This window comes from Methylobacterium sp. J-067 (assembly GCF_022829465.1).
GTDB lineage: Bacteria > Pseudomonadota > Alphaproteobacteria > Rhizobiales > Beijerinckiaceae > Methylobacterium > Methylobacterium litchii.
In genome coordinates this window covers 279,520-334,001 of record NZ_JAKSXZ010000092.1, presented here as the reverse complement: position 1 = coordinate 334,001, position 54,482 = coordinate 279,520, and the positions used below count along the sequence as shown (strand labels likewise).

54 protein-coding genes (1 of these 54 running past the window's edge) are annotated in these 54,482 nt (G+C 70.6%); 21 read left to right on the top strand and 33 right to left on the bottom strand.

The window, feature by feature from the left end; translation table 11 throughout:
- Positions 1-6: 6 nt before the first annotated feature.
- A complete protein-coding gene (locus tag MKK52_RS10670) occupies positions 7-912 on the top strand; it encodes an MBL fold metallo-hydrolase (RefSeq protein WP_409564653.1) in 906 nt (301 codons plus the stop codon).
- Here MKK52_RS10670 and MKK52_RS10665 read toward each other — a convergent pair.
- Entirely contained in the window at positions 870-1,649 is a 780-nt protein-coding gene (locus MKK52_RS10665; protein ID WP_243953753.1) for a DUF1499 domain-containing protein, read from the bottom strand. The two genes, MKK52_RS10670 and MKK52_RS10665, sit on opposite strands and share 43 nt — an antisense overlap.
- Positions 1,650-1,689: 40 nt before the next feature.
- Positions 1,690-3,510, bottom strand: a complete 1,821-nt coding sequence (locus MKK52_RS10660; protein ID WP_243953752.1) for an AsmA-like C-terminal region-containing protein — start codon at positions 3,508-3,510, stop codon at positions 1,690-1,692.
- 264 nt (positions 3,511-3,774) lie between these two features.
- Between MKK52_RS10660 and MKK52_RS10655 the strand changes: the two genes are divergently transcribed.
- Both MKK52_RS10655 and MKK52_RS10650 read left to right on the top strand, forming a co-directional pair.
- Complete coding sequence (locus tag MKK52_RS10655; protein WP_243953751.1) at positions 3,775-4,515, top strand: CoA transferase subunit A; 741 nt, start codon at positions 3,775-3,777, stop codon at positions 4,513-4,515.
- 21 nt (positions 4,516-4,536) lie between these two features.
- Positions 4,537-5,196 carry a 3-oxoacid CoA-transferase subunit B gene (locus MKK52_RS10650; protein WP_243953750.1) on the top strand — a complete coding sequence of 220 codons (660 nt, stop codon included), beginning with the start codon at positions 4,537-4,539 and terminating at the stop codon, positions 5,194-5,196.
- Between the two features lie 49 nt (positions 5,197-5,245).
- On the opposite strand, the gene MKK52_RS10645 is transcribed toward MKK52_RS10650, so the two are convergent.
- From MKK52_RS10645 to MKK52_RS10630, 4 genes are all read right to left on the bottom strand, one after another.
- Complete coding sequence (locus MKK52_RS10645; protein ID WP_243953749.1) at positions 5,246-5,929, bottom strand: metal ABC transporter permease; 684 nt, start codon at positions 5,927-5,929, stop codon at positions 5,246-5,248.
- A 50-nt stretch (positions 5,930-5,979) separates the two neighbouring features.
- Positions 5,980-6,681, bottom strand: coding sequence for a metal ABC transporter permease (locus tag MKK52_RS10640; RefSeq protein ID WP_243953748.1), 702 nt, complete (start codon positions 6,679-6,681; stop codon positions 5,980-5,982).
- Between the two features lie 145 nt (positions 6,682-6,826).
- Positions 6,827-9,526 (bottom strand): aconitate hydratase AcnA, encoded by a 2,700-nt coding sequence (gene acnA, locus MKK52_RS10635; protein WP_243953747.1) that lies wholly within the window; start codon positions 9,524-9,526, stop codon positions 6,827-6,829.
- A gap of 252 nt (positions 9,527-9,778) precedes the next feature.
- Positions 9,779-10,561 carry a tetratricopeptide repeat protein gene (locus MKK52_RS10630; RefSeq protein ID WP_243953746.1) on the bottom strand — a complete coding sequence of 261 codons (783 nt, stop codon included), beginning with the start codon at positions 10,559-10,561 and terminating at the stop codon, positions 9,779-9,781.
- A gap of 146 nt (positions 10,562-10,707) precedes the next feature.
- On the opposite strand from MKK52_RS10630, the gene MKK52_RS10625 reads away from it, so the two are divergent.
- The 3 genes from MKK52_RS10625 (at position 10,708) to MKK52_RS10615 (ending at position 12,824) form a co-directional block, all read left to right on the top strand.
- Positions 10,708-12,105, top strand: coding sequence for a leucyl aminopeptidase family protein (locus tag MKK52_RS10625; protein WP_243953745.1), 1,398 nt, complete (start codon positions 10,708-10,710; stop codon positions 12,103-12,105).
- Positions 12,106-12,175: 70 nt separating this feature from the next.
- A complete protein-coding gene (locus tag MKK52_RS10620; RefSeq protein ID WP_243953744.1) occupies positions 12,176-12,424 on the top strand; it encodes a DUF4160 domain-containing protein in 249 nt (82 codons plus the stop codon).
- Complete coding sequence (locus MKK52_RS10615; RefSeq protein ID WP_243953743.1) at positions 12,411-12,824, top strand: DUF2442 domain-containing protein; 414 nt, start codon at positions 12,411-12,413, stop codon at positions 12,822-12,824. The genes MKK52_RS10620 and MKK52_RS10615 overlap by 14 nt, the downstream gene beginning before the upstream one ends.
- Here MKK52_RS10615 and MKK52_RS10610 read toward each other — a convergent pair.
- The 3 genes from MKK52_RS10610 to MKK52_RS10600 all read right to left on the bottom strand — a co-directional run bounded on the left by MKK52_RS10610 (position 12,821) and on the right by MKK52_RS10600 (position 16,966).
- On the bottom strand, positions 12,821-13,993 hold the full coding sequence (locus tag MKK52_RS10610; protein WP_243953742.1) for a M20 aminoacylase family protein: 1,173 nt from the start codon (positions 13,991-13,993) through the stop codon (positions 12,821-12,823). The genes MKK52_RS10615 and MKK52_RS10610 overlap by 4 nt on opposite strands.
- Positions 13,994-14,057: 64 nt before the next feature.
- The gene (gene cueR / locus MKK52_RS10605; protein ID WP_243953741.1) at positions 14,058-14,513 is read right to left on the bottom strand and encodes a Cu(I)-responsive transcriptional regulator; all 456 of its coding nucleotides are present in this window, start codon (positions 14,511-14,513) and stop codon (positions 14,058-14,060) included.
- Entirely contained in the window at positions 14,510-16,966 is a 2,457-nt protein-coding gene (locus tag MKK52_RS10600; protein WP_243953740.1) for a heavy metal translocating P-type ATPase, read from the bottom strand. Before MKK52_RS10600 ends, cueR begins: the two co-directional genes overlap by 4 nt.
- Positions 16,967-17,084: 118 nt before the next feature.
- Here MKK52_RS10600 and MKK52_RS10595 point away from each other — a divergent pair, with 118 nt between their 5' ends.
- Positions 17,085-17,687 (top strand): glutathione S-transferase family protein, encoded by a 603-nt coding sequence (locus tag MKK52_RS10595; RefSeq protein ID WP_243953739.1) that lies wholly within the window; start codon positions 17,085-17,087, stop codon positions 17,685-17,687.
- Here MKK52_RS10595 and MKK52_RS10590 read toward each other — a convergent pair.
- Positions 17,678-18,925 carry an ATP-binding protein gene (locus MKK52_RS10590; protein WP_243953738.1) on the bottom strand — a complete coding sequence of 416 codons (1,248 nt, stop codon included), beginning with the start codon at positions 18,923-18,925 and terminating at the stop codon, positions 17,678-17,680. The genes MKK52_RS10595 and MKK52_RS10590 overlap by 10 nt on opposite strands.
- A 15-nt stretch (positions 18,926-18,940) precedes the next feature.
- A complete protein-coding gene (locus MKK52_RS10585) occupies positions 18,941-20,044 on the bottom strand; it encodes a lysylphosphatidylglycerol synthase domain-containing protein (RefSeq protein WP_243953737.1) in 1,104 nt (367 codons plus the stop codon).
- 214 nt (positions 20,045-20,258) lie between these two features.
- On the opposite strand from MKK52_RS10585, the gene MKK52_RS10580 reads away from it, so the two are divergent.
- Complete coding sequence (locus MKK52_RS10580; protein ID WP_243953736.1) at positions 20,259-20,552, top strand: type II toxin-antitoxin system RelE/ParE family toxin; 294 nt, start codon at positions 20,259-20,261, stop codon at positions 20,550-20,552.
- A gap of 2 nt (positions 20,553-20,554) precedes the next feature.
- Positions 20,555-20,845, top strand: a complete 291-nt coding sequence (locus MKK52_RS10575) for an addiction module antidote protein (RefSeq protein ID WP_243953735.1) — start codon at positions 20,555-20,557, stop codon at positions 20,843-20,845.
- On the opposite strand, the gene MKK52_RS10570 is transcribed toward MKK52_RS10575, so the two are convergent.
- The 9 genes from MKK52_RS10570 to MKK52_RS10530 are packed head-to-tail and all read right to left on the bottom strand — an operon-like array spanning position 20,826 to position 30,322.
- Positions 20,826-21,467, bottom strand: a complete 642-nt coding sequence (locus MKK52_RS10570; protein WP_243953734.1) for a uracil-DNA glycosylase — start codon at positions 21,465-21,467, stop codon at positions 20,826-20,828. The two genes, MKK52_RS10575 and MKK52_RS10570, sit on opposite strands and share 20 nt — an antisense overlap.
- Positions 21,457-22,215, bottom strand: a complete 759-nt coding sequence (locus MKK52_RS10565; RefSeq protein ID WP_243953733.1) for a PIG-L deacetylase family protein — start codon at positions 22,213-22,215, stop codon at positions 21,457-21,459. The genes MKK52_RS10570 and MKK52_RS10565 overlap by 11 nt, the downstream gene beginning before the upstream one ends.
- A gap of 3 nt (positions 22,216-22,218) precedes the next feature.
- Positions 22,219-23,457 carry a glycosyltransferase family 4 protein gene (locus MKK52_RS10560; RefSeq protein WP_243953732.1) on the bottom strand — a complete coding sequence of 413 codons (1,239 nt, stop codon included), beginning with the start codon at positions 23,455-23,457 and terminating at the stop codon, positions 22,219-22,221.
- A gap of 10 nt (positions 23,458-23,467) precedes the next feature.
- On the bottom strand, positions 23,468-24,337 hold the full coding sequence (locus MKK52_RS10555; protein WP_243953731.1) for a sugar phosphate isomerase/epimerase family protein: 870 nt from the start codon (positions 24,335-24,337) through the stop codon (positions 23,468-23,470).
- Positions 24,334-25,920 (bottom strand): YcaO-like family protein, encoded by a 1,587-nt coding sequence (locus tag MKK52_RS10550; RefSeq protein WP_243953730.1) that lies wholly within the window; start codon positions 25,918-25,920, stop codon positions 24,334-24,336. The genes MKK52_RS10555 and MKK52_RS10550 overlap by 4 nt, the downstream gene beginning before the upstream one ends.
- 50 nt (positions 25,921-25,970) lie before the next feature.
- Positions 25,971-26,966, bottom strand: coding sequence for a Gfo/Idh/MocA family protein (locus MKK52_RS10545; RefSeq protein ID WP_243953729.1), 996 nt, complete (start codon positions 26,964-26,966; stop codon positions 25,971-25,973).
- Positions 26,966-28,147, bottom strand: coding sequence for a class I SAM-dependent methyltransferase (locus MKK52_RS10540; protein WP_243953796.1), 1,182 nt, complete (start codon positions 28,145-28,147; stop codon positions 26,966-26,968). The genes MKK52_RS10545 and MKK52_RS10540 overlap by 1 nt, the downstream gene beginning before the upstream one ends.
- A gap of 58 nt (positions 28,148-28,205) precedes the next feature.
- Complete coding sequence (locus tag MKK52_RS10535) at positions 28,206-29,132, bottom strand: hypothetical protein (RefSeq protein ID WP_243953728.1); 927 nt, start codon at positions 29,130-29,132, stop codon at positions 28,206-28,208.
- Positions 29,132-30,322 carry an inositol-3-phosphate synthase gene (locus MKK52_RS10530; RefSeq protein ID WP_243953727.1) on the bottom strand — a complete coding sequence of 397 codons (1,191 nt, stop codon included), beginning with the start codon at positions 30,320-30,322 and terminating at the stop codon, positions 29,132-29,134. The genes MKK52_RS10535 and MKK52_RS10530 overlap by 1 nt, the downstream gene beginning before the upstream one ends.
- Before the next feature lie 334 nt (positions 30,323-30,656).
- Here MKK52_RS10530 and MKK52_RS10525 point away from each other — a divergent pair, with 334 nt between their 5' ends.
- The 3 genes from MKK52_RS10525 to MKK52_RS10515 all read left to right on the top strand — a co-directional run bounded on the left by MKK52_RS10525 (position 30,657) and on the right by MKK52_RS10515 (position 34,939).
- The gene (locus tag MKK52_RS10525) at positions 30,657-31,766 is read left to right on the top strand and encodes a transglycosylase SLT domain-containing protein (protein ID WP_409564651.1); all 1,110 of its coding nucleotides are present in this window, start codon (positions 30,657-30,659) and stop codon (positions 31,764-31,766) included.
- A 111-nt stretch (positions 31,767-31,877) separates the two neighbouring features.
- Positions 31,878-32,519, top strand: a complete 642-nt coding sequence (locus MKK52_RS10520; RefSeq protein ID WP_243953725.1) for an HdeD family acid-resistance protein — start codon at positions 31,878-31,880, stop codon at positions 32,517-32,519.
- Complete coding sequence (locus MKK52_RS10515; protein WP_243953724.1) at positions 32,516-34,939, top strand: PBP1A family penicillin-binding protein; 2,424 nt, start codon at positions 32,516-32,518, stop codon at positions 34,937-34,939. Before MKK52_RS10520 ends, MKK52_RS10515 begins: the two co-directional genes overlap by 4 nt.
- Before the next feature lie 69 nt (positions 34,940-35,008).
- Here MKK52_RS10515 and MKK52_RS10510 read toward each other — a convergent pair whose 3' ends face one another.
- From MKK52_RS10510 to MKK52_RS10480, 7 genes are all read right to left on the bottom strand, one after another.
- Positions 35,009-35,422, bottom strand: coding sequence for an EF-hand domain-containing protein (locus MKK52_RS10510; protein ID WP_243930616.1), 414 nt, complete (start codon positions 35,420-35,422; stop codon positions 35,009-35,011).
- Between the two features lie 149 nt (positions 35,423-35,571).
- Positions 35,572-35,829 carry a hypothetical protein gene (locus tag MKK52_RS10505; RefSeq protein ID WP_243953723.1) on the bottom strand — a complete coding sequence of 86 codons (258 nt, stop codon included), beginning with the start codon at positions 35,827-35,829 and terminating at the stop codon, positions 35,572-35,574.
- A 67-nt stretch (positions 35,830-35,896) separates the two neighbouring features.
- On the bottom strand, positions 35,897-37,513 hold the full coding sequence (locus MKK52_RS10500) for an ABC transporter substrate-binding protein (RefSeq protein WP_243953722.1): 1,617 nt from the start codon (positions 37,511-37,513) through the stop codon (positions 35,897-35,899).
- Between the two features lie 80 nt (positions 37,514-37,593).
- Positions 37,594-38,655 (bottom strand): MBL fold metallo-hydrolase, encoded by a 1,062-nt coding sequence (locus MKK52_RS10495; protein ID WP_243953721.1) that lies wholly within the window; start codon positions 38,653-38,655, stop codon positions 37,594-37,596.
- Between the two features lie 53 nt (positions 38,656-38,708).
- The gene (locus MKK52_RS10490; protein ID WP_243953720.1) at positions 38,709-38,948 is read right to left on the bottom strand and encodes a DUF6894 family protein; all 240 of its coding nucleotides are present in this window, start codon (positions 38,946-38,948) and stop codon (positions 38,709-38,711) included.
- A gap of 88 nt (positions 38,949-39,036) precedes the next feature.
- On the bottom strand, positions 39,037-40,062 hold the full coding sequence (locus tag MKK52_RS10485) for an aromatic ring-hydroxylating oxygenase subunit alpha (RefSeq protein ID WP_243953795.1): 1,026 nt from the start codon (positions 40,060-40,062) through the stop codon (positions 39,037-39,039).
- A 410-nt stretch (positions 40,063-40,472) separates the two neighbouring features.
- A complete protein-coding gene (locus tag MKK52_RS10480; RefSeq protein ID WP_243953719.1) occupies positions 40,473-40,982 on the bottom strand; it encodes an ATPase in 510 nt (169 codons plus the stop codon).
- A gap of 303 nt (positions 40,983-41,285) precedes the next feature.
- On the opposite strand from MKK52_RS10480, the gene MKK52_RS10475 reads away from it, so the two are divergent.
- The 5 genes from MKK52_RS10475 to rimM are packed head-to-tail and all read left to right on the top strand — an operon-like array spanning position 41,286 to position 44,470.
- The gene (locus MKK52_RS10475) at positions 41,286-41,504 is read left to right on the top strand and encodes a glutathione S-transferase (protein ID WP_243953718.1); all 219 of its coding nucleotides are present in this window, start codon (positions 41,286-41,288) and stop codon (positions 41,502-41,504) included.
- A 10-nt stretch (positions 41,505-41,514) separates the two neighbouring features.
- Complete coding sequence (gene ffh, locus MKK52_RS10470) at positions 41,515-43,083, top strand: signal recognition particle protein (protein ID WP_243953717.1); 1,569 nt, start codon at positions 41,515-41,517, stop codon at positions 43,081-43,083.
- Positions 43,080-43,409 carry a chorismate mutase gene (locus MKK52_RS10465; RefSeq protein WP_243953716.1) on the top strand — a complete coding sequence of 110 codons (330 nt, stop codon included), beginning with the start codon at positions 43,080-43,082 and terminating at the stop codon, positions 43,407-43,409. The genes ffh and MKK52_RS10465 overlap by 4 nt, the downstream gene beginning before the upstream one ends.
- 9 nt (positions 43,410-43,418) lie before the next feature.
- Positions 43,419-43,781 (top strand): 30S ribosomal protein S16, encoded by a 363-nt coding sequence (gene rpsP / locus MKK52_RS10460; protein ID WP_243930607.1) that lies wholly within the window; start codon positions 43,419-43,421, stop codon positions 43,779-43,781.
- Between the two features lie 11 nt (positions 43,782-43,792).
- Positions 43,793-44,470 (top strand): ribosome maturation factor RimM, encoded by a 678-nt coding sequence (rimM, locus tag MKK52_RS10455; protein ID WP_243953715.1) that lies wholly within the window; start codon positions 43,793-43,795, stop codon positions 44,468-44,470.
- Between the two features lie 364 nt (positions 44,471-44,834).
- On the opposite strand, the gene MKK52_RS10450 is transcribed toward rimM, so the two are convergent.
- A complete protein-coding gene (locus MKK52_RS10450) occupies positions 44,835-45,554 on the bottom strand; it encodes a class I SAM-dependent methyltransferase (protein ID WP_243953714.1) in 720 nt (239 codons plus the stop codon).
- A gap of 75 nt (positions 45,555-45,629) precedes the next feature.
- Here MKK52_RS10450 and trmD point away from each other — a divergent pair, with 75 nt between their 5' ends.
- A complete protein-coding gene (trmD, locus tag MKK52_RS10445) occupies positions 45,630-46,337 on the top strand; it encodes a tRNA (guanosine(37)-N1)-methyltransferase TrmD (protein WP_243953713.1) in 708 nt (235 codons plus the stop codon).
- Positions 46,338-46,343: 6 nt separating this feature from the next.
- Here the strand turns inward: trmD and MKK52_RS10440 are convergent, their stop codons facing one another.
- A complete protein-coding gene (locus MKK52_RS10440) occupies positions 46,344-46,523 on the bottom strand; it encodes a hypothetical protein (RefSeq protein WP_243953712.1) in 180 nt (59 codons plus the stop codon).
- Positions 46,524-46,711: 188 nt separating this feature from the next.
- Between MKK52_RS10440 and MKK52_RS10435 the strand changes: the two genes are divergently transcribed.
- Positions 46,712-47,881, top strand: coding sequence for a phosphoserine transaminase (locus MKK52_RS10435; RefSeq protein ID WP_243953711.1), 1,170 nt, complete (start codon positions 46,712-46,714; stop codon positions 47,879-47,881).
- 99 nt (positions 47,882-47,980) lie between these two features.
- Positions 47,981-49,588 carry a phosphoglycerate dehydrogenase gene (gene serA, locus MKK52_RS10430; protein WP_243953710.1) on the top strand — a complete coding sequence of 536 codons (1,608 nt, stop codon included), beginning with the start codon at positions 47,981-47,983 and terminating at the stop codon, positions 49,586-49,588.
- 74 nt (positions 49,589-49,662) lie between these two features.
- On the opposite strand, the gene MKK52_RS10425 is transcribed toward serA, so the two are convergent.
- The 3 genes from MKK52_RS10425 to tesB all read right to left on the bottom strand — a co-directional run bounded on the left by MKK52_RS10425 (position 49,663) and on the right by tesB (position 52,784).
- Positions 49,663-51,162, bottom strand: coding sequence for an ammonium transporter (locus MKK52_RS10425; protein WP_243953709.1), 1,500 nt, complete (start codon positions 51,160-51,162; stop codon positions 49,663-49,665).
- A 97-nt stretch (positions 51,163-51,259) separates the two neighbouring features.
- A complete protein-coding gene (locus tag MKK52_RS10420; RefSeq protein ID WP_238248428.1) occupies positions 51,260-51,598 on the bottom strand; it encodes a P-II family nitrogen regulator in 339 nt (112 codons plus the stop codon).
- A gap of 298 nt (positions 51,599-51,896) precedes the next feature.
- Positions 51,897-52,784 carry an acyl-CoA thioesterase II gene (gene tesB, locus MKK52_RS10415; protein WP_243953708.1) on the bottom strand — a complete coding sequence of 296 codons (888 nt, stop codon included), beginning with the start codon at positions 52,782-52,784 and terminating at the stop codon, positions 51,897-51,899.
- A gap of 110 nt (positions 52,785-52,894) precedes the next feature.
- On the opposite strand from tesB, the gene MKK52_RS10410 reads away from it, so the two are divergent.
- Entirely contained in the window at positions 52,895-54,157 is a 1,263-nt protein-coding gene (locus tag MKK52_RS10410; RefSeq protein WP_243953794.1) for an FAD-dependent monooxygenase, read from the top strand.
- 9 nt (positions 54,158-54,166) lie between these two features.
- Here MKK52_RS10410 and ppa read toward each other — a convergent pair whose 3' ends face one another.
- On the bottom strand, positions 54,167-54,482 hold the 3' portion of the coding sequence (ppa, locus tag MKK52_RS10405; protein ID WP_243953707.1) for an inorganic diphosphatase. Its footprint extends 218 nt past the window's final position; the window shows 316 of its 534 coding nt (coding positions 219-534); its start codon lies beyond the right edge, outside the window; its stop codon occupies positions 54,167-54,169.

Genomic DNA, 54,482 nt, shown 5'->3' with positions numbered 1-54,482 from the left:
CCGGCCATGCCGGAGCCGGGCCGCCTCGACACGGTCGCGCCGCTGATCCGGCGGCGGGTCGCGGGCAATCGCGGGCCGTTCACGGCCACGGGCACCTGCACCTACGTCGTCGGGCATGGCCGGGTGGCGGTGATCGACCCCGGCCCCGACGAGGCCGCCCATCTCGAAGGGCTGCTGGCCGACCTGTCGGGCGAGACCGTCGAGGCGATCCTCGTCACGCATACGCATAAGGATCATTCACCCGGCGCGCGGCGGCTCAAGGCCGCGACGGGGGCGCCGATCCTCGGCTGCGGCCCACACCGCGCGGCGAGGCCGTTGGGCGAGGGCGAGATCCCGGCCCTCGACGCCAGCGCCGACCGCGAGCACCACCCCGACCGGGAACTGCGCGAGGGCGAGTCCGTCACCGGGCCGGGCTGGACGCTGACGGCGATCGAGACCCCGGGTCACACGATGAACCACCTCGCCTTCGCCTTCCCGGAGGCGGATGCGCTGTTCTCGGGCGATCACGTCATGGCGTGGTCCACCACGGTGGTCGCGCCGCCGGACGGGCAGATGCGCGCCTACATGGAATCCCTCGACAAGCTGCGCGGACGGGGCGAGGCCGTCTACTGGCCCGGCCATGGCGGGCCGGTGCGCGAGCCCGCCCGCTTCGTGCGCGGCCTCGCCGGGCATCGTCGCCAGCGCGAGGCCGGCATCCGCGCCCGCCTCGCCGCCGGGGATGAACACGTCGCCGCCATCGTGGCGGCGGTCTACCAGGGGCTCGATCCGCGCCTGCGCGGGGCGGCGGCGCTCTCGGTCTTCGCTCACCTGGAGGATCTGGTGTCGCGCGGGCTCGTGGACTGCGAGGGCCCGCCCCTCCTGCACAGCCGCTATTTCGTGGCGAGCGCGAGGTTGGACACGTCGTCGAGATAGGCGCGGATGCGGTCGGCGTTGCCGCCGAAGTCGCGGCTTCCGAGCCGGGAGGCTGAGCGCACGTCGATCCGCGCCCCGTCGGCGCGGGGGCGCACCCGCACCGTCACGTCGTCGGGCAGGTTGAGCACGAGCCCGCGGGCGATGGCGTCGATGCGCCCCTGCCCCATCCGTCCGCCGGGGCGGATCGCCTCCACGATCTGCCACTTCCGCTTCAGGGCCGCCTGACGGGCGAGTTCGAACGCTTGGTCGGCGTCGATGTCGAGGGTGAGCGGCGCGATCTGCGGATAGGCCTTGCGCTGGATCTCCCGCACGGCACGCGGCGGCTCGGGCGGGATGCGCCCGTCCCGCGCGGCGAAGGCGACGCGGGAGCGCGAGAAGGCCGGCGGCGAATCCGGGTCGGTGGAGATGTCGGACAGGGCGGGCAGCCGCACCCCGCGCAGGCCCGCATAGGCCGGGTAGGCCAGCACGAGCATGGCGAGGAACAGCCCGCCCAGGGCCGCGCCGAGCCCCCGCGCGCCCTCCCGCCAGACGCGGACGAAGGCGAAGGCCGCAGCCAGGATCGCCAGGACCGCCACGGACAGCCCCGCCGCCAGGGCGACGAGGGCGGCGGACACGTCGGCGCGCGGATCGCGCACGACGAGAAGCGCGATTCCCGTCGCGAGGAGCGAGAAGACCGCGAGGTGCCGGGCCAGGGGGCCGGCACGGGTAACGGGGTCCTCGACGAGCAGGCGGCGCATGGCTCTCCCATACCCGTCGGCGGCCCCGTCTGCCAGACGGCTAAGGCGCGTAGGCGCGGATATCGACCGGCAGCCCCAAGGCCGCCGGCACCTGCAGGATGCCCCGCATCCGCGCGAAGGTGGAGGTCTGCCCCGCCGGGTCCTCCGCATCGCCACGCTGCGCCTCGGTGGTCAGCGCGTCCCAGGGCCCGGCGATGGCGATGCGCACCGTGCGGGCGCCGTCGAGCGACGGGCGGGGGGCCAGCAGCGCCATCATGTCGAGGCGCTGGCCCGGCAGCGAGACCTGTCCCCGCAGGGTCGCGGCGACGCCCGCGCCGCGCAGATCCGCCTCGGTGATCTCGCCGATCCCGTCCGCGAAGCGCATGGCGATCATGGCCTTGTCGAAGCCGGTGCGTCCGTTCCGCCGGGCGAGCGCCCCCGGCGCGAGTCCGCCGTTGCGATGGATGACGTCAGAGAGGTCGAGCCCGGACAACGCGCCACCCTCGATGGAGACGCTCGCCTTGCCGCCGATCCCGGCGACGAGGGACGCCACGTCCTTGCCGTGGCTCTCCAGGCTGAACTGCCCCTGGAGCGGCCCCGTCACCCAGCGGGTGCCGCCGAATTCGCTCATCAGCCCGCCGAGATCGACCTGATCGAGCCCGCCCTGGGCCTTCATCTCGGTCTCGGCCGGATCGGCGCCCCGGGACAGGGTGAGCCGGCCCTTCAGGATCCCGTCCTTCAGCCGTGCGCGGTTGACCGCGACCTCCACGGCGGCGTCACGGACGAGGACGCTCGCGGCGAGGTCACCCAGGACGAGCGGGCCGACCTGCCCCTCGGAGGCCGACATGCGCAGGTCGAGGTCGCCCCGGCTGAGGGGGGCGAGGGCCACGGGGGCGCGGCCATCCGCGAACAGCTTCACCAGGGCGCCGGCCAGCGGCGCGAGGTCGAGCCGGTCCGCGGCGAGCGTCGCCTGGACCGAGAGGCGCGGCGCGTCTCCGCTGCCGAGGGAGAAGGCGCCCGCCCCCTCCATCGCCGTGCTGCCGGTCCCGATCCGCAGGATCGGCCAGGAGACCACCCGGCCCTGCGCCTCGAACGCCCCCTCTAGACTGAAGGCGCTGGTGAGCGGCGCGAGCGGCGCGTCCCAGCCGAGCCAGGCCAGGGTCTCGGGCAGGGAGGTCGTCTCGAATCGGGCGCGGCCGGAGAGGGACGGCGAGCCCGCCGCCTCGGCGGGCAGGAGCGCCGTGCCGTCGAGGCTGAGCCCCCCGCCCGGCCACGTCGCCTCAGCGACGAACGGGCTGCCATGGCCGTCGATCAGGTCGGACGGACGCAGGCGCGACAGCGACAGCCGGGCCGGCACGCCGCGCCATGTCAGGCCGGCCGTGGCCGCGACGGTGCCGCTCCAGAACGGCCACGTGATGTCGATGTCGAGGCCGCGCACCTCGTCGCCCGCGCCGACATCGGCCCCGGAGACGGTGATGCGGGGCGGGCGCTGCCCGATGCCGACGCCTTCACGGATGCGCGTGAGCGGGCTCGTCCAGGCGGTCCGCTCGGCGGAGAGCCGCCCGCCCTCGAAGCGCAGCCCGCCGATGGGCGAGCGGCCGGTGGCGAGGCCGACCGGGTCGATGTCGGCGGTGAGGTGGGCGTTGTCGATCAGGGTCGGCCCGCTCGCATCCGCGATGCGCACCTCCCCGAGCGACACGGAGGGGAACGGCAGCAGCCGGAAGGAGGCGGGGCCGGAGGCCGTCAGGGTCAGGCCGTAGGCCGCGAGCGGCCGGTCCGCGAAGGCGACCGCCCGGTCCGTCCGCATCGGCCAATCACGCAGGCCGAGCCCGGAGACCGCGAGGGCGCCGATAGCGAGAAGGATGGTCGGGCGGCGCGACATCGGGCTCCGGAGGAGCCGCGCCGCGACGCGGCGAGAGAGCCGGCGCGGCCCGGCAGGGCTCGTCGAGTGTCCAAGCCCTTAACGGTTTCCAAGGCTTTTGTCTGCCCGCGCCCCGCCCTCCCCTGAGGAACCTGTGATTCCCGTGCGTAACGGATCGGTCGCGCTGCCGCTCCGGGCACTGGACCCGGGGCCCGGAATGGGGAAGAGCAGGCCCGGATCATGCTTAACGGCTCGGCAGAAGCCGACGGGAGGAAGGACGGTTCGATGCGGAAGGTCTTTAAGGGTCCGACGGAGGCGCTCGCCGGTCTCCTGCGCGACGACATGATGATCATGTGCGGCGGCTTCGGCCTGTGCGGCATCCCCGACGAGCTGATCGACGCCGTCCAGGCGTCAGGCGTGAAGGGCCTCACCATCGTCTCCAACAACGCAGGGATCGACGGCGTCGGCCTCGGCAAGCTCCTGGAAACCCGTCAGGTCGCGAAGATGATCTCGTCCTACGTCGGCGAGAACAAGGAATTCGCCCGCCAGTATCTCGGCGGCGAACTCGAGATCGAGTTCAACCCGCAGGGCACGCTGGCCGAGCGCATCCGCGCGGGGGGCGCCGGCATCCCGGCCTTCTTCACCAAGACCGGCTTCGGCACCAAGGTGGCCGAGGGCAAGGAGACCCGCCAGTTCGACGGCGAGGATTATGTGATGGAGCGCGGCCTGTTCGCCGACATCGCCCTGGTCCACGCCCATACCGGCGACACCGAGGGCAACCTCCGCTACCGGATGACCGCGCGCAACTTCAACCCGATGATGGCGACCGCCGCCAAGGTCACGATCGCGCAGGTCGAGAACCTCGTGCAGCCCGGCGAGATCGACCCGGACACGATCCACACGCCCGGCATCTTCGTGAAGCGGATCATCGCCGTGAACACCGGCGAGAAGCGCATCGAGCAGCGCACCACCCGCAAGCGCAACGACGCGACCCCGGCCGCCGCGGCCGGCGGCGGCACGCACTGATCGAGGGAGAGGAGACCGCACATGGCCTGGACCCGCGAGCAGATGGCGGCGCGCGCCGCCAAGGAGCTGGAAGACGGCTTCTACGTGAACCTCGGCATCGGCATCCCGACGCTGGTATCGAACTACATCCCCGAGGGCATGTCGGTGCAGCTGCAATCCGAGAACGGGATGCTCGGCATGGGCCCCTTCCCCTACGAGGGTGAGGAGGACCCGGACCTCATCAACGCCGGCAAGCAGACGATCACCGCCCTGCCGACGACGAGCTACTTCTCGTCCTCCGATTCCTTCGGGATGATCCGGGGCGGGCACATCAACCTGTCCATCCTCGGCGCCATGCAGGTGGCCCAGAACGGCGACCTCGCCAACTGGATGATCCCCGGCAAGATGGTGAAGGGCATGGGCGGCGCCATGGACCTCGTGGCCGGCGTCAAGCGGGTCGTCGTGGTGATGGAGCACGTCGCCAAGAACAAGGACGGCACCGAGAGCGCGAAGCTCCTCAAGGAATGCGACCTGCCGCTCACCGGCACGCATGTGGTCGATCTGGTGATCACCGACCTCGGCGTCTTCACCATCGACAAGAAGGGCGATGGCGGCATGACCCTGATCGAACTCGCCGACGGCGTCAGCGAGGAGGACATCCGCGCCAAGACCGAAGGCGATTACACGGTCGCGCTGAAATAGCCGTCGAAAGGCCCTCTCCCCGCGTGCGGGGAGAGGGTGAACAGCCGGATTACATGGGTGGGGTCAGGCCGTCCTTGCCGACCGCCACGAGCTTGCCGTTGGCCTTGCCGCCGTCCTTGTCGACCACCGCGAACACCTTCGCACCCGGCTTGAGGACGCTGTTGTCCGCCGGCTCGAAGGCCACGATCGGGGCCGAGGACGGGACGACGATCTGCTTCGAGCCATCCTTGTCGTAGGTGACCGTGAGCGTCCGCTCGCCGCCGGCCATCGGCTTGTCCGCCTTCACGGTGCCGTTGGTCATCGCGCTCTTCACCTTCGGGCCGCCGGAGGTCTCGGCCTTCACCGTGCCGTTGGTCATCGCGCTCTTCACCTTGGAGCCGCCCGTGGCGGTGTGGTCGGTGATCGCGTCCCAGCCGTAATGGCCCTCGGCCGTGCCGCGCATCGACTCGGGGAACAGCACCACTTCGAGGGCGGTCATCGGGTTCTCGCCCTTCGTGGCGGTGCCGATGAACGTGCCGTCCTTGATTTGGTCGAGGCTCGACGGGACCACGGACACGACCTTGGCGCCGGTCAGCGCGATGGTCTCGGTGCCGCCGGACTCGGTCTTGAGCGTGACCGAGCTGGCATCGGCCTTGTCGATGGTGCCGCGCACGCGCTCGAGGGCCGAAGCGCCGGAGATGCCGGCCAGGGTGACGAGGCCGGCGGCGGCGAGGCGAAGGGAAACGAGTGTCATGGGTAATGGTCTCCGGTGAAAGGGATCGGGGGTTCGGGGGACCGAACGGGTCACATCGGCGGGGTCAGGCCGTCCTTGCCGACGGCGACGCGGGTGGCGGTGAGTTTGCCGTCGGCGCGGGTGGCGACCACGAACACCTTCGCGCCCTTGCTGAAGGCGTTTCGCCCGGTGGGCTCGAAGGTGACGACCGGCGCGGACGGGGGCACAAGGATCGTGCTCGACTGGCCGCCGTAATTGACGGTGAGCGTCTTGGTGCCGTCCTTGCCGGCCTCGGCCTTCACCGTGCCGTTGGTCATGGCGCTCTTGACCTTCGGGTGAGCGGTGCTCCCCGTGGTCTCGGCCTTCACGGTGCCGTTGGTCATGGCGCTCTTCACCTTGGCGCCGCCGGCGGCCGTGGTGTCGGCGATCTCGTCCCAGGGGTATTGCCCCTCGCCGGTGCCGCGCATGGCCTCGGGGAACAGCACCACTTCGAGGGCGGTCATCGGGTTCTCGCCCTTGGTGGCGGTGCCGATGAAGGTGCCTTCCTTGATCTGGTCCAGGCTCGCCGGAATCACCCACGACACCTTGGCGTCGTCCGCCAGCGCCACGCGCTCGGTCTTGCCGTCGCGGGTCGTCAGGGTGAGGGCGTTCGGCTCGACCGACTCGATCGTGCCCCGCAACCGCTCGGGCGGGGCGGCCTGGGCGATGGCCGTCAGGCCAAAGAACCCGGCGACGGCGATACCGGCAAGCGTTGTCCTCGCGAAAGACGTCATGAATCATGTCCTGGCTGCGGGACCAGAACATGGGGCGCGTCCGAACGGCGACAAGCTTGCGCGCGATTGATCTGTCCGTACCGTCACGGCACGAAAAAGGGGCGGCGCCAGCGGCACCGCCCCCTTCGTCACATCGGATCGTGCCTTACGCCGCGAGCGAGCGCAGCACGTAAGGCAGGATGCCGCCGTTGCGGAAGTATTCGAGCTCGTCGAGCGTATCGATGCGGCAGGTCAGCGGGACCTCCTTCACCGAGCCGTCCGACGACTTGATCTCGGCGGTCAGGGTCTGGCGCGGCTTCAGTTCGCCCGACAGGCCCTTGATGGTGACGGTCTCGTCGCCCTTGAGGCCCAGCGAATCCCAGCTCGTGTCGCCCTGGAAGACCAGGGGGACGACGCCCATCCCAACGAGGTTCGAGCGGTGGATGCGCTCGAAGCTCTCGGCGATGACGGCGCGGATGCCGAGCAGCTTGGTGCCCTTCGCCGCCCAGTCACGCGAGGAGCCGGTGCCGTATTCCTTGCCGGCGAAGACGACGAGCGGCGTGCCCTCGGCGGCGTACTTCTGCGCCGCGTCGTAGATGAACATCTTCTCGCCGGTGGGCTGGTAGAGGGTGTAGCCGCCCTCGACCACGTTGCCCGACGGGTCGCGGACCATCTGGTTCTTGATGCGGATGTTGGCGAAGGTGCCCCGCATCATGACTTCGTGGTTGCCGCGGCGCGTGCCGTACTGGTTGAAGTCCTGCACACGCACCTGATGCGACTGCAGGTACTCACCGGCCGGCGAGGCCGCGCGGATGTTGCCGGCGGGCGAGATGTGGTCCGTCGTGATCGAGTCGAGGAACAGGCCGAGGATGCGCGCACCCTCGATGTCCGTGACCGGCGCCGGGGTCTTCTGCATGCCGACGAAGTAGGGCGGGTTCTGCACGTAGGTCGAGCCGCCGTTCCAGGCGAAGGTCTCGGCCTCCGTCACCTCGACGCCCTTCCAGTTGTCGTCGCCGCCGAACACGTCGGCGTAGCGGCTCTTGAACAGCGCGGACGAGATGGTCTTCTCGATGAAGCTCTGGATCTCGGCGGCCGAGGGCCAGATGTCCTTGAGGTAGACCGGCTGGCCGTCCGACCCCGTGCCCAGCGGCTCCGTGGTCAGGTCGATCTGCATCGAGCCGGCGAGCGCGTAGGCGACGACCAGCGGCGGCGAGGCGAGGTAGTTCGCCCGCACGTCGGGGTTCACACGGCCCTCGAAGTTGCGGTTGCCCGAGAGCACCGCAGCGGCCACGACGTCGTTGTCGTTGATCGCCTTCGAGACCGCCGCCGGCAGCGGGCCGGAATTGCCGATGCAGGTGGTGCAGCCGAAGCCGACGAGGTTGAAGCCGAGCGCATCCAGGCTGTCCTGAAGGCCCGCCTTCTCGAGGTACTCGGCCACGACCTGCGAGCCGGGCGCCAGCGAGGTCTTCACCCACGGCTTGGAGCGCAGGCCCTTGGCGACCGCGTTGCGGGCGAGCAGGCCGGCGCCGATCATCACGCTCGGGTTCGAGGTGTTGGTGCAGGAGGTGATCGCCGCGATCACCACGTCACCGTGGCCGATGTCGAAGTTGGTGCCCTCGACGGGGAAGCGGCCGGAGATGTCGCCGCCCTTCTTGAACTCGCTCTGCATCGAGCCGGCGAAGCCGGTCTTGGCTTCGGTGAGCAGCACTCGGTCCTGCGGGCGCTTCGGGCCGGCAAGCGAGGGCTGCACCGTGCCCATGTCGAGTTCGAGGGTGTCGGTGAAGACCGGGTCCGGGGTCTGGGCGTCGCGCCACATGCCCTGCGCCTTGGCATAGGCCTCCACGAGGGCGATCCGGCCGTCGGCGCGGCCGGTGACCTTCAGGAAGTCGATGGTCTTCTGGTCGATGGGGAAGAAGCCGCAGGTGGCGCCGTATTCCGGAGCCATGTTGGAGATGGTCGCCCGGTCGGCGACCGCCATGTCGTCGAGGCCGGGGCCGTAGAACTCCACGAACTTGCCGACCACGCCCTTCTTGCGCAGCATCTGCGTGACGGTGAGCACGAGGTCGGTGGCCGTGGTGCCCTCGGGCAGCTTGCCCGACAGCTTGAAGCCGACGACCTCGGGGATCAGCATCGAGAGCGGCTGGCCGAGCATGGCCGCCTCGGCCTCGATGCCGCCGACGCCCCAGCCGAGCACGGCGAGGCCGTTCACCATCGTGGTGTGCGAATCGGTGCCGACGAGGGAATCCGGATAAGCGATCTCTTCCGCGCCTTCCTTCTTCGTCCACACGGTCTGCGACAGGTATTCGAGGTTCACCTGGTGGCAGATGCCGGTGCCCGGGGGCACGACGGAGAAGTTGTCGAAGGCCGACTGGCCCCACTTCAGGAAGGTGTAGCGCTCGCCGTTGCGGGCGTATTCGAGGGCGACGTTCTCGCCCAGCGCCTTCGGGGTGCCGAACTCATCGACGATGACCGAGTGGTCGATCACGAGGTCCACGGGCACCAGCGGGTTGATCTTCTGCGGGTCGCCGCCGAGCGCCACCATCGCGTCGCGCATCGCGGCGAGGTCGACCACCGCCGGCACGCCGGTGAAGTCCTGCATCAGCACGCGGCTCGGGCGGAAGGCGATCTCGACCTCGGCCTTGCCCTTCTGCTCCAGCCAGCCCACGGCGGCGGCCACGTCGGCCTTCTTGACCGAGCGGTCGTCCTCGAACCGCAGGAGGTTCTCCAGGATCACCTTCATGGAGAAGGGCAAGGCGGTGGCGGAGGCGAGGCCGTTCTTCTCGGCTTCGGGGATCGAGTAATAGGTGTAGGTCTTGCCCCCGGCGCTCAGCGTCTGGCGGGCCTTGAAGCTGTCGAGAGATGCCACGGCTGGTCGTATCCTCGCTGCGAATTGATCGAACACGCGCAGGCATAACCCGCGCCACGACGGTGTTCGGCCTGTGAAGCGCCCGACGGGCGCGCGCCGCCCCGGGAGTGCCCGGATCGAACGGTGCGCGGGGGGCGATTTGGACGCCCTGAATGCCGCGCGGCGCAGCCGTGGCCCGTATAGAACGTTTCGAATGTGCCCGCTACAGGGGCATGATGACACCAGCGGGAGGGTGTCGTGCGTGGCGGGACGTCAGCCCCGCTGCGCCTTCGCCAAGCCTTCCTTGAACTTGTTCGGCGAGGCGGCGAGGCGGCGAAGGGCCGCGACGTTGGCGGTGGCTTCCTCGGGGCCCATGTCCTGGCGGAGCACCGTCTCGGCCTCCGCGTAGCGCCCCTTCAGGCCCAGCACGAGCGCGAGGTTCGCCCGCATCTTCGCATCGGCGCCGGGCAGGGAGACGGCCAGCCGCATCGTCTCCTCGGCCTTGTCGAGGTCGCGCGACAGCGCATAGGACAGGCCGAGATTCGATAGGAGCGAGGGCTCGTTCGGGCGGATCTTCAGCGCGGCCTCGTAGAAGCCCTGCGCGCGGGCCTGATCGCCCATCTGCGCCGAGGCCGAGCCTTCTGCCGAGAGGATCCGCCAATCGGGATTGGCCGGGGTGTGGGCGTTGGAGAGGACGTCCAGCGCCTCGCGGTAGCGCCCGGCCTCCACCAGCGACTTGCCGTAGGCGCCGAGGATCACCGTATCCTTCGGGTTGCGCAGGGCAGCCTGCTGCAGGACGGCGCTCGCCTGGGTGATCTGGTCCGTGGCGCGCAGGGCGCGGGCGTAGCGGAAGGCGGTGCGGGCATCGCCCGGATTGGCCTTGTAGGCCTCCGCGAGACCGTCGAGGTCGCGGCGGGCCGAGGCGGCGGCGGCTGCGGTGGGGCTGACGGCGCCCAGGGAGCCCGTGGTCTCGGGGCCTTCGGTGTTGCAGGCGCCGAGCGCGAGGGCGACAGCGAGGACGGCGAACCCGCGACGGGCATTCGAGGCCGAGATCATCTTACGCTCCGCACGCACTCGGACGACGGCGGCCCGGATCGAGCGGACCGCGCTTCTCCGTCCCGTCGTGGCGGTGATAGACCGTTAAGCCTAATCCGGGGTTAAGGGCGCGGCGGGCGCCCACCCGACACAGGGTGCGAGGGTCCATGAGTCATTCCACAGCGGCGCAGACCAGCTCCATTGCCGAGCCTCTGCCGGCCGACACGCCCGCCATCGGCGTGACCTGCCTGCGCGCGAGCGGCTGGGAGGACGCCTTGACCGCGACCGAGCGGGCCTTCGCCTGGGCGACGGGCTTCAGCGCCAAGGCCGGCAGCCTCGCCTACCTGCCGGCGGCGGACGGAAGCCTGTCGCGGGTGCTCTTCGGCCTCGGCGACCCGGACGCACCGGGCGCCGACCCGCTAATCGCCGGGCGCCTGCCCACGCTGCTGCCGGTGGGCGCCTATCGCCTCGACGGCGCGCCGGACATCACCACCGCGACCCTGGCGTGGCTCCTCGGCAGCTATCGTTTCGACCGGTACCGCAAGGGCGACGGGGCGAAGGCCTGCCTCGTGACGCCGGACGGCGTCGACGGGGCGGAGGTGACGCGCATCGCCAGGGCGGTGGCCCTGGGCCGTGACCTCGTGAACACCCCCGCCAACGACCTCGGCCCGGCCGAGATCGAGGCCGCCGCCCGCGCCCTCGCGGAGCGCCACGGCGCGGCGATCCGCGTGGTGCAGGGTGACGAACTGGCACGGGAATTCCCCCTGATCCAGGCCGTGGGCGAGGCGGCGACGCGCCCTCCCCGCCTCATCGACCTGACCTGGGGGCCCGAGGACGCGCCGCGCGTCACGCTGGTCGGCAAGGGCGTGGCCTTCGACACGGGCGGGCTCGACATCAAGCCCTCCGCGGCCATGCTCCTGATGAAGAAGGACATGGGCGGCTCCGCCGTCGCCCTGGCGACAGCCGACATGGTGATGGGCGCGGGGCTGACGCTGCGCCTGCGCGTCCTGATTCCGGCGGTGGAGAATGCGGTGGCCGGCAACGCCTTTCGCCCCGGCGACGTGCTGCGCAGCCGCGCCGGCCTCACGGTGGAGATCGGCAACACCGACGCCGAGGGCCGCCTGATCCTCGCCGACGCCCTGGCGCTGGCGGATGCGGAGACGCCCGACCTGATCCTCGACTTCTCGACCCTGACCGGCGCGGCCCGCGTCGCCCTGGGGCCGGACCTGCCGGCCTTCTTCACCGAGGACGAGACCCTGGCGCAGGAGGTGGCGCAGGCCGGCGCGCGGGCAATCGACCCGATCTGGCGGATGCCCCTGCATCAGCCCTACGCGTCGATGCTCGATTCGAAGATCGCCGACCTGAACAACGTCTCGAACGGCCCCTTCGCCGGGGCGATCACGGCAGCCCTTTTCCTGCGCCGCTTCGCCCCCAAGACGAAGCGCCACGGCCATTTCGACCTCTACGGCTGGAACCCCTCCTCGAAGCCCGCGCGCCCCGAAGGCGGCGAGGTACAGACCGCGCGGCTGGCCTACGCGCTGCTGAAGGGACTCTATGGGGGGTGAGGAACGCTAAACCTGGGGGCAGATCCCGGGCATAATTTCCCAGAGGAGCGCGTTTTGATAGCGATCGGCCATGCCCGTCGTCTATCGATTCGATGGGTTGCGCGTGGTCATCTATCCGAACGACCACCGCCCCGCCCATGTCCACGTGAAGGGTTCGGAGGGTGAAGCGGTCTTCATCCTGCACTGCCCAAATGGACCGCCGAGCCTGCGTGAAAGTTTCGGCTTCAACCGTCGTGATCTCGGTCAGATCATTGACGAGGTGGCTCGGGTGCTCGCAATCTTATGTGCGGAATGGAGTGCCATTCATGGCCGTCACTGAGCAGGACGTCCGAGAGGCCGAGGAGCGGATGGCCGCGCTGCGGCGGAACGGCTTCGCCCTGTCGGCGCGCTACGACAGGGAGGCCGACCGCATCGTCATCGAACTGAGCACGGGCGTTCAGATCGCCTTCCCGCCGCGCCTCGCGGAGGGGCTGGCGGAGGCGGGACCCGACGACCTCGCCTTCATCGAGATCAGCCCGTCCGGTCTTGGTCTGCACTGGCCCACGCTCGATGCCGACCTCTACGTGCCCGCCGTCCTTCAGGGCATCCTGGGCTCGGACGGCTGGATGGCGGCACAACGCGGAACCGCAGGAGGCCGCCCCCGCTCTGCCGTGAAGGCTGCGCCCGCGCGGGAGAACGGCCGCAAGGGCGGTGGACCGCCCAAGGCCGTTGCCAACTAACTCCCCAACGGCAACCCGGTCTCGATCAGCCGTGCCCAGAGGGCGGCACCGTAGGGGGCGGCTTCGTCGTTAAAGTCGTAGAGGGGGTGGTGCAGCGAGGCGCTGTCGCCGTTGCCGATGAACATGTAGGCGCCGGGCCGGCGGCCGAGCATGTAGGAGAAGTCCTCGGCGGTCATCATCGGCGCCACCGCGCGGTCGACTCGCTCCGGCCCGACCAGCGATTCCGCGACGCCGGCCATGAAATCGGTCTCGGCGGGGTGGTTCTCGGTGACCGGATAGCTCGCCCCGTATTCCACCCGGCCCGTCGCGCCGAAGCCCGCCGCGATGTCCCGCACCAAATTCTCCAGCCGGGCCTTCATTGAGGTACGAACCGCCTGCGAGAGGGTGCGCATCGTGCCGCGCATGGTCACGCTCTGCGGCAGGACGTTGAACGCCTCGCCGGCATCCAGCGCGCAGACCGAGACCACCGCCGATTGCAGCGGGTCGAGGTTGCGCGAGACGATCGTCTGCAGGGCGATGATGACGTGGCTCGCCACCAGCACGCTGTCGATGGCGTTGTGCGGCAGGGCGGCGTGGCCCCCACGCCCCTCGATGGTGACGATGAACCGGTCGGTGGAGGCCATGATCGGGCCGGGCCGCACGGCGAAGGTGCCGAGGGCCATGCCGGGGATGTTGTGCATCCCGTAGACCGATTCGATGCCGAACCGCTCCATCAGCCCGTCCTCGACCATCGCCTCGCCGCCGCCCCCGCCCTCCTCGGCGGGCTGGAAGATCAGCACGGCGCTGCCGTCGAACTCGCGCGTGGCGGCGAGGTAATATGCGGCCCCTAGCAGCATCGCCATGTGCCCGTCATGGCCGCAGGCGTGCATCTTGCCCGGCACGGTGGAGCGGTAGGGCAGATCGCGGACCTCCTGGATCGGCAGGGCGTCCATGTCGGCGCGCAGGCCGATGGCGCGGTTCGAGCCGCGGCCCCGTCCCCGCACCACCCCCACCATCCCGGTGCGGCCGATGCCCGTGGCGACCTCGTCGCAGCCGAACTCGCGCAGGCGCGCCGCGACGAACTCCGCCGTGCGCTCCACGTCGTAAAGCAGTTCGGGGTGGGCGTGTAGCGTGCGCCGCCACGCCGTCATCAGGGCGGACAAGGCTTGGATCGGTGCGGGGACGGGCATGCCGGCCTGGAGGGGTTGAAGGGGCGTCCGTGAAGCCCGAGCAAGCCGGAGGCCAGATGCGGCGTCAACCCGCGAGCGGGCGCCGCACCGGCTTCGTCCCCCGCGCAGGCGGAGGCGTGCCGGCGGCCAAGTCGTCGAGGATCGGGCAATCCGGCCGCTCGTCGCCGCAGCAATCGGCCGCGAGGCGTTCCAGGCTGCGCGCCATCCCCTCCAGGGCGGCGATCCGGCGGCGCAACTCCGCGATTCGCGTCTGCGCGATGGCCTTCACCGCCGCGCTCGGCCGGGCGCGGTCGCTCCACAGGGCCAACAGTTCCGCGATGGCCTCCACGTCGAAGCCGAGATCGCGGGCGCGGCGCACGAAGTGCAAAGTGCGGATCTCGGCCTCGCCGTAATGGCGGTAGCCGGCCGCCGTGCGTGCGGCCGGCGGCAGCAGGCCCCGCGCCTCGTACCAGCGGATCATCTTGGCCGAGACGCCGGTGAGCCGGGCCGCCTCGCCCACGGTGACGGTGTCCTCGCTCATGCCGGCCTCGGCGCGGCACGGCGCAGCCGCAGGGCGTTGCCGAGGACGAACAGGCTCGACAAGGCCATCGCCCCCGCCGCCAGGATCGGCGACAGGGACGGCCCGCCGAGCGGCACCAGCAGCCCCGCCGCGAGGGGGATCAACGCCGCATTGTAGGCGAAGGCCCAGAACAGGTTCTGCCGGATGTTGGCCATCACCGCCCGCGACAGGTCGAAGGCAGCACCCAGGGCCTCCGGCGCACCGGACATCAGCACCACGTCGGCGCTCTCGACCGCGATGTCCGTGCCCGTGCCGATGGCAAGGCCGACATCCGCCTCCGCGAGCGCCGGGGCATCGTTCACGCCGTCGCCGACGAAGGCGACCGGCCCATGCGCCTGCCGGAAGCGACGCACGGCCTCAGCCTTGCCGCCGGGCAGCACGCCCGCCGCCACCTCCGCGATGCCGAGGCGCTGGGCGACCCCGGCGGCGGCGCCGGGATCGTCGCCCGTCACCATCGCCACGATGATGCCGCGCCCGCGCAGGGCGGCGACCATCTCCCGCGCGCCCTCCTTCACCGGATCGGTGACGGCGAGGACCGCCGCGTGCCGCCCGTCGAGGACGAGGTGGACCGGGCTCATGCCGGAAGCAGCCCATTCCCCGGCCCGCGCCATCAGGCCGTCATTGCGGGCGACGCCGAGCCGGTCGAGATAGCGCGGAGCGCCGACAGCCACCGCGCGGCCCTCCACCCGGCCCGCGACGCCCAACCCCTCGACAGCCTCGAAGCCCTCCGCCTCGGGTAGATTCAGCCCGCGTCCCCGCGCCGCCGCGATGATCGCCCCGGCGAGGGGGTGTTCGGAGCGGCCCTCGAGCCCCGCCGCGAGGCGCAGGGCCTCGTCCGGGGCGAGGCCGGAGACCGTCTCGCAAGCACCGAGCGTCGGGCGCCCTTCGGTGAGGGTGCCGGTCTTGTCGAGGGCCACGACCTTCACGCCCTCCAGGGCCTGAAGGGCGGCGCCGTCGCGGAACAGCACGCCCCGTTCGGCCGCCCGGCCGGTGCCGACCATGATCGCGGTGGGGGTCGCGAGCCCCATGGCGCAGGGGCAGGCGATGATCAGCACCGCTACGGCGTGGACGAGGGCCGGGCCGAGGGCCGGCGCCGGGGCGAACACGATCCAGGCGAGGAAGGTGAGGATCGCGAGGCCGATCACCGCCGGCACGAACCGGCCGGTCACGCGGTCGACCAGGGCCTGGATCGGCAGCTTGCCGCCCTGTGCCCGCTCGACCATGGCGGCGATCTGCGCGAGCACGGTCGCGGCGCCCACCGCGCCGACGCGCAGGTCGAGGCTGCCGCCGCCGTTCAGCGTGCCGCCGACCACCTCGGCGCCCGCTGCCTTGCGGACGGGAGCGGGCTCGCCCGTCACCATGCTCTCGTCGACGCGGCTCTCGCCCGCCACCACCGTGCCGTCGGCGGCGATGCGCTCGCCGGGGCGCACCCGCACCACGTCGCCGACCTTCAGGGACGCGAGGGGCACCTCGCGCTCGCCGCCATCGCGGACCACGCGCGCCGTCTTGGGCGAGAGATCCATCAGCCGGGCGATGGCCTGCCCGGTGCGTCCGCGCGCCCGGGCTTCGAGGGTCCGCCCGAGCAGGATCAGGGTGACGATGACGGCGCTCGCCTCGAAATAGAGATGCGCCGCCCCTTCCGGCATCGCCTGCGGGGCGAGCGCCGAGACAAGGGAATACAGGTAGGCCGCCCCCGCCCCGAGGGCGACGAGGGCGTTCATGTCCGGGTGGCCGCGCAGGAGGCCCGGAATGCCGGTGGTGAGGAAGCGCCGCCCCGGCCAGGCCAGGACGAGGGTCGCCAGCAGGGCCTGGAGCAGGGGCAAGGCCGGCATCCCGTGACCGACGACGTGCCCGCCCATGTCGAGGACGACGATGGGCGCCGCAAGCAGGGCGGCGACGATGGTATCCCGCCGCAGCGCCCGCGCCTCGGCCTCGCGCCGCTCGGCCTGATCGACCTTGGCGGCCTCGTCCGGCAGCAGGGCTGTGTAGCCCGCCGCCTTCACCGCCGCCGCGAGATCGGCGGGGGCGACGACGCCCTCTCCGTGCCGCACCAGCGCCTGCCCGGTGGCGAGGTTGACGCTCGCCTCGGTGACGCCGGGCACGGCGGCGAGCGCCCGCTCGACCTTGCCGACGCAGGAGGCGCAATGCATCCCCTCGATCGGCAGCGATGTCTCGGCGACGGAAACGGGGTAGCCCGCCTTTTGAAGGGCGGCGGCGACCTCGGCGGGGATGTGCCCGCCAGACAGCGCGAGGCTCGCCCGCTTGGTAGCGAGGTTCACCGAGACGTCGCTGGCGCCGGGAAGCCCGGTCAGCACCCGTTCGACGCGCGACACGCAACCGGCGCAGGACATGCCCTCGACGGGCAAGTTCAGGCGGGTCTGTCCGGGCACGGGGGAGGAGGAGACGGTATCCATGCCCCCTCAGATGGACCTTCCCATCGTGGGAAGGTCAAGGGGCGGTCTGACGCCCGCTTGACCGCAGCCCGCCGACCTCCCGAACTGAAGCCGGCCGATTCGGCGTAAGGGAACCGCGATGCAGCCGCTGACGATCTACGGGAACGCAGGTTCGGGGAACTGCCTGAAGGTGAAATGGGTCGCGGCCCATCTCGGCCACCCCTTCACCTGGGAGGAGGTGGACGTGCCGGCCGGCGGCACGCGCACGCCCGCCATGCTCGCCCTCAACCCGGCCGGGCGGGTGCCCTTCGTGGTGCTGCCGGGCGGCGAGGTGCTCTCCGAATCCAACGCGATCATCGCCTATCTCGCGGAAGGCTCGGCGCTGATCCCGCAGGCGGCGCTCGCACGGGCGCGGATGCTACAATGGATGTTCTGGGAGCAGTACAGCCACGAGCCGTACATCGCCGTGCGGCGCTACCAGCTCCATTACCTCCACCGCGACCCGGCGGACCTCGATCCGAAGCTGAAGGAGCGTGGCGAGGATGCCCTGCGCCTGATCGAGTCGAGCCTCGACGGCGGGCCGTATCTCGCCGGAGAGGCGCTGAGCCTCGCGGACGTGGCCGTCGTCGCCTACACCCGCATGGCGCATGAAGGCGGGTTCGACCTCGCCCCCTTCCCCCGCATCCGCGCCTGGATCGGCCGCGTCGAGGATGGGCTCGGGATCGGGCCGTATCAGGGCTGATCCGCGCCCGGCCGGTACTCGGGCAGGCTCACGCGGGCGACGGTCCCCTTCCCGATCTCGCTCTCGATGCTCAGCCGTCCCCGGTGGCGCCGCAGGGTGTGCTTCACGATGGCGAGGCCGAGGCCCGTGCCACCGCGCGCCCGGCTCGACGCGACGTCTACCCGGTAGAACCGCTCGGTCAGCCGGGGGATGTGCTCGGGGGGGATGCCGGGGCCGTCGTCGGAGACGGTGAGCACGATTCGCGGCCCGTGCCGGGGATTCTGTTCGTGCGCGAGGCCGACCACGATGGCGCCGCCGCCATATTTCACGGCGTTCTCGATGAGGTTCTCGATGACCCGGGTGAGTTCGTCGGCATCGCCCTGCACCGGATAGGGGCCGTCCCCGTCGGTGAGCGTGACGCTGGCCCCGCGCGCGGCGGCGAGCGGCGCCTGCGCATCGACCATCTGCCGCGCGAGCCCCCCGAGATCGACCGTGCCGGTCGGGGCGACGTGCTCGCGCAATTCGATCCGCGAAAGCGACAGCAGGTCGTCGATCAGCCGCCGCATCCGCTGCGCCTGGACGCGCATGATCTCCAGGAAGCGCTCCCGCGCCGCCACGTCCTCGCGGGCGGGGCCCTGCAGGGTCTCGATGAAGCCGAGCAGCGAGGAGAGCGGCGTGCGCAACTCGTGGCTGGCGTTGGCCACGAAATCCACCCGCATCGATTCGAGGCGGTGGGCCGAGGTGAGGTCGCGCAGGAACAGCATGGCGCCGGGGCCGGAGCCGTCCGGCATCTGCAGGGCGCCGATCTGGATCTCGAAGGTCTGCTCCAGGGGCACGCGGGTCCGGTAGGTGACCCGCTGCGGCGGGGCGCCGCTCAGCACGGCTTCGACCGCGTCGGTGATCTCGGGGTTGCGGAGGGCGAAGGCGAGCGGGTGCGACAGGTGCAGGGCCGGCAGCATCGCCCGCGCGGCGGGGTTGGCCTCCAGCACGCGGGTGCGCCGGTCCACGAGGATCACCGGGTCGGGAATGTGGGCGAGCAGCGCCTCGGCCACCGCGTGGCGCGGGGTGCCAACGATGGGGCGGGTCGGGGGTTGCGCCCGCCGCCGGCCCGCGATCAACCCGCCGAGGAGGATGGCGGCGAGGGTGCCGAGCACGGTGACGATGCCGAGATTCCGCTCCCAGGCGAGGAGCAGGAGAATCGATCCGCCCGCGATCGTCGCGCCGCTCCAGGCCGCCGGCCTCCGGGGATCGTCGATCACGGGTCGGCCTCCCGGTCAGCCTTCGCGCTGATCCGGCCAGGGCTTGCCGGAGGGGCCGGCAGTGCCCTCGGGGGGGACGGACGCGCGTTCCTCCCGATCGCGGGCGCCACCCGCGCGCTTCACGATCTCGTACAGGCCGAGCATCGCCAGGGCGATCACGAAGGGCACGACGTAGTAGCAGCCCCGGAACAGCAGCAGCGAGGTCAGCACCTCGTTGCGCGGCAGGCTCGACAGGGCGAGGAGGATCGTGGCCTCGAACACGCCGATCCCGCCCGGCGCGTTGGAGGCGATGCCGAGCATCGCGGCCAGCACGTAGATGGCGAGGAAGGTGGTGAAGGCGATGCCGGTCTGCTGCGGCAGGAGCACGTAGAGCACCGCCGCCGCCGCGCAGACATCGCCGATGCCGACGATCATCTGGCCGATGGAGACCGAGGCGCCGGGCAGTTCGAGCCGCCACTGCTTGACCGTGACGCTGCGACGCTTGGCCGAGACCCAGGCGAGGTAGCCGAGCACAGCGAGCAGCGCCGCGAAGCCGACGCCCTGGTTCAGCCGGATGGAGGTGAAGGCGAGCCCGGCGAGCTGCCCCGCCTCGATGATGAGGGACAGGCCCAGCACCACGCCCATGCCGAGCCAGAAGGTGAAGCCGGCGATCACCGTGAGCGCGGCGATCTTCGAGGCCGAGAGCCCCTGGCGGGCATAGATCCAGTAGCGGATCGTCCCCGCCGTCAGCAGGGGGAAGCCGAGGGTGAAGCTCACCGCGTAGCTCGTGAACGAGGCGAGTGCGGTGATGCGGTAGGGCACCTTGATCCGCAATTGCCGCAACGCCAGGGCGTCGTAGCCGGTGAGGAAGATGTAGCTGATGCCGACGAACAGGAAGGCGAGGCCGAGTTGCCGCGCGGACGCATTGTGCAGGGCGTCGGTCACCTCCGCCCAGGACACGCTCTGCACGAGCTTCCACAGCACGCCGAGGGAGACGGCCACCAGGACGATGCTGGCGGCGGTGCCGATCCATGCGAAGCGGTTGCGGCTGAAGCTCATCTTGCCCGCGTCGCCGCGCTTGACGTCCTCGACCGGTTCGGCCGAGGCGACATCATCCCGATGTTGCCCCTGAAAATTCATGCCGATCGGCGTCCGTCCCCTCGCTCGCGCGGGCCGGACGGGTTCGAAGCCCCATGCCGGATCATCCCGGACCGCGGCCCGTCGCCCGCCATGTAAGCCGAACAGGCGGTGATGGCCAGCGAGGCCGTGTGCAATCCGCAGAAACAAGAGGTGATGGCGGGACCGGCTTGCCATGCCCCCTTGCGAGCTTGTAGCTCAAAAGCTACATCGCGGCATGACGACGACGATCCGGCAGACGCGCGTGTTCTCCGCTTGGCTGGCGGACCTGCGCGATGTCCAGGCCAAGGCGCGCATCAACGCGCGGATTCGGCGGCTCTCCCTGGGCAATCCCGGCCAGCACCGCGTTCTGCAGGGCGGCGTCGCCGAACTGAAGATCGATTACGGCCCGGGATATCGCGTTTATTACACGCAGCGCGGCGAGGAACTGGTGATCCTGCTTTGCGGTGGAGACAAGCGGACGCAAACTCACGACATAGAGCGGGCGATAAGCATGGCCGGGGAGGTCTGACGATGGCACTCGACACCACTGTCTGGGACGTGGCGGAACACCTTCAGGATGAAGCCGCCATCGCCGCCTATATCGAAGCCGTGCTTGAAGACGGCGATCCGGGCCTCGTCGCCGCCGCCATCGGCGACGTCGCGCGGGCGCGCGGCATGGCGCAGATCGCCCAGGAAACAGGGCGCTCACGGGAAAGCCTGTATCGAGCCCTGTCCGAGAAGGGCAATCCCCAGCTCGATACGCTGATCGGCGTCCTGAAGGCGCTCGGATTGCGGCTGAGCGTCAAGCCGGCGAGCGCCTGATCTCCCTCCGCAGCATAGCCGCCGCCTCCGCGAGGCCACGCCGGATTCGGGCCGGCACCTCGGGCGAGGTGCAGACATAGGTCGGGCTCGGGTGCGGGATAGCGATGACGGGAAGGTCTGGCCGCAGGGTCGCGAGCGCCGGGGCGCACTGGCCCGCGACGCGCCCGGCGAGGATGACCACGGCGAGGCGCGGCAGCAGATCGAGGAGCGGCGCGAGATAGGGCTCGGCCTCCCGCGCCTCGCTCCGGCGCGGGGCGCGGTTGAGGGCGCCCGGCGCGTGGATCACCCAGGGGATGGCGTTCCAGATCAGCGTCTCGGAACGGGGGATGCCCGCCTCGCGCAGGAAGCGGAACAGGTTGGCGGCTGTGCCGTTCGCGCTGTCGCGGGTGACGAAGCCGGCGCGCAGCACCATCGGGCCGGGCGTTTCGAGGAGCAGCAGGAGCCGCGCGTTCACGCCCCCGTCCATGGGGTCGGGATCGGGGACCGGCGCGCCGCGCTCGGTGGCGATCCGCCGGGCGAAGTCCCGGATCGGGGCGACATGGGGCAGGGAGGCCATCTCGCGACGGGCGGCGAGGGCGGCCGGGTCGGCGAGGCTCTTGGGGGCCTCGGGCTCAGGCCTCATCGGCGATGGGGAAGGGCTCCGGCAGCGTCCCTGAGAGGCGGTAGCGCTCGGTGCCCGCTTCCCGCGCGAGGCGTTCGGCCAAGCCGTCCCGTCCGCCGAACTGGAAGCCGATCTGGCTGGCGTAGGCGGCACAGGACGCGAGCTTTCTCGCCTGCGCGTCCGCATCGAACGCGAAGGCCCGCGCCAGCAGGTCCGCGAAGAGCGGCGCCAGGGGCTCTTTCGGAGTCGCCTCGCGCACCGTGTAGGGGAAGTCGCGCCACCACAGGATCGGCGCGGCGGGGGCGAGGCTCCGCAGGGCGCGCACCACTTGGACATGATCGACATGCCCGCCCACCGCCTGTGGCGCGAGGAGGAGGTCGGGCGCCTCGGCGGCGATGAGGTCGGCGAGCGCCGGGGCGATGTCCCGGTCGATCGCGTCGTCCGCGCGCACGTCGGCGAAGAGTTCGGGCGCGCAGGCGTAGCCCCGGTGCGGCGCCTCGCGGAACGGCAGGTGGCGGGGTGCCGGGAGGCCCAGCGCCGCCGCCGCCGCGTCGTCCTCGGCCCGGCGCAGGGCCATGTAGTCGAGGTCGGGGGCCAAGCCCTTGTCGAGCTGGCAGGCGAGGGCGAAGCCCTGCGGCGCCGATACGCTCTGCGTGAAGACCGTCGCCATCACCACCCGCCAGCCCCCGGCGGCGAGGGTGGTCAGCAGCCCACCCGCCGAGAAGGCGGCGTCATCGAGATGGGGCGAGAGCGCGAGGGCTGTCGGCATCGGTCAGAGCAGGTGCGGTTCGGCGCGGAAGCGGCAGGACGGGTCGAACGGCAAGGTGTCGGGTACGTCTTGCGAGGGGTGCTCGCGCAGCACGTCCGCGTAGACGCCCATGATCTGCGCGCCCACCGCTCGCCAGGAATAGACCCGGCGGCACTCCTCCAGCCCGGCGGCGGCGATGCGGTGGCGAAGCTTCGCGTCCGTCGCGATCCGCGTCAGCGAGGCGGCGAGCGCCGGGATGTCGCCGGGATCGGTGAGGAGGCCGTTCTCCCCGTCGCGCAGGCAATCCGACACGCCGACCGCGTGGCAGGACACCACCGCGAGCCCCGCCGCCATGGCTTCGAGGATCGTGTTGGAGAACCCCTCCGCATAGGTCGGCGAGGCGAAGATTTCGGCCTCGCGGTAGAGGGCGGGCACGGTGTCGTACTCGGCGTAGCCGGTGAAGCGGATCGCCTCCGGCCCGAAGCCGCGTTCCTCGGCCAACGCCTTGGCCGGATCGACGTCGGGGCCGATGCCGGAGATCGTCGCAGTGAAGGGCGTGCCCTGCTCGCGCAGGAGCGTCAGGGCCTCGATGAAGTCGAGCACGCCTTTCCGGCGGTCGACGCGGCCGTGGTAGAGCATCCGCACCGGACCGGAATGCGCCTCCGGCAGCCCGTCCGCCGTCCCTTGCGCGAACCGGGCGGTGTCCACCGCCCCCGGCACGATGGTGAAGCGGGCGGGGTCCGAGCCCAGCCGGTCGCAGACCTCCTTCACGAAGGAGGTGCCGCCGATCAGCAGGGCGTTGGCGTGGTCGAGGACGGCGCGCATCCCGAGGCGGTGCGTCTCGCAGCACGAGCCGACCCAATGGCCGTCGCCCCCCTGGATCGAGACGACGTTCGGCACCCCGAGGCGCTTCGAAGCCAGCAGTACGGCGTAGCCGGTTGGGTAGCCGTACTGGGCGTGGAGCACGTCGAAGGGTTGCTTCGCGTGCTCGGCACAGATGGTCTCGACCATCGTGGCGATGTCGCGCTCGAAATCGCCGCTCGTCTGCTCGCCGACCTGTTCCAGGCCGATGACCTTCACCCCCGGCATGGGCGGGGGCGGGCCGCCGCCATAGACGCGGGTGCCGAAGGCGTCGCCCCGGTACTGCGAGACCATGGTCACGTCGTGCCCGGCGGCGGCGAGCTCGCGCAGCAGGTTCTGGGCGTAGACGCTCATCCCGGAAATGGCCGGGAAGTAGCGGCGGCTGAGGAAGAGGATTCTCATCGGGTCGTGCTCAAAGCTGCCGCCGCGTCTCCTGCCCTGCGGCGACGACCGGACCCGGCCGGCGACAGGTGCGCAGGTAATCGAGGGCTTGCGGGATCATCACGTCGGCGCGGTGGCTCTCGCGGGACAGCTCGACGCAGATCAGCTTGCCGTAGCCGACCTCCTCCAAGGCTTCGAGGACGCCCGGCACGTCCATGTCCCCCTCGCCGAAGGGCAGGTGGATATGGCTGCCGCGCTTCATGTCCTCGATGGCGACCGTGCCGATCCGGTCGGCGAATTCCCGCACCGCCGCCGCCGGCTCGCGCTCGCCGGTGACGAGGCAATGGCCGGTGTCGAGGGCGAGCTTCAGCCCCGGGATGGCGAGGGTGGCGTAATCGTCCAGCGTCTCGATCAGCATGCCGGGCTCGGGTTCGAGGCAGGGCACCACACCGGCCTGGTTCGCGAAGGCGGCGACCTCCGTGAGCCCGTCGCGCAGCCAGCCCTTCGCCTCCTCGCGGTCGACGCCGGGCTTGGGCACGCCGGCCCAGAACGAGACCGCCTCGGCCGAGAGCATCGCGCCGATCTCGCAGGCCCGCTTCAGGAAGCCGACCCGCCGTGCCCGGCCTGCCGCATCGGCGGTGACGAGGGTCGGCTCGTGCTTGGCGGTGGGATCGAGGAGGAAGCGCGCGCCGGTCTCGATCACGCAGGCGAGTTCAAGCCGTTCCAGCAGGCTCGCCACCCGGCCCGCTTCCGCGGACCAGTTCTCGGCGAAGGGGTCGAGATGGTGGATATCGAGCGTCAGGGCGACGCCGTCGTAGCCGGCGGCCTTGATGAGTTGGAGGGCGTCGTCCAGCCGGTGGTTGGCGGCGCCGTTGGTGTTATAGGCGAAGCGAAGCGTCATGCCGCCCTCCCCTTCCGTTGCTGCAACCGGAACGGCGCATGGTGCGATTCCGGCTCGCGGTACAGGGGATAGTGGCGCCCGACGATGCGCTCGGCCAGCGCCACGTCAAAGAGAGGCTGGCCGCCGAGCCGCTGCAGAGCCTCCGGCGTCAGGCGGACGGGGCGCAGGGTCTCGCTCTCCTGCCCGAACTTGATGAGCGGGTGGTCGCGCTCGATGAGCTTGCGCGTGTTGCGCTCGCCGATGCGATAGTAGCTCATGGTCTCGACTTCGAGGCCCGGCACGATGGCCTTCACCACCCCGACGCCGCCGCCCTGAGGCGAGCAATCGACGTAGAGGACGTCGAAGCCAGCTTCGAGAAGCCGGTCGCAGGCGATCTTGCCCCGCGCGTGCCCATCCTCGGCCGGCGTCGAGGGCAACTCCGAAAACCGCTTGGTGGAGCGCTCGGAATAGACCGTCTCGGACAGCACCGCCCGCAGGTCGGCCTTCGGCATCTCGATCCATTCGAGCATGGCTTGCAGCGCCCTTCCCTCTTCGAGGTCGAGGCTGGGGAGCGCCTTCTGAATGAAGGCATCGACGTAGCCCGGCGGGGTGACGGTCGAGGCGAGGTCCAGCGGGCCGTGGCCGAAGGTCTTGCGCACCCGCGCGGCCTGGAATTCGAGCAGCGCCTTGCGCAGGGCGCGGTCGCGGTCGGGATCGCAGGCTTCGCCGCAGGCCGAGAGGGCGATGGGCGCGGGCGCCCGGTCGGCATCCTCGTCGTAGCCGACGACGTAGAGGTTCGTCAGGCCGAACTGGTCGGTGGCGAATTTCGGGAGCGCCCGGATGCCGAGCTCCTTCAACCGGGCGAGCATCGCGGCGTTCTCCGGCCCGATCCCATCGAGGTCGAGCATCACCCCCTGGTCGAGGGCGCGGAACAGCAGGCCGTTGCCGTCGCGCTGGAGGAGTTCGAGCACGCCGTGGCCCAGCGCGAAGGGCACGTCCGGCCCAGCGCCGAGGCCGTTGGTGATGAGGTTGGTGAAAGGCTGGTAGCCCTCGGACAATTCGAAATAGTCCGTCGCGGCGATGTCGAGGGGCATCAGCACGATCTCGCCCGTGGCGTGGCGCACGGTCGGCGTCCATTCGAGCACGCTGCCGCGCCCCACGGGGGAGCCGGCGGGCAGGCACAGGGTCAGCGGGTCGGCCACGGACTTTTCGCCATAGACCCGCACGAGGTCGTCGTAGCTCGCCCGTTCCTTGGCGCGGGGCAACACCGCGAGCGAGGGCATCAGGTTCTCGGCGATCTCGGCGACGGCGCCGATCAGCGCCTCGTCGTCGGTGGCGCCGTAGCCGATGCCGGACGGCATCGCGCCGACGAAGAACGGGTCGTCGAGGAACAGGGCCACGAACCAGACCGGCACGCCCGTGCGGTCGAGGGGCGCCAGGGGGAAGCCGACGATCTTCCCCTCGGGCAGGATGTCGAGATAGGCGCGCACGGGATCGGGCAGGCGCTCGGGCAGGCCCTCGATGGGGCGGGCACCGCCGAATGGATAGGAGCGCGGCGCCTTCAGCTTGGCGTGGCGGGCGCGTTCGTCCTGGGTCTCGCTCACGTGATCAGTCCGTTTTCTTCTTTGTCGTCATCGCATCGCTCGCGGTGACGTCATGAATTGCCATAAGCCCGCGCCACGAGGCGCATCGTGTGCAGGTCGCGGGCGGCGCTGTAGGCGGCGCGCTCCGGCGGGTTGCGGAGCGCCGCGCCGAACGCGCGGACCTGCTCGGTGAAGGGCGAGGCCTCGCCGTCGAAGGCCACCGGCGTCGTGCGGCCCGTGGCGCCGTCGTGGAAGACGAGGCTGCCGCCGGGCGTCTGGCCCATCGTGTTTTCGGCGACGAGCAGACCCTTCGTGCCGACGATTTCGAGCCGCCGCCGGGGCAGCGCGTCGGGGCAATTGTAGGCGACGTGCAGGCTCGCCAGCGTCCCCGCTTCGGTGCGCCCGATCAGCAGGGCGCCGTCATCGACGGCGTAATCCTGCACCCGGCTCTGCGTCAGGGCGGTGATCTCGGCCAGCGGCTCGCCCAGCAGAAAGTCGATCAGGTCGATCCCGTGGGGGGCGAGGTCGATGAGGGCGCCGCCGCCGGCCTGGACGGAATCGATCCGCCAGTTCGGCTGGCCCGCCGCCGACCAGTCCCGCCCGAGCCAGCAGGCATAGACGATCCGCACCGTGGTGACGGTGCCGAGCGCCCCCGAGGCGATGTGGTCGCGGATCGCCCGGTGCGCCGGATGGTGCCGTTGGTCGAAGGCCGTGCCGTAGAAGATGCCGCCCGCCTCGACGGCGCGGACCATCGCCTCGGCGTCGGACAGGGACGCCGCCATCGGCTTCTCGCAGAGCACCGCCTTGCCGGCCTTGGCCAGGGCCTCCACCGCCTCCCGGTGGAGGTGGTTCGGGGTGGCGATGTAGACCGCCTCGACCTCCGGATCGGCGAGGAAGGCGGTGAGGTCACCGTGCGTCCGCGCGCCCTCGGCGGCGGCGGCCTCGCGGCAGGCGGGGTTCGGGTCGCAGACGGCTAACAGCCGGTGCCCCGCCTCGCGGATGCCCGGCGCCATGTAATCGCGGGCGACCCAGCCGTAGCCGACGATGCCCCAGCCGACCGGTGCCATCACCACCGCTCCGGCAGATCGACGAATTCGCGCACCCGCACCCGCTTGGTCTCGGGGGCGTCGATGCCGCCGCCATAGGTCAGGCGCTCCGGCCCCGGCGAGCGCATCGGATAGGTGACGCGCGGGCCGTACTCGGCCGCGTACCGCTCGGACGGGAAATGGATGGCGAAGTCGTTGCCGTCCGGCCCGTAGAGCGGGTTCAACGCCAGCGGGGTGCCGGCCTTCGGCAGGGTCAGCCCGTCCACCACGGAGCGCGGCGCCGGGCGCATCCCCGGCCCGGCCACGACGGAGAACGCCTCGCAGCCGCGCAGGTCGCCGGCCTCGTGCGGGATCGGCGCGCGGGCCTCCGCGAGGGAGCGGGTCAGCTCGTCGTCATCGTAGACGAGGGCATCGGGGAACAGTTCGGCGATATCCTCGACGCTCACCGCCTTGCCGGCGGAGAAGCCGGGGCAGTCGCGGTTGTGGATGTGGCTGAGGGCGAGCCAGCCCTCGTCGCCAGCCATCTGGCGGAGGTGATCCAGCACGCGCGGCTTGTCGTCGAGGAAGTAGAAGGCATCGTTGCAGACGACGAGATCGACCGGCGCGCCGGGGACCGGCCAATGCGGCGAGTTCGCATCGAAGCAGACGAGCTGCGCCTTCTCGCCGACCACCCAGTGCCGGGCGACCCAGAGCTTGGCGAAGACCACGTCGGCCCCGGAGACCTTGCAGCCGCGCCGCGCCAGTTCGCGCAGGTAATGGCCGATGCCGCAGGCGAATTCGAAGACGCACACGGGATCGTTCCAGTGCGCTTCCAGCATGGCGAGGCCCGCGAGATAGGTCGGGTCGCTCCAGCGGTGCAGGAAGTAGTCGCCCACGCGGCCCCAGCCGAGGAGGCGCACGGCGTCCCGCAGGGTGGCGGTGCGGCGCTCGCGGATGAGGGTGATGAGGTCGGCCGGGTCGGCGGGCGGCCCGTTCCACCAATCGTCCTGGTCGGCGAGGATCGCGCACAGGGCCTCGTCCGGCTCGCCCCCGTCGAGATGGGCGAGCACCCGCTCCACCAGCGCCTCGCGGCCGACGCGCAGGTAGGGGATGCCGTCGATGACCGGCCAGCGCTCTCCGGTCTCGACGTCCCGCAAGGCATGCGGGGCGTCGGGCTTCAGGGCGTGGCCGGTCGAGGGCGAGACGAGGGGAAAGGGTATCATGGCGCTCACGGACAGGATCGGCAGATGGGCGCAAGCGCCCGTCGATCAAGCCGTTGGCTCAAGGGATCCGCATGTCGTGCAGGACCCTGTCATGGAAACCCTTCACCGGCCCGGCATGGACCAGTTCCATCTCGTCCAGCACCGTCCCCATGGTGAGGGAGGCCGCCCGCAGGTGCTGGGCGATCTGCAACACCCGGTCGATGCAATCGGCCGCGTGGAAGGCCCGGCCCTCGGCGGTGGAATCGTCGGGCAGGATCGCACGGGCACGCTCGACCTCGGTGCGCAAGCCGCCCACTTCATCGAGTTCACCGAGCGCCCAGCCATTGGCGACCGCCATGATCGGCAGGAGGTGGTCGCCGAGCAGCATCTCGCCGGTGAAGCCAGCATCCGGCATCGCCGCGTTGTGGAAGTGATGCGCCATCGCCGCGAGGAACACCGTCGCCGGGTCCGCCCGGTAGAACGGGGCGAGGCACACGCCGTACACCGCCACCATCAGGCAATGCTCGGCGTGGTTCTCCGGCGGCTCCAGCAGGATGCGCGGTTTGCCGGGGCAGGTGACGCCCGCCCGGGGCTGGGCGGCGAGCGCCCCGACGAAGCTCGGCACGAAGCCGGCCTCGGGCTCCTTGCCGGGGGTGAGCCGGGCCCGCAGCCGGTCTCGGAGGGCGGGATCGAGGGCGCCCGTCACCTCATCGAACCCCGCGCGCAGCACCGTCGCCGCCTCGGCCTCGGAAAGGCCGGCGGCGGTGAGGAAGGCGGCGTCGAGGTCGGTGAGGCGGGTGGCGGCGAGCGCCGTCGCGGTGATGTCGAGGGCGACATCCTCCGCGCTGGCGCCGCCCGTCAGCATCGACCAGCCCTGCGCGAACAGGCGCTCGGCGATGGTGCCCTCGCGCCCGGCGGACCGGACACGCTTGAGGTCGTTGAGCTCGACGAACAGCTCACGCAACTCGGCGGGTGCGCTGGCGCCCGCCGCTGTCTCGCTTGGCATCAGTGTGCGCCGAGCCAGTCGAGGAGCATCTTCTCCTGCTTGCCGAAGGCGTGCTCCGGCCCGTGGCCGTTCTTGACCATCGGCGCCTTGAAGAAGGTCGAGAGCTGCTCCTGCACGCCGCCGTCGCCGCGCTTCTTGGCGAGGTCGAGGACGCGGGCGATCTCGATGACGAGCGGGGCGGCCAGGATCGAGTCCTTGCAGAGGAAGTTCACCTTCACCTGCATCCGCTGGCCCATGAAGCCGGTGATGTCGATGTTGTCCCAGGCTTCCTTGTCGTCACCGCGCGGGCGGTAATAGTGGATGTGCACGAGGTGGTCCTCGACCGGGTAGCCGAGGATCGAATCGAGCACCGTGCCCTTGGTGTTGAGCTTCGACTGCAACGAGTTCGGATCGTTGAGGGCGAGGCCGTCGCGGTTGCCGAGGATGTTGGTGGAGAACCAGCCATCGACGTGCAGGGCGCGGGCCTTGAACGCGGGGGCGAGCACCGTCTTCATCATGGTCTGGCCGGTCTTGCCGTCCTTGCCCGCCACCGGGACGTTGAGGTCCTTGGCGAGTTCGAGGAGGGCCGGCACGTCGGCGGCGACCGACGGGGTGAAGTTGGCGTAGGGGATGCCGCTCTTGATCGCCGCGTAGGCGTAGAGCATCGCGGGCGAGATCGCCTCGTCGCTCGAATCCAGCCCCTTCTCGAAGGCGGCGGTGGAGTTCAGCGTCGGGTCGGAGAGGTCGGGCCAGCGCTCGGTGGAGGCGAGGTTCACCACCACGACCTCATCGAGGTTGCTCTCCTTTTTGAAGCGGTTCAGGTCGTTGGCGATCACCGAGACCGCCTCGCGGTGGTCCTTGGCAACGATGCGGTTCTGCCCGTCGATGTTCTTGCAGAACTTGGCGCTGCCGACCGCCGGCCACGGCACGATGCCCTTGAGCACCTGGGCGCCGTTCTCGATGTCCTCCCGCGACAGCACGCCGTGACCGGCGGCGGCGGAGGCGAGGTCGTCGCTGTTCAGATCCCAGCCGCCGAAGACGAGGTCCTTGTAATCGGCCATCCCGGCGACCGGAACGCCCGCGAGCGGCAGACCATCGAGCCGGTTCGAACCGGACTTGATCATCTCGATGCCGGCGATGGCGGTGGTGGCGACGGCGCCCCCCATGCCAACGATGGCGACGCCGACGCGGCGACCGGGCTGCATGCTCATGGGAAACTGGTGTCCTTGTGAGGACGCATGACGCGTCCGGGATGGAAGGTCGAACCTCCGGCGCCCGGGTTGCGGGCCCTACCCAACTGGTCCCTGCGTGCTTCGTTCCAAGACCGGCTGCGACATCTTGCAACTGTCACACGCCCGCCCCGCCTCGATTCCAGCCCTGCGCGCCGCCTCGCAAAGGTTAACGCCGCGGGGGGCCTGCCACGGTCCAATCATCTGGTCGTCCCATTCTGGTCACGGCCGGCGTCGATAGAGCCGGCCGCCCGACGCCACCCGGCCGCCAGAGCCGGGGCCTTCGGGGGAATGCACAGAACAAGAGGACCTAAGGATGGGGGTTTTCCCGGAGCCGGCGCGTTGCGCCGACGACGTGGGCGGACTCATGCTCGCGACGACCACGCGCACCCGGCGGCAGGGCCGCTCCCGTGCGACCTGCGCCCTCGCGCTCGGCCTGCTGGCCGGTTTCGGCCTTCCGCAGGCGGCCATCGCGCCGGCCTTCTTCGTCCCGGCCGCCCAGGCCCATGACCGGATCGAGTCCAGCCCGAAGACCGAGACCGCCCTCATCGCCGCCCCGCCCACCGAGGCCCGCTCCGCCTGGAACGGCCTGCCCCTGCCGGAGCAGAACCCGCCGACCACGGACCTCATCGCCGACAACCTCGCCACCCTGCCGCGCGTCACGCAGGAAGACGGCGAGGACGCGGTGCGCTTCGGCCAGCGCAGCGTCCCGCTGAAGGTGGTCGACACCATCGTGAAGGCCTCCGAGGAGGCCGGCGTCGATCCCGTCTACATGATGGCGCTCGCCGACAAGGAATCCAGCTTCGACACCGACGCGAAGGCGGCGACCTCCTCCGCGCAGGGCCTGTTCCAGTTCGTGAAGGCGACCTGGCTCGAACTGATCCGCGACTTCGGCGCCCGCCACGGCCTCACGGAGGAAGCAGCCTCCGTGAAGGGCAGCGGCCCGGCCATCACCGTCGCCGGGGGGATGAAGGACCACGTCCTCTCCCTGCGCAACGACCCCCGCGTCGCCGCCCTGATGGCGGCCGAATTGATCAAGCGCGACCGCGACCGGATCGAGGCCCGCGTCGGCCGTCCGCTCTCGACCACCGAGATGTACCTCGCCCATTTCCTCGGCACGGCGAGCGCGGGCAGGTTCGTCTCCCTGTCGAGCGAGAAGCCCGACGAGACCGCCGCCAAGGCGTTCCGCTCGGCGGCGAAGGCGAACCGCAGCCTGTTCACCCAGACGGAGGGCGGCAAGCGCCGCCACCTGACCATCGCCGAGTTCCAGAGCCGCATCGAGGACATGATCGATGCCCGCCTCGCCCGCTACCGGGGCGTGACGGCGGTGGCCGCCGCCGCCGATACCGGCGCCCAGCCGGAGACCGCACCCTCCGCGCCGCGCCGCATCGAAGTGACCGAAGCCCTGCCGCCCGACGCGGAGTAAGCGGTCGGCGCGACGCCGGCGCAGGAACGCCCCGGCACGCACCGCGTTTGGGGGGCGAACGGTGGAGCTTGCTCGCGACGCCGCAGCCCCCTCGCCGGAGCACGCCAGGCCATGACAGGCGGTCCCTCTCTCGATCCCCGGTCCACCACGCCCACGGGCGTTCCCCTCGTCGGGGCCGCCCGCCTCGACGCCATGAGCACCGCGCTCGCCCGCAACTGGTGGCTCGTCGCCCTGCGCGGGGTCGTCAGCATCCTGTTCGGCGCCATCGCCTTCGCGGCGCCGGCCGCCTTCGTGCTCTCGCTGGTCCTGTTCTTTGCCGCCTACATGCTCGTGGACGGCATCTTCACCATCGTCGGGGCGATCCGCGCCGCGCAGAAGCACGAGCGCTGGGGCTTCCTGCTGCTCGAAGGCCTCGTGGACATCGTCGTCGGCGTGGCCGCCTTTCTCGTGCCGGCGGCGGCGGTCTGGGCCTTCGTGCTGCTGCTCGCCGCCTGGGCCTTCGTGACCGGCGCCCTGATGATCGCCGCCGCCTTCCGGCTGCACCTGCATTACGGGCGGTGGTGGCTCCTGCTCGGCGGGATCGTCTCCGTGCTGTTCGGCCTCGCCCTGGTGATCGAGCCCGGCATGTCGGCCCTGGTGCTGACATGGTGGCTCGGCGCCTATGCCATCGCCTTCGGCGTGATGCTGGTGATCCTCGGCATCAGCCTGCGCAGCCGCCACGCCTCCGCGACCGTGCTCCCGCGCAGGCCGTGAACGACGGCCCTCGCCCGGACCCATCGCCCCCCGGGGGCCAATCGCCCGACACCCGCGCCGCCGGGCGCGAGGTGCTCGGCGCGGCCGCCGCCCTCGGGCGCAGCCTCGGTGTCTTCGCCGGACGGGCCGGGGGTGGCGCCTACCGGGCGGCCCGCTCCGGCCTGCAGGGGGCCGTCGAGGCTCGTCGCCGCCGCCGGGAGGCGCGGCCCGCGCCCGAGCCGCGACCGGCGACGCCGAGCCGGTTTCGCAGCCTGCGCGCCGTGTCGTCCGGCCGGCCGGCCCTGGCGATCGCCGCGGCCGTCATCCTGCTGCCGGCAATGGCGCTCGGGCTCTACGTCCTCGCCGCGCTCGTGAGCCTGCCGCCCCTCGGCAGCGGCGCGGCGGCGCCGGCCCAGCGCGCCGTCACGGTGGAGGCCGACAACGGCAAGGTCTTCGCCACCCGCGGCAGCTTCCGGGGCCAGAGGCTGACCCAGGCCGACCTGCCGCCGCACCTCGCCCAGGCGATCGTCGCCATCGAGGACCGGCGCTTCTACCAGCATTGGGGGATCGACCTGCGCGGCCTCGCCCGCGCCGCGTGGCGCAACCTGCGCGGCGGGGGCGTGCGCGAGGGCGGCTCGACCATCACGCAGCAATATGTCCGTCTCATCACCCTGAATCAGGAGAAGTCGCTCTGGCGCAAGACGCAGGAGGCGCTGCTGGCGCTGCGCGCCGAGGCGACCATGAGCAAGGACGAGATCCTGCTCGGCTATCTCGATGCCGCCTATTTCGGCGCGGGCGCCTATGGTGCCGATGCCGCCGCACGGCGCTATTTCGGTAAGCCGGCCAAGGCCCTGACCCTGCCCGAGGCGGCGATGCTCGCGGGCCTCGTCCGCGCGCCGTCGCAACTCGCCCCGACGCGCAACCTCGGCGGCGCCAAGGAGCGCGCCGACGTGGTGCTCCAGGCCATGGTCGAGACCGGGGCCATCACCGCGAAGGAGGCGGACGCCGCCCGCCGCCAGAGCGTGACGCTGAAGACCCCGCCCGAGGCGCCGCCCGGCTCGAACTACTTCCTCGACATGATCGCCCCGGATCTGAAGCGTCTGGCGGGCACCGACGGCGACATCACCGTCCGCTCCACCCTGAACCTCGATCTCCAGAGCCTCGCCGAGGCGGCGGTGGCCAAGCGCCTCGACAAGGACGGCGCCCGCCGCAAGGTCGGGCAGGCGGCGATGGTGGTGCTGTCGAAGGAGGGCGCGATCCTCGCCCTGGTCGGCGGGCGCGATTACGAGGACAGCCAGTTCAACCGCGCGGTGCAGGCGAAGCGCCAGCCCGGCTCGCTGTTCAAGATGCTCACCTACCTCACGGCCTACGAGAAGGGTTTCACGCCCGATTCGGGGGTGGTCGACCGCCCCGTCCGCATCGGCGATTGGGAGCCGGAGAACGACGACAACAAGTACCGGGGGCCGGTGCCCCTGCGCACCGCCTTCGCCCTGTCGATCAACACCGTGGCCGCCCAGCTCGGCCAGGAGGTCGGCATCCCGGCGATCATCGCCACGGCGAAGCGGCTCGGCATCCAATCCGACCTCCCGGCCGTGCCGAGCCTCGTCCTCGGCTCCGGCGCGGTGAGCCTCCTGGAGATGACCCGCGCCTTCGGTTCGGTCCTTGCCGGGCGCACGCCTCTGGACACCTACGCGATCAACGCGATCCGGGGCGGCGATCCGAAGCCGGTCTACGTCCGCGCCGACTCCACCGACACGGCGAGCCTGCCCGTCGAGCCGCGCACGATGATGCTCGATTCATTGCAGGCCGTGGTCGAATCGGGCACCGGCCGGGCGGCGCGGGTGCCGGGCCAGATCGTCGGCGGCAAGACCGGCACCAGCCAGGATTTCCGTGATGCGTGGTTCGTCGGCATGACGCCCGACCTCGTGGTCGGCGTCTGGGTCGGCAACGACGACGACAGCCCCATGAACAGGATGTTCGGCGGCGAGATGCCGGCGGGGATCTTCCACGATTTCGTCCAGCGGGCCTCGGCGCTCATCGCCAAGGGCAAGGCGCGGGCGCCCGTCTCCGCCGCGCGGGCCGAGGCCGTGCCCGCGACGCAGGTGGCCCCGCCCCCCTCCGGCACGTCGGACGAGGTCCGGGGCGTGCCGAGCGTGATCGACACCGCCACCCTTTCGTTCCGGGGGCGCGCCGTGCGGCTCCTCGGCGTCGAGGGCCAGGGCGGGCATCTTGCCCGGCAACTCGCCGCCTACCTGCGGCGGCGCGAGGTGGTCTGCGCGGGCGGCGGCGCGGAGGGCGCCCGCTGCACCCTCGACGGGGCCGACCTCGCCAGCCTCATCGTAGCGGCGGGCGGTGCCCGCGCCCGCGAGGACGCCCCGCCCGACCTCCTCGACGCGGAGGATCAGGCCCGGGCCGAGCGCGTGGGGCTGTGGGGACGGTAGGGGCGGTCCCACGCCAACAAAAAACCCCCGGCTCTCACCGGGGGTTCGTCCGTGCAGCGGGGATGCCGCTTACTTGATGAGGGCGAGGAGCGCCTTGCCGGCCTTGGAGTTCAGCTCCTTGGCGTCGAGGGTGCCGTCACCGTCCGGGTCGGCCATCTTGAAGCGCTCACCGACGGCCGCGAGGTATTCCTTCTTGTCGAGGGTACCGTCGGAATCCGGATCGGCGGTCTTCACACCGGCCTTGCTCAGGCGGCCCTTCAGCTCCTTGGCGTCGAGGGTGCCGTCGGAATCCTTCTCGAGGCGGTCGAACGTGGCGGAGGCGACAGCCTCGACTTCCTTCATGTCGACGGTGCCGTCGTTGTCGGTGTCGATCATCTTGACGGCGCCGGCGCCGCCCATCGGCTTCGCCATGGCGGACGGCGCTGCAAAACCAGCAGCCAGAAGAGCCACGGCCGCGAAACCACTGATGTTGCGAAGGGTCATTGCCACTTTCTCCCGAAATCGATGCGTGAGTGTCCTAGTGCGCGGACCAACCTAACGCAAGTGCGAAAAGTGGCCGTCGGTTGCGGTAACACTACAAAAACGTGAAAGGGGCCGGCGAGTACCGGCCCCTTCAAGTCCTGGCGGCTGGATCAGTATTCGTAGCCGCGACGATAGACGCGCCGGTCATCGCGGCGGTCGTCCCGATAGCGCTCCTCGCGGTAATAGGCGCGGCGCTCGGCCTCGCGGTCCCGGCGATATTCCTCGCGCTGGAAATCCCGCTCTCGCTGGCCACGAGACCGCAGGTCGATGCTTGGGCCGCCCGGCCCGATATCGATCCGCTGGGCCACGGCCGGAGCAGTGCTGGCGATCGAGGCTACGACGATCGCACCGGCTAGCAGTGTCTTCATAAGTTCCTCCTTCGCGTATCGCGACTCAACACGAGTTCGCGAAGGAGGTTCCGAAGTTCGATTGTCTTCAGGCGAGCGTAGTCAGATCCTGGAACCAGTGCTGGGCCTGGACATACTGCTTCACGCGGCTCGACAACGCATGCGCATTGGTGTCGTGCACCACCCAAACCTGCACCGCGTCGTTGACCACGATTTCGTGGATGCGGGCGAGGAGTTTGTCCTGCTCGGCCGGGTCGAGGCTGGCCTTCACCTTGTCGCAGAGGCCATCGACCTCCGGGTTGCGGTAATGGCTCCAGTTCACGCCGTTGGGTGAGATCTGCTTTGAATCGTAGAAGCGCAGGATCGCGTAGAACGGATCGGACGTGACGTAGGCGATGTTCTCCGCCGAGACGCCCTTCAGGCTCGGATCCGCCGCGCCCTGCCGCCACGCGGTGTAGGCGACCTCCAGCTCCACCACCTTGAACTCGGCCTGGATGCCGACTTCCGCCCAGCTCTGCTGGACGTACTCGTTGATCGGCAGGGACAGCATCTGCCCGGTGCCGCCGCTCGGGATGAGGATCGTCGTCTTGAGGGGGTTCTTCACCGAATAGCCCGCCTCCTCCACGAGCTTGCGGGCCTGATCGACATCGGTCTTGATCGCGAAATCCGGCTTGCCGAACCACGGGCTCGACTTCTGCACCTGCCCGACCGCCGGGGTGGCGAGCCCGCCCATCAGCTGCACCACGCCGTCCCGGTCGATGGCGAGGTTGGCCGCCTTGCGCAGGCGCAGGTCGCGCCAGGGCGAGCCCTCGAGCATGGAGAGGTGGTAGTTCCAGACATGGGGCGTGTCGTTGCCGACGATGCGCATGCCCGCACCCTTGAGGCGCGGCACGGCATCGGGCGCGGGGGATTCGATAAGATCGACATTGCCCGAGAGCAGGGCGTTCACCCGCGCGAGATCCTCGGGCACGCAGGTGAGCGTGAGCTTCGACAGCTTCGAGATCCGCTTCGGGTTCCAGTAGGCGGCGTTGGGCACCATCTCCAGGCTGACGCGCGGCAGGAGCTTCACCAGCTTGAACGGCCCGGTGCCCGAGGGCGCGAAGGCGAACTTCGCCCAGTCCCGGCCGACCTTCTCGTATTGCGCGGGCGAGGAGATCAGGAACCACAGCATCTGGTAGGGAAACAGGCTGTCGACGGCCTTCGTCGTCACCTGCACCGTCATCGGATCGAGCTTCTTGTAAGATGCCACGCCCGGCAGGCGCGGGCGGACCTGCGCCGCCTGACGCTGGTCGAAATGCGGTGCCTCCTTGTTCAGCACCTTGTCGAAGTTCCAGATCACCGCGTCGGCGTCGAAGGCCGAGCCGTCGTGGAACGTCACCCCGTCGCGCAGGCGGAAAATCCAGTTCTTCCGGTCGGCGGGGTCGCTCTCCCAGGAGGTAGCGAGCCCCGGCACCATCTTGCCCGGCCGGTCGGCCACATCGAGTTCCCAGGCGACCAGCGGATCGTAGAGGGTGAGGCCGGTGAACTGGTAGCCGCCCGCGCCCCTGTCCGGCTGGCCAGTGGTCAGCGGCAGATCGGTCATCGAGATGCCGTAGGTCAGGGTCCCCGGTTCGCTCGCGGCCCGTGCGCGGCCGGCGGTGCCGAGGGCGGCGAGCGCCGCGCCTCCGGCCATGAGGGAGCGGCGTGTCGGCACGACGAAGGTCATCAGGTTTCCGGCTCGGACGCGGCTGTCGTCGCCGCGTCCGGTATCTTGCATACATCGTGCCGTATGCTTGGCCGGACGGCTTAGCCCTGCCAAACCTGGCCGGGCCGCAGGGCGAGGAAGGTTTCCGGCGCCATGCCGGCGGCGGCGAGGGCGGCGGCGAGGTCTTCCGCCGGGCGCTCGACGCCCTCGTCGGTCAGTTGGAACGTGCCCCAATGGTGCCCGAGCGCCTGCTCCGCGCCGAGGATGCGGGCGATCTCCACCGCCTCGGCGGGATCGACATGCTGCGGCCCCATGAACCAGCGCGGCTCGTAGGCGCCGATGGGCAGTGTGGCGAGGCGCGGCGTCCCGAAACGCATGCGCACCGCCTGGAAGATCGACCCGTCGCCGAGCCCGGTATCGCCGACATGGTAGTGGAAACCCTGCGGCGACAGGATCGCGAAGGCGCACCACAGGGCCATGCGGCGGTCGTTGATCCCCCGCGCCGACCAATGGTTGGCGGGCGTCAGGTGGATGGACAGCCCGTCGCCGAGATCGACCGACTCGCCCCAGTCGCGGGTCTCGACATGCATCGTGTCGTCGTAGCCGCGCAGGATCGCGTCGTTGCCGAGGGGCGCCACCATGAGCGGCTGATGCGCCTGCCAGATCCGCGCGAGGTTCGGCCCGTCGAGATGGTCGTAGTGGTTGTGGGTGATCAGCACCGCATCGATGGGCGGCAAGTCGGCCAGGGCGATGCCCGGCGGGTTCACCCGCTTCGGCCCGGCGAAGCGCACGGGGCTCGCCCGCTTGGCGAAGACCGGATCGATCAGGATGTTACGGCCGGCGACCTGCACGAGGTAGCTCGCATGGCCGATGAGCACGACGCGCAGGCCGTCCACCCGCTCCGGCGGCCGGTCGGCCGGGAACGGGCTCGGGACGCTCTTCGGCCAGGGCGTGCGGCGGCGCTGGGCCTGCCAGCGGGCGACGTCCTTCAGGCCACGGTCGGTGTCGACCCCCGGCAGGAAGAAGCGCTTCCCGTCGAAATGGTCCGAGACCGGCCCGGAATAATAGGGGTTCGCGTTGCGGCGGTGGGCGGCATAGCCGACGCCGCCGAGGGTCATGACCGTGGCCGCGCTCGCGACCGTCAGCAGGCTGCGCCGTTTCATGCTTCAGGAGATGGCCGCCGCGCCGCGCCGGTCAAGCGCGACGCGATAGCGGATCAGCCCTCGATGATCTCCGTCGCCAGGGAGAGACGCACCCGGTAGACCACCTTGCCCACGGCATCGCGGACGCCCGCCACGTAATCCTGGCGCTCCACGTCGGGGAGCATGTCGCGGGCGATGGCCGACATGATGCGGACCACCTTGGCCCGGGCCGCCGGCAGGTCGGGCAGGTCGAAGCCGACCTCGTCCTTGATGGGCTGAATGCCGTCGTGCAGATCGATGTAATAGCGGGGCATTGGGCAACGTGTCTCGGGGCGACGAACCGTGCGCGAGACTACGTAAATCATGGTTAACAGGAGCTTTCCGCGCGCGGAATCCGGCGGCTCATGAGCGCCAGCGCAGCTCCCGCCGCTCCAGCGGATTGACGAAGGGACGCCCGGCGAGGCCCGATTCGAGCGCCTCCCGCTTCAGCCGGAAATACCATTGCGAGGGCAGGTCGCCCTGGCCGAACAGGACCATGGTCGGCTTGCGGTCGAGCCCCTTCTGCGCATCCTGCAGCACCCGCTGATCCTGGCCGAGGAACTGGCGCATCAGCGGCCGGGCGACGGGCTTCAGCAGGTTGAGCGCCGGCATGCTCCAATAGAGCGCGTTGGTCAGCATGGTCCGGTGGGGCGAGAGCGGCGTGGCGTAGGTGTAGTTCGCCACCCGGCGCGTGCCCGCGCGGATCCGCTCTAGCCGCACGCCCGGCAGGCGGAACTCGATCTCCACATCCGGCACGCCGCCGAGCAGCTTGTAGACCGGCGAACTCGTCGTGGTGGCGTGGCTCGCCATGGTGAAGCCGTGCATCACCGGCTCGAAGATCTTCACCTTCTCGCGCAGCTGCTTCGAGGGGCGGAACCACCACGTATCGTGGACGAAGGCGACATGGCCCGGATCCACGAGGCTGAGCACCGTGAGGTCAAAGGAGGCCTCGACCTCCAACTCCACCACGAGGCTGCCCGCCGGCTCGAAATCGAGGGAGGGCAGTTCGGGCGGCTCGCCGAGGGCCGGGCCGAGATGCGGGTTCACCCAGAGGAAGCCCGCGCTCTCGCGGATCGGGAAGGGCTGCACCCGGATGCGGGAGAAGTCGGCGGCGTCGTGCTCGGACAGGGTCGGCACGTCGCGGCATCCGCCATCCGTGCCGAAGCGCCAGCCGTGGAACGGGCACATCAGCGTTTGCCCGTCGAAGGGCCCCTTGGACAGGGCCATGCCCCGGTGCGGGCAGCGGTCGCGCAGGGCGAAGAGCGCCCCGTCCTTGTCGCGCCCGACCACCATCTGCTCGCCGTTCAGGGCGACGGCGCGCACGCGCCCGCCCCCAACGCTGTCGGCCCGGCCGACGCAGTACCATGCGCTCGGCAGCGGCTGGCGCATCGCATCCGGATCGAGGGCGGCCTCGTCGGCGGCGCGGGGTGGAGGAACCTGGACGTTCACGGGCGGGATCGCGGTGAAGGGATCGGAAGGTCTTGCGGCCTCCGGGCCGTCTTACTCCCTTCCGCATCCCCGGCGAAAGCGAGGGCTAAGCGACGCAGCCTCCCACCCTTCACAAGCCGGCTTTGGCCGCCTAACTTCCTCCTTCCCGCAACTAACGAAAGGAGGTGATCCAGTGTCTCATTGTCATCAGCCGACCGTCTCGGCTTCCCGGACCTGGACCTTCGCCTCCGGCGCGTCGCATTAAGCGCGTCTGAGCCTCGAATTCGGACCAGTTCCGCCGGACTGTCGGTTCGGCAATGGAAGGGCCATCCTGGAAACGGGGTGGCCCTTCGCTGTTTCAGGCCCTTGCGTCAGGCCTTGACCGACTGGAACAGCGGCTTGGCCAGGGCCTCGGCCCGCGCCCGCCACAGGTCCCGGTCCTCGCGAAAGCCATCCCGCTCGGCCGTCAGGGCGTCCCGCTCCGCGCGGAAGGCGGCGTACTCGGCCTGGACGGCCTCCTGCTCGGCCCGCAACTCCTCCAGCGAGGCCATCTCCTGCGCGATATGCTCGCGCAACTCGCGGATCTGCGCGGCCAGCGCGCTCTGAAGGGCGTCCTGCCGGTCGTGCTCGACCTGCAGCTTCGCCTTCAGCATCAGGTTCTCCGCCATCAGTTCGGAGATGTCGGCATCCTCAGCCTGCTCGGGGGGCGTCGGCGAGGTGAGGCGCGGCCCGCCGGGGCTGTTGTCGGCCGCCGGTGCCTGGAGCGGGCCGTTCGCGTCGGCCTCGTAGCGCTGCAGGGCGCTGAGCCAATCCCGCAGCGGAGTCGGAGCCGCCTGGTTGTCGTCCTCGTAGGCCGGAAACGCGCGGGCGGGTTCAGACATCGGCATGCGTCCTGGGAATCATTCCCCTTCACCCAAGCCGAACATGCTTAACGGGTGGTAAAGGGACGCAGGCCCCCTGCCGCCCCTCACCGCTGTGCGAGAGAGCGAGGGTGAGGGAAAAATTGACTTTTCCCCGTTCGGTCGCTACGCCCCGCGCTCCCGATCCTGAGATGATCGCGTCACGACCCGCCGACCGGCCCGCGAGGCCGGAGGTCAACGCCCGACAGCGCGTCCGCGCCCTCGGGCGCGATGGGCGTTGGGCGAACTCCCGAAGGCGGGCCGGGTGGCGGAGGCTTGCACCGCATGGTGGCCGAGAGACACGTGCTGAAGATCGAGGACGCGGTGAACGACGCCTGCCCGTGGTCGGGCAAGCCGATTTCGGCCGACTCGCTGACGCTCTACAACGGCGCCGTCGTGGGCTTCTGCAACCCCGAATGCCGGGACAAGTTCGCCCGCGCGATTCAGAGCTTCGAGGCGTCGCTGCAGGCCCGCCGGGTCTCGCGTGCCGGGCTCGAGCAGTAGCGGGCCGGGCATGTTCGAGGGACTTTCCGACCGCCTTTCCGGCATCCTCTCCGGCCTCACCCGCCGGGGCGCGCTGACCGAGGCCGACGTCACCGCCGCCATGCGCGAGGTGCGCCGGGCCCTGCTGGAGGCCGACGTCGCCCTGGAAGTGGTGCGCGGCTTCACCGACCGGGTCCGCGACAAGGCCGTCGGCGCCACGGTGCTGAAGTCGGTCACGCCGGGCCAGATGGTGGTCAAGCTCGTCAACGACGAGCTGGTCGCCATGCTCGGCACCGATGCCGAGGTGATCAGCCTGAACGCCCCCGCCCCGGTGCCGATCCTGATGGTCGGCCTCCAGGGCTCGGGCAAGACCACCACCACCGCCAAGATCGCCCGCCGCCTCAGCGAGCGCGAGCGCCGCAAGGTGCTGCTCGCCTCCCTCGACACGCGCCGCCCGGCCGCCATGGAGCAGCTGGCGGTGCTGGCGAAGCAGGTGGGCGTCGAGAGCCTGCCCATCGTCGCCGGCCAGTCGGCGGTGCAGATCGCCCGCCGGGCGATGGAGGCCGCGCGCCTGGGCGGCTTCGACGTGGTGATGCTCGACACCGCCGGCCGCACCACGGTCGACGAGGCGCTGATGGTCGAGGCCGCCGAGGTGAAGGCGGCCACGAACCCGCACGAGGTGCTCCTCGTCGCCGACGCCCTGACCGGCCAGGATGCGGTGAACACCGCCCGCGCCTTCGACGAGCGGCTCGGCGTCACTGGCATCGTGCTGACCCGGATGGACGGCGATTCGCGCGGTGGCGCGGCGCTCTCAATGCGCGCCGTCACCGGCAAGCCGATCAAGCTCGTCGGCACGGGCGAGAAGGTCGATGCGCTGGAGGAGTTCCACCCGGCGCGGGTGGCCAACCGCATCCTCGGCATGGGCGACATCGTCTCGCTGGTCGAGAAGGCCGCCGAGACCATCGACCACGAGCAGGCGCTCCGCACCGCGGAGAAGATGCGCAAGGGCAAGTTCGACCTTGAGGACCTGTCCATGCAGCTCGCGCAGATGGAGCGCATGGGCGGCATCGGCGGCCTGATGGGGATGCTGCCCGGCATGGGGCAGATCAAGAAGCAGGTCGAGGGCGCCAACCTCGACGAGAAAATGTTCAAGCGCCAGCGGGCGATCATCTCCTCGATGACCCCGCAGGAGCGCAAGAATCCCGACCTCCTCAAGAATTCCCGCAAGAAGCGCATCGCGGCGGGCTCGGGGGTGGACGTCTCGGAGATCAACAAGCTCCTGAAGATGCACCGGACCATGGCCGACATGATGAAGGCGATGGGCTCGGGCAAGCGCGGCATCGGCCAGGCGCTGGGCTCGATGTTCGGGCTCGGCGGCGGTGGCGGCGGAATGCCGGGGGGCATGCCCGGCTTGCCGCCGGGGATGCCGGAGCCGACGCCGGAGCAGATCGCCGCCCTGGAGAAGCAATTCGGGGGCAAGCTGCCGCCGATGCCGCCGGGCCTCGGAGGCGGCGGAATGCCGAAGTTGCCGGGCCTGCCGGGCCTCGGGGGGCCGAAGCTCCCCGGCCTCGGCGGCCTGCCGTTCGGGAAGAAGAAATGACGATCCTTTCCGCTCAAGGCATCGATCCCGAGCTGGCGCGCCTGCGCGACAGCATCGACAATTTCGATGCCGCCCTGATCCATCTGCTCGCCGAGCGATTCCGCTGCACCCAGCGGGTCGGCGAGTTGAAGGCCCGCAAGGGGATCCCCCCTTCCGATCCGGACCGGGAGGCCCGTCAGGTCGCCCGGCTCCGCAAACTCGCGGTCGACGCCAAGCTCGACCCCGATTTCGCCGAGAAGTTTCTGGCGTTCGTCGTCAAGGAAGTCATCCGGCACCACCAGACGATCGCGGCCGAGCACGGCGCCACGGTCGACAACCAGAACTAGGAACACACCATGTCGCTCAAGATCCGTCTCACCCGCGGCGGCGCCAAGAAGCGCCCCTACTACCGCATCGTCGTCGCCGACGCCCGCTCGCCGCGCGATGGCCGCTTCATCGACAAGGTCGGCGCCTACGACCCGATGAAGGCCAAGGACGATCCGGCCCGCATCGTGCTCGACAACGAGAAGATCCAGAGCTGGCTCGCCAAGGGCGCGCAGCCGACCGACCGCGTCCTGCGCTTCCTCGACGCCGCCGGCCTCGCCAAGCGTCCGGCCCGCAACAACCCGCAGAAGGCCGAGCCGGGCGAGAAGTCCAAGGAGCGGGCCGCCAAGCGCGCCGAGAAGGCCGCCGCCCCCGCCGAAGACGCCGCCGCGTAAGGCACGCCCTGGTGACGCGCCGCCCCGCTGGTCCCCATTCCCGCGACGGCGCTCGCCGCGCCCGACCTCCGGCCCTCGCGCCGGAGGTCGCGACTTCGGCCAAGCCCCCCGCTCCGAAGCCGCCGCCGGCCGCCGTCGATCCGGATCTCGTCCTGATGGGCGAATTCGGGCGGGCGCACGGCCTCAACGGCGAGGTGCGGCTGAAGTCGTACACGGCCGCGCCGCTCGACATCGCCAGCTACGGCCCGCTCACGACCGCCGACGGGCGGGCGCTGGCCCTCGCCGAGGTCCGCCCCGCCCCCGGCGCCTCGGCCGACATGCTGATCGCCCGCGTCCAGGGTGTCTCCGGCCGCACCGCCGCCGAGGCCCTGAACCGCCTCGCGATCTACGTCCCCCGCGCCCGCCTCGGCACGCCGGATGACAACGACGAGGTGTTCACCACCGACCTGATCGGCGCCAGCGCCGTCGATGCCACGGGGACCGTCGTCGCGATGGTGGTCGCGGTGCCGAATTACGGCGGCGGCGATCTCCTGGAACTGCGCCCAGCCGCAGGCGGGGCGACGGCGCTCCTGCCCTTCACCAAGGCGTTCGTGCCCGATCTCGACGTGCCAGCAAAGCGGATCACCGTCGCGCTGCCCGAGGATTTTTTCGAGGCGCCGGGGCCGAAACCCGCCGACGATCCGGGCTGAACCGCTCGAACGGGGCGATTGAAATTCAGGGCCTGGGGATTTATCCTCAGGATGGAGCCGGGGAAAGCGCTACCTCGCCTCGGCTCCTTTGCTCTCCGCTAGATGAGCTTGAATGCCAGCGTGATGGTCACAGACCACGCGCTGGCATTTTTACTCACGGTGACGGTGAGGATCGGTATCCCGAGCACACGAATCACCTCCTCTCCGATCGATCTCCTCACCCAGGCGGGGGCGACGGCCGATCAGCTCCGCCGCAAGCCCCGTAGCGGGGGCCTTCGGATCGGAGAGGCGCCTCAAGCGTGGCCGTTATCACCTCCGGCGTGGCGGTGCTCAAGCAACGGTGCGTTGATTCGTACGGCCGCGCTTATCGCGCCGTCGCCCCGTCCCGACACGGACGGATCGCATCCGGCTTCGGCCTCGCCTCCGGCGCGGGGGCCTCGAACACCGCGAGGTAGGTGCCGTCCGGCATCGGGTGGAAGCCGGTCTCGCGGTAGCCCACCGCCGCCAACTCGCAGCGCAGGAGAGCGGGCGGCGTGCCGTGGCGGGAGGGGATGTCGTCCGCATCGAGGATGCCGACGCGGCCGCCCGGCCGCATCGCGGGGGCGAGGTTGTAGAGCAGGCCGAAGGGCTGCGTGATCTCGTGGTACATGTGGACCAGCACCACCGCGTCGACGGAGGCCGGCGGCAGGCGCGGGTCGTGCGGCTCGCCCTTCACGACCGTGACGTTCCCAAGCCCCTTCACCCGCCGCTCCAGGCTGACGAGGTAGGACGGCGTCACATCCTCCGCGAGGACCTTGCCCGACGGCCCGACGCGGGGGCTCAGCCGCACAACGTAGTAGCCGCTGCCCGCCCCGATATCGGCCACCGTCTCGCCGGGGGCGATCCGCATGGCCTTGGCGACCTGCTCGAACTCGCCCGCCTTGTCGCGCTGGGCCTCGGCCGTCCATTGCGGCGCGACGATCTCGGCGACGGGGCGATCCGGCTTCGGAAAGACCCCGGCCGGGGCGCCCGGAGGCGCCAGCGGTTGAGCAGCCCAGGCCGGGACGGTGAGGGCGAGGGAGAGAAGGAGCGAAAGGCGCAGCATGTTCGACAACCGCCGAGGGCCCCCGCCGGTGCCGGCCGCGTTGACCGTGCCGCACCGGACGCGCGATGGAGCGACATGACACGCGCGGACATGCCCTGGCGGGCCACGATCCTCACCCTCTACCCGGAGATGTTCCCCGGCCCCCTCGGCGTGTCGCTCTCCGGCGATGCGCTCACGCGGGGCGAGTGGAGCCTGGAGGCGCGCAACATCCGCGAGCATGGGCTTGGCCGTCACCGGAACGTGGACGACACGCCTTCCGGCGGCGGAGCGGGCATGGTCCTGCGCTGCGACGTGCTCGCCGCCGCCATCGATGCCGCCGCGCCGCAGGAGGATCCGAGACCGCGCCTGCTCATGTCCCCCCGGGGCCGCCCGTTGCGGCAGGAGCGGGTGCGCGAACTCGCGGCGGGGCCGGGTGTGGTGGTGGTCTGCGGCCGGTTCGAAGGGGTAGACGAGCGGGTGATCGCGGGACGCGGCCTCGAAGAGGTGTCGATCGGCGATTACGTGCTCTCGGGCGGTGAGATCGCGGCGATCACCCTGCTCGATGCCTGCGTGCGCCTGCTGCCCGGCGTCATGGGCAAGGTGGAGTCGGGCGTGGAGGAAAGCTTCGAGGGCGGGCTCCTCGAATACCCGCATTACACCCGCCCGCGGGAATGGGAGGGCCGCACCATCCCGGACATCCTGAACGGCGGCAACCACGGCGCCATCGCCCAATGGCGGCGGGCGGAGGCCGAGCGAATCACCGCCGAGCGGCGGCCCGACCTGCTGACGGGGAAGAAGCCCTGAACGCCCTCAGGCGGGCTTGAGATCGAGGACCGGCCCGTCCGCCTCGACGAGGAGGGGATCGAATTCGAGCACTTGCACCTGCGGACGCTCCATCAGGTCGCCCTTCCGGCTGCGCGGCAGCATGGCAATCACGACGGCGAACAGAACCGTAAAGGCCGCGACGATCGCGGCATCTTCATAGGACATCGGCGCACCCGGAACACAACGCGGTACGCCGTCCAGGCTAATCGGCCGATCTTAATCGCCCGTTCCGCGACCCGGATCGTCATCGTCCCGGCGCGGATCGGGCTTGCAACCGGCCAGGTTTGGGCGCATCCGCGTCGGCGGGACACTCCTCCCCAACGAGGAGCGCCCATCTGCAAGGATGGATCATCATGAGTGCTCGACCCACCACGCGCCCGCGCGTGAACCACTTCTCGTCCGGTCCCTGCGCCAAGCGCCCCGGCTGGACCCCGCAAGCCCTCGCCGACGCCGCCCTCGGCCGCTCGCACCGCTCCCCCCTCGGCAAGGCCAAGCTCGGGCAGGCGATCGACCTGACCCGCGAGATCCTGCAAGTGCCGGCCGATTACCGGATCGGCATCGTCCCGGCCTCCGATACCGGCGCCGTCGAGATGGCGATGTGGACCCTGCTGGGCTGCCGCCCGGTGACGGTCGCCGCCTGGGAGGCCTTCGGTAAGGAGTGGGTCACTGACGCGCTCAAGCAGCTCAAGATCGAGCCGGTGATCCACCAGACGCCCTATGGCGTGCTGCCGGACCTCGCCTCCATCGACACGAAGACCCATGACGTCGTCTTCACCTGGAACGGCACCGCTGCCGGGGTGAAGGTGCCGGACGGCGCGTGGATCGCCGCCGACCGCGAGGGGCTGACGATCTGCGACGCCACCTCGGCCGCGTTCGCGCAAGACCTGCCGTGGGACAAGCTCGATGTCGTCACCTTCTCCTGGCAGAAGGTGATGGGCGGCGAGGCCGCGCACGGGATGCTGATCCTCTCGCCCCGCGCCGTGGCGCGGCTGGAGAGCCACACCCCGTCCTGGCCGCTGCCGAAGGTGTTCCGCCTCACCAAGGGCGGCAAGCTGATCGAGGGCATCTTTAAGGGCGACACGATCAACACGCCCTCCATGCTCGCGGTCGAGGATTACCTCGATACGCTGAACTGGGCGAAGGGCCTCGGCGGCCTGCCGGCTCTCCACGCCCGGGCCGACGCCAACGCGGCGGCGATCTATGCCTGGGTCGACCGCACCCCGTGGGTGGCGCCGCTCGCCGTCGATCCGGCGACGCACTCCAACACGGGCGTCTGCCTCGTGATCGCCGACCCGGATGTGCTGGCCAAGGGCGACGAGGCTGTGGCCGCGCTGGCCAAGGGCATCGCCTCCCGGCTGGAGAAGGAGGGCGTGGCCCTCGACATCGCGGCCTATCGCGATGCCCCCGCCGGCCTGCGGATCTGGTGCGGCGCCACCGTGGAGACCGCCGATGTCGAGGCGCTGCTCCCGTGGCTCGATTGGGCCTTTGCGCAGGAGAAGGCGGCCCTCACCCAGGCCGCCTGAGGCACCACGCCTCCTCCCGTTTCGTGCATCCCTCCCCGGTGACGGGGAGGGACGGTGCCCTCTTGCCTGACGCCGCCCTGCGGCGCCGGAGGCCCCCCCATGCCCGCACAGACTCCTCAGCAGAAACGCGTCCTCGTCTCGGACGCCCTCTCCGAAGCGGCGATCCGCATCTTCCGGGATCGCGGCATCGCAGTCGATTTCCGCCCCGATCTCGGCAAGGACCGTGACGCGCTGATCCGCGAGATCGGCGCCTATGACGGCCTCGCCATCCGCTCGACCACCAAGGTCACGCCCAAGGTGCTGGAGGCCGCGACACGGCTGAAGGTCATCGGCCGGGCCGGCATCGGCGTCGATAACGTCGATGTCGCCGCCGCGACGGCCAAGGGCGTGATCGTGATGAACACGCCCCACGGCAACGCGATCACCACCGCCGAGCACGCCATCGCGATGATGTTCGCGCTGGCCCGCCAGATCCCGCAGGCCGACGCCTCGACGCAGGCCGGGAAGTGGGAGAAGAACCGCTTCCTCGGCATCGAACTCACCGCCAAGACGCTGGGCGTCGTCGGCTGCGGCAACATCGGCGCCATCGTCGCGGAGCGCGGCATCGGCCTGAGGATGAAGGTGATCGCCTACGATCCGTTCCTCTCGGCGGAACGGGCGGTGGCGCTCGGGGTCGAGAAGGTCGAACTGGACGACCTCCTCGCCCGCGCCGACGTGATCACCCTGCACGTCCCCCTCACCGAGAAGACGCGCAACATCCTCTCGGCCGAGGCTCTGGCGCGGACGAAGCCCGGCGTGCGCATCGTCAACTGCGCCCGCGGCGGCCTGCTGGACGAGGAGGCCCTGCGCGCGGCCCTGGATTCCGGCCATGTGGCGGGGGCGGCGCTCGACGTGTTCGCCGTCGAGCCGGCGCTAGAGAATCCGCTCTTCGGGCATCCGAACGTGATCTGCACGCCGCATCTCGGCGCCTCGACGGCGGAGGCGCAAGAGAACGTGGCGCTGCAGGTGGCGGAGCAGATCTCGGCCTACCTTACGGACGGGGCCATCGCCAATGCAGTAAACTTTCCCGCCATCACCGCCGACGAAGCGCCGCGCCTGCGGCCCTTCGTGGAACTGGCCGAGAAACTCGGCTCGTTCCTCGGGCAGCTCACCGAGGCGCCCGTCACCGGCATCCGCGTGATCTACGAGGGGGCTGTCGCGGAGACGAACACCCGCGCGCTCACGGCGGCGGCGGTCACGGGGGTGCTGCGCGCCTTCCGCTCCGACGTGAACATGATCTCGGCCCCGACACTCGCCCACGAGCACGGGATCGTGGTGGACGAGGTCCGCCGGGGCGGCGCTCACAGCACCTTCGAATCGGTGGTGCGGATCACCGTCGAAGCGCAGGACATGCCCCGCGACGCGGCGGGTACGGTCTTCCAGGACGGCAAGCCGCGGGTGATCGAGATTCGCGGCATCGCCATGGATGCGGGCTTCGCGCCGCACATGCTGTTCGTGCGCAACGACGACAAGCCGGGGTTCATCGGGCGCTTCGGCAGCCTGCTCGGGGAGGCCGGCATCAACGTCGCGACCTTCAACCTCGGCCGCGAGCGCGAGGGCGGCGACGCCATCGCCTTCGTCGCCGTGGACGGGCCGGTGACGGAGGACGTGCTGACGCAGATCGCAGACATCCCGCAGGTGAAGCGGGTGCGGGCTTTGCGGTTCTAGAAGGTCCCGGCGTCGAGAGACAAAAAAGGCCCCGGCTCGCGAGAGCCGGGGCCTTTGTCGTCAGAGCCTGAGGCTCAGTAGTTGTAGGCGCGCTCGCCGTGATCGGCGATGTCGAGGCCCTCGCGCTCCTCTTCCTGCGTGACGCGCAGGCCGATCGTCAGGTCGACGAGCTTGTAGAGGATGGCAGACCCGATGCCGGACCAGAGCAGGGTCAGGCCGACGGCCTCCGCCTGCACGATGACCTGGCTCATCATGTCGTAGGCACCGACCACCATCTCGCCCGGCTTGGTGCTGTAGTCGGGGATGCCGACGCCGCCGAGGTTCGGATCGACCAGGATGCCCGTCGCGAGGGCGCCGAGGATGCCGCCGACGCAGTGGACGCCGAAGACGTCCAGCGAGTCGTCGTAGCCGATGGCGTTCTTCACGGTCGAGCACATGATGAAGCAGACCACGCCGGCGACGAGGCCGAGCACGATCGAGCCCATCGGGCCGGCGAAGCCGGAGGCCGGGGTGACGGCCACGAGGCCGGCGATGGCACCCGAGACCATGCCGAGCAGCGACGGCTTGCCCTTGATCGCCCACTCGGCGAACAGCCACGCCACCGCCGCGCCGCAGGTGGCGACGAAGGTGTTGAGCATGGCGAGCGCGGTGGTGCCGTTGGACTCGAGGTTCGAGCCGGCGTTGAAGCCGAACCAGCCGACCCACAGGAGCGAGGCGCCGATCATGGTCATGGTCAGCGAGTGCGGGGCCAGCAGGTCACGGCCGTAGCCGATGCGCTTGCCGAGCATCAGGCAGCCCACGAAGCCAGCGATGCCCGCGTTGATGTGCACCACGGTGCCGCCGGCGAAGTCGAGGGCGCCCTTCTGGAAGAGGAAGCCCGCATCCTTGTTGACGGCGTCGAGGGCGGCCTGGGCGCTGGCCTTGGAGGCGTCGTCCGTCGCGGCGGCGAGCGCCTTGGCGGCGTTTCCGACCGCATCCGGGCCGGCCCAATACCAGACCATGTGGGCCATCGGGAAGTAGATCAGCGTGACCCAGAGGATCATGAACACGACCAGCGCCGAGAACTTCATCCGCTCGGCGAAGGCGCCGACGATGAGGGCCGGGGTGATCATCGCGAACGTCATCTGGAAGCAGATGTAGACGTATTCGGGGATGACGACGCCGTTCGAGAAGGTCGCCACCGTGGAGTTCGGGTCGACGCCCTTCAGGAAGGCCTTCGAGAAGCCGCCGATGAAGTCGTTGATGCCGCCGCCGTTGGTGAAGGCGAGGCTGTAGCCGTAGAACACCCAGAGCAGGCCGACGATCGCCACGATGGCGAAGACCTGGGTGAGGACCGAGAGCATGTTCTTGGTGCGCACGAGGCCACCGTAGAACAGGGCAAGGCCGGGCACGCTCATCATCAGCACGAGGGCCGACGAGACCAGCATCCAGGCGGTGTCGCCCTTGTTCGGGATCGGGGACGGGGGCGGAGACGCGGCCTCAGGCGTAGGCGTCTGCGCGAGCGAGGGCTCGATCAGGAAGAGGGCGAGCGCCGCCCCTCCCAAGCCGAGCGTGAGGGCAGTACGGAGTTTCATGGGCACGAGGCTCCCGGTCGCGGTCGCGGTATGGAAGATCGGAAAAGGGGATGGGGGTCGAACGGGCGCTGCCGGCGGGCCGGCGCAGCCCCTTCGCTCAGAGGGCGTCGGCGTCGGTCTCGCCGGTCCGGATGCGCACCGCCTTCTCAAGCGGCATCACGAAGATCTTGCCGTCGCCGATCTGGCCGGTGCGGGCGGCACCTGCGATGGCATCGACGACGCTGGAGGTCAGATCACTGGCGACCGCCACCTCGATCTTGAGCTTCGGCAGGAAGCTCACGGCGTATTCGGCGCCGCGATAGATCTCGGTATGGCCCTTCTGACGGCCGTAACCCTTCACTTCGGTCACCGTCAGGCCGTGCACGCCGATGCCGGTGAGGGCGTCGCGCACCTCCTCCAGCTTGAACGGCTTGATGATGGCCATCACGATCTTCATGGGTGGCACCCCCTTGATGCGTCTTGGGATCCGTTGCCGCTGCCGGACCGGCGCGGCACCCCGGTCCGGGTGGTCCACATGGCCGGAATGGCCTGCGGTTGTGCGACACCATTCAAGGACTGTGCCAGCCAAGCTCGGCCGTAGGAACCCGCCGTTCGGAGAGGCCTGCCCGCAAATTAGCCGTGCGATTGCCCGCCAAATGCGCAGCATCCGCCTATTGCTGCACGCCGATGAGGCAGATTGGGCAAGGAACGTCCGAGGCGACGCGAAAGGCGCCCCACACGTCGGCGGGAACGGTTTAATCCAGGCGTGGGCGGATCAGCCCTTCCTGCGCGACGGAGGCCACCAGCACGCCGTCACGGTCGAAGATCTGCCCCCGCGCGAAGCCGCGCGCGCCCGCGGCGGCCGGGCTGTCCTGCGCGTAGAGGAGCCAGCCATCCGCCTTCACCGGCCCGTGGAACCACAGGGCGTGGTCCAGGCTCGCCGCCTGGACCTGCGGATCGAACACCGAGCGCCCGTGCGGGATCAGCGACACGTCGAGCAGCGTCATGTCGGAGGCGTAGGCCAGCACCGCCCGGTGCAGGGCGGGATCGTCCGGCAGGGCGGCGGCGGCACGCAGCCACACGTTGAAAATCGGTTCGCGCGGCTCGCCGCCGCGATAGCGCCGCAGGTCGACCGGGCGCAGCTCGATGGGCCGGGGCCGGGCGAAATACGCGGCGATGGCCTCCGGCAGGGCGAGCCCCGCCTCGGCGGCGATCTCCCGCCCGCCGGGCAGGCCCTCCGGCCCCGCCACCGGGGGCATCGTCGGAAGATGGGTGAAGCCGTCCTCCACGATCTGGAACGAGACCGTCGTGGCGAAGATCGCCCGCCCGTTCTGGATCGCCTTCACCCGGCGGGTGGTGAAGCTCTGGCCGTCGCGCAGGCGCTCGACCTCGTAGACGATGGGAATCCTCGGATCGCCCGGCAGCAGGAAATAGGCGTGCAGCGAGTGGACCGGCCGGTCCTCCGGCACGGTGCGGGTCGCCGCGACGAGGGCCTGGGCCACCACCTGACCGCCGAAGACCCGCCGCCAGCCGGTCTTCGGGTTCTGCCCCCGGAACAGGTCGGTCTCCAGCCGCTCCAGGTCGAGGATGGCGATCAGTTCGGCGACCGCCTCGGTCATCGCATCGGTGTCGGCGTCGGACATTCGGGTGGGATCCGCTGGGCCGGGGTTTCCGTTCCGGTTTCGGATGCGACATAGGCTGACGCACAGGTGCGGTCCATGCGCCGCCTTCACGGAAACGGAGACTTGCGATGATGGCGAGCGCACTCGCTTCCGCCCGGGATGGCGCCCGGCCCGGCAGCCGCACGGTGCTGATCGCCGGAGGCGGCCTCCCCGGGCTGACCCTCGCCCTGGCGCTCAAGCGGGAGAACGGGGCGGCGATGGTCGTCGGCGTGCTCGATCCCGGCGGCGCCGCGCCGGAGCGCCATCGCGGACGGGCCTACGCCGTCGCGGCGGGCGGGCGGCGGATGCTGACCCGGCTCGGCATCTGGGAGGCGATCACCGACGCGGCCGAGCCGATCACCCGCATGGAGATCAGCGACAGCCGCGTGGCCGACCCGGTGCGGCCGGTCTTCCTCAGCTTCGGCGACGCCCCGCGCGAGGCCGGCGAGCCCTTCGCCCACATGGTCGAGGCCGAACCCCTCGGCGCGGCCCTGCGTGAGGCCTGCCTGCGCGAGGGCGTCGTGATCGCGGAGGCGGCGGTGACGCGCGCCGCCTGCGCGGGCAGCCGAATGCGCGCCGACCTCTCCACGGGCGACACCGTCGAGGCCGACCTCCTCGTCGCCGCGGACGGCGCCCGCTCGCGCCTGCGCGAGGCCGCCCGGATCGGTTGGGTCGGCTGGTCCTATCCGCAGGTGGGCATCGTCGCGACCATCGCCCATGCGCGTCCGCACGAGGGCCGGGCCTTCGAGCATTTCCTGCCCTCCGGCCCCTTCGCGATCCTGCCGCTGCGCGATGGCGGGGCGCTCGGGCACCGCTCGTCGATCGTCTGGACGGAGCGCGCGGAGGATGCGCCCGCGCTCCTCTCCGGCGCGCCGGACGAGGTGCTCGGGGAGATCGCCCGCCGCTTCACCCTCGACCTGGGGGAGATCGCCCTGGAACAGGGGCCGCACAGCTATCCACTGTCCGTCGGCCTCGCGCGGGCGTTCCATGCGGAACGGCTGGCGCTGCTCGGCGACGCGGCCCACGTCATCCACCCCATCGCCGGCCAGGGACTCAACCTCGGCCTCGCCGACGCCGCCGCCCTCGCGGAGGGCATCGGCGACGCGATGCGCCTCGGGCTCGATCCGGGCAGCCCGGACGTGCTGCGGGGCTACGAACGCGCCCGCCGTTTCGATTCGCTGGCGATGGCGGCGGCCACGGACGGGCTGAACCGCCTGTTCTCGAACGATGCCCTGCCGCTCCGGCTCGCCCGCGACCTCGGCCTGGGCCTCGTGAACCGGCTGCCGGGGCTGAAGGGCTTCTTCATCCGCGAGGCGGCGCAGCAACGCGAGAGTGTGCCGCGCCTGATGCGGTGAGGACGAGGCTCAGGCCTTGGACTTCGCCCGCTCCAGACCCTCGGCGATGAGGCGGTGCGCCTCCTCCTTGTCGCCCCAGCGGACGAACTTCACCCACTTGCCGGGCTCCAGATCCTTGTAGTGCTCGAAGAAGTGCTGGATCTGGTGGATCGTGATCTCCGGCAGGTCGGTGTAGTTCTCGACCCGGTCGTAGCGCTTGGTCAGATGGCGCGAGGGCACGGCGATGATCTTCTCGTCCTCGCCGCCCTCGTCCTGCATCACCATCACGCCCACGGGGCGGGCGCTCATGATCGCGCCGGGGATGATGGCGCGGGTGTTGGCGATC

Bases quoted from the DNA above. Each gene is read 5' to 3' on its own strand.
- MKK52_RS10480 (WP_243953719.1), bottom strand. From the start codon at position 40,982: ATGTCTGAACCCGCCCGCGCGTTTCCGGCCTACGAGGACGACAACCAG.
- MKK52_RS10655 (WP_243953751.1), top strand. From the start codon at position 3,775: ATGCGGAAGGTCTTTAAGGGTCCGACGGAGGCGCTCGCCGGTCTCCTG.
- MKK52_RS10450 (WP_243953714.1), bottom strand. From the start codon at position 45,554: ATGCTGCGCCTTTCGCTCCTTCTCTCCCTCGCCCTCACCGTCCCGGCC.
- MKK52_RS10490 (WP_243953720.1), bottom strand. From the start codon at position 38,948: ATGCCCCGCTATTACATCGATCTGCACGACGGCATTCAGCCCATCAAG.
- MKK52_RS10410 (WP_243953794.1), top strand. From the start codon at position 52,895: ATGGCGAGCGCACTCGCTTCCGCCCGGGATGGCGCCCGGCCCGGCAGC.
- MKK52_RS10575 (WP_243953735.1), top strand. From the start codon at position 20,555: ATGGCACTCGACACCACTGTCTGGGACGTGGCGGAACACCTTCAGGAT.
- MKK52_RS10660 (WP_243953752.1), bottom strand. From the start codon at position 3,510: ATGTCGCGCCGCCCGACCATCCTTCTCGCTATCGGCGCCCTCGCGGTC.
- MKK52_RS10520 (WP_243953725.1), top strand. From the start codon at position 31,878: ATGACAGGCGGTCCCTCTCTCGATCCCCGGTCCACCACGCCCACGGGC.
- MKK52_RS10580 (WP_243953736.1), top strand. From the start codon at position 20,259: ATGACGACGACGATCCGGCAGACGCGCGTGTTCTCCGCTTGGCTGGCG.
- MKK52_RS10610 (WP_243953742.1), bottom strand. From the start codon at position 13,993: ATGCCCGTCCCCGCACCGATCCAAGCCTTGTCCGCCCTGATGACGGCG.
- MKK52_RS10525 (WP_409564651.1), top strand. From the start codon at position 30,657: ATGGGGGTTTTCCCGGAGCCGGCGCGTTGCGCCGACGACGTGGGCGGA.
- MKK52_RS10625 (WP_243953745.1), top strand. From the start codon at position 10,708: ATGAGTCATTCCACAGCGGCGCAGACCAGCTCCATTGCCGAGCCTCTG.
- MKK52_RS10585 (WP_243953737.1), bottom strand. From the start codon at position 20,044: ATGAATTTTCAGGGGCAACATCGGGATGATGTCGCCTCGGCCGAACCG.
- tesB (WP_243953708.1), bottom strand. From the start codon at position 52,784: ATGTCCGACGCCGACACCGATGCGATGACCGAGGCGGTCGCCGAACTG.
- MKK52_RS10630 (WP_243953746.1), bottom strand. From the start codon at position 10,561: ATGATCTCGGCCTCGAATGCCCGTCGCGGGTTCGCCGTCCTCGCTGTC.
- MKK52_RS10485 (WP_243953795.1), bottom strand. From the start codon at position 40,062: ATGCGCCAGCCGCTGCCGAGCGCATGGTACTGCGTCGGCCGGGCCGAC.
- MKK52_RS10495 (WP_243953721.1), bottom strand. From the start codon at position 38,655: ATGAAACGGCGCAGCCTGCTGACGGTCGCGAGCGCGGCCACGGTCATG.
- MKK52_RS10665 (WP_243953753.1), bottom strand. From the start codon at position 1,649: ATGCGCCGCCTGCTCGTCGAGGACCCCGTTACCCGTGCCGGCCCCCTG.
- MKK52_RS10500 (WP_243953722.1), bottom strand. From the start codon at position 37,513: ATGACCTTCGTCGTGCCGACACGCCGCTCCCTCATGGCCGGAGGCGCG.
- MKK52_RS10595 (WP_243953739.1), top strand. From the start codon at position 17,085: ATGCAGCCGCTGACGATCTACGGGAACGCAGGTTCGGGGAACTGCCTG.
- MKK52_RS10600 (WP_243953740.1), bottom strand. From the start codon at position 16,966: ATGGATACCGTCTCCTCCTCCCCCGTGCCCGGACAGACCCGCCTGAAC.
- MKK52_RS10645 (WP_243953749.1), bottom strand. From the start codon at position 5,929: ATGACACTCGTTTCCCTTCGCCTCGCCGCCGCCGGCCTCGTCACCCTG.
- MKK52_RS10640 (WP_243953748.1), bottom strand. From the start codon at position 6,681: ATGACGTCTTTCGCGAGGACAACGCTTGCCGGTATCGCCGTCGCCGGG.
- MKK52_RS10530 (WP_243953727.1), bottom strand. From the start codon at position 30,322: ATGAGCATGCAGCCCGGTCGCCGCGTCGGCGTCGCCATCGTTGGCATG.
- MKK52_RS10545 (WP_243953729.1), bottom strand. From the start codon at position 26,966: ATGGCACCGGTCGGCTGGGGCATCGTCGGCTACGGCTGGGTCGCCCGC.
- ffh (WP_243953717.1), top strand. From the start codon at position 41,515: ATGTTCGAGGGACTTTCCGACCGCCTTTCCGGCATCCTCTCCGGCCTC.
- MKK52_RS10435 (WP_243953711.1), top strand. From the start codon at position 46,712: ATGAGTGCTCGACCCACCACGCGCCCGCGCGTGAACCACTTCTCGTCC.
- MKK52_RS10465 (WP_243953716.1), top strand. From the start codon at position 43,080: ATGACGATCCTTTCCGCTCAAGGCATCGATCCCGAGCTGGCGCGCCTG.
- trmD (WP_243953713.1), top strand. From the start codon at position 45,630: ATGACACGCGCGGACATGCCCTGGCGGGCCACGATCCTCACCCTCTAC.
- MKK52_RS10560 (WP_243953732.1), bottom strand. From the start codon at position 23,457: ATGAGAATCCTCTTCCTCAGCCGCCGCTACTTCCCGGCCATTTCCGGG.
- MKK52_RS10505 (WP_243953723.1), bottom strand. From the start codon at position 35,829: ATGAAGACACTGCTAGCCGGTGCGATCGTCGTAGCCTCGATCGCCAGC.
- MKK52_RS10570 (WP_243953734.1), bottom strand. From the start codon at position 21,467: ATGAGGCCTGAGCCCGAGGCCCCCAAGAGCCTCGCCGACCCGGCCGCC.
- MKK52_RS10510 (WP_243930616.1), bottom strand. From the start codon at position 35,422: ATGACCCTTCGCAACATCAGTGGTTTCGCGGCCGTGGCTCTTCTGGCT.
- serA (WP_243953710.1), top strand. From the start codon at position 47,981: ATGCCCGCACAGACTCCTCAGCAGAAACGCGTCCTCGTCTCGGACGCC.
- MKK52_RS10650 (WP_243953750.1), top strand. From the start codon at position 4,537: ATGGCCTGGACCCGCGAGCAGATGGCGGCGCGCGCCGCCAAGGAGCTG.
- MKK52_RS10420 (WP_238248428.1), bottom strand. From the start codon at position 51,598: ATGAAGATCGTGATGGCCATCATCAAGCCGTTCAAGCTGGAGGAGGTG.
- MKK52_RS10620 (WP_243953744.1), top strand. From the start codon at position 12,176: ATGCCCGTCGTCTATCGATTCGATGGGTTGCGCGTGGTCATCTATCCG.
- MKK52_RS10555 (WP_243953731.1), bottom strand. From the start codon at position 24,337: ATGACGCTTCGCTTCGCCTATAACACCAACGGCGCCGCCAACCACCGG.
- MKK52_RS10565 (WP_243953733.1), bottom strand. From the start codon at position 22,215: ATGCCGACAGCCCTCGCGCTCTCGCCCCATCTCGATGACGCCGCCTTC.
- rpsP (WP_243930607.1), top strand. From the start codon at position 43,419: ATGTCGCTCAAGATCCGTCTCACCCGCGGCGGCGCCAAGAAGCGCCCC.
- MKK52_RS10670 (WP_409564653.1), top strand. From the start codon at position 7: ATGCCGGAGCCGGGCCGCCTCGACACGGTCGCGCCGCTGATCCGGCGG.
- MKK52_RS10440 (WP_243953712.1), bottom strand. From the start codon at position 46,523: ATGTCCTATGAAGATGCCGCGATCGTCGCGGCCTTTACGGTTCTGTTC.
- MKK52_RS10540 (WP_243953796.1), bottom strand. From the start codon at position 28,147: ATGATACCCTTTCCCCTCGTCTCGCCCTCGACCGGCCACGCCCTGAAG.
- MKK52_RS10535 (WP_243953728.1), bottom strand. From the start codon at position 29,132: ATGCCAAGCGAGACAGCGGCGGGCGCCAGCGCACCCGCCGAGTTGCGT.
- MKK52_RS10425 (WP_243953709.1), bottom strand. From the start codon at position 51,162: ATGAAACTCCGTACTGCCCTCACGCTCGGCTTGGGAGGGGCGGCGCTC.
- cueR (WP_243953741.1), bottom strand. From the start codon at position 14,513: ATGAGCGAGGACACCGTCACCGTGGGCGAGGCGGCCCGGCTCACCGGC.
- MKK52_RS10475 (WP_243953718.1), top strand. From the start codon at position 41,286: ATGGTGGCCGAGAGACACGTGCTGAAGATCGAGGACGCGGTGAACGAC.
- MKK52_RS10615 (WP_243953743.1), top strand. From the start codon at position 12,411: ATGGCCGTCACTGAGCAGGACGTCCGAGAGGCCGAGGAGCGGATGGCC.